The organism is Klebsiella sp. CN_Kp097, assembly GCF_040064495.1.
Lineage (GTDB): Bacteria > Pseudomonadota > Gammaproteobacteria > Enterobacterales > Enterobacteriaceae > Klebsiella > Klebsiella aerogenes.
Genome location: NZ_JBEAIL010000028.1, coordinates 1 through 57,347 on the forward strand (window position 1 = coordinate 1; position 57,347 = coordinate 57,347).

A 57,347-nucleotide genomic window follows, 5' to 3' on the forward strand; every position below is an offset into this window, starting at 1 on the left:
GGCTACAGACCCCGTAGCCCGGAAAAGGTGCGCAGCACCGCCTCCGGGGAAAGCCGCTGTCATAGCAACGTAAACAAAAGGCTCAGCCGGAAGACCGGGCCTTTTGTTTTTGTGTTTTGCGGCCAGACGTGCCACCATCTTCCCCGTGGCGCTGCGCTTACCGGGGCTACAGACCCGTAGCCCGGAAAAGGTGCGCAGCACCGCCTCCGGGGAAATCCCACCTATATCACCGCTATTGCCTCTCTAACCAACTCGCAATAAACGTCGCGATCTGTGGAATATTATTTAAATCCAACAGCGGAAGTGACGTCACGATGGGCACATCGCTGGCTACGGCGATCGTATGTTCATCAATCACTAGCTCTTCTACAAGATGTCCGCTATTTTGCCGGAAAAGCAGGATCTTCGGCACAGGTTCATGCTTAAAACCCTCCACCAAAACGAAATCCAATTTGTCCGGATCCATTCTGCTTACCAGCCATTGAAGATCTAATTCGGGTTCATCTGGGGTTTCTGTCATCAGCGCCCAACGCTGCTTACTGGCGACAATAGTTTGTGAAGCGCCAGCTTTGCGCAACTCATAACTATCCTTGCCAGGTTTATCGACATCCATATTGTGATGAGTATGCTTTATTAGCCCCGGCCGCAATCCTTTAGCGCAGAGTTCAGGGATAAGGCGTTTTAATAACGTTGTTTTCCCGGTACCGCTCCATGCGGCGATCGCCAGTAAGGGGATCATGATGACTCCTGCATCTGCTGCAACTCATCCAATGTATTTACATTGATGAACGCTGATTTCACATCGCTGAAATTCACCGGGTGCCCACCTACTTGACGCATAAAGACCATCACCCGGCGTTCTCCATGAGCCAGATAAGTCTCCAGTTCCGGAATGATTTGACGATGAACTAATGCAACGGCGGGATGATCGCGCTCGCCATCGTGTACCCAAACCACCGGCGCTGAAGCTTTCTGTTGTAGAAAGCGCTCGACCAGAAAAGAGGGGATGAACGGCGTGTCGCAGGGGCAAAATACAAACCATGGGCTATCTACCTGCTGCATAACGGCAAGCATTCCGGCCAGTGGGCCTGGAAAATCAGCTTGGGTATCGCGATAAACGGCATATCCGCTAGTATGCCAATACTCAAGATTGCGATTAGCGCTAATCACTAATCTGCCTACCTGCGGCTCTAATGAATCCGCAACGTGACGCCAGAGAGGACGACCATTCAGCAACTGCAATCCCTTATCAACACCGCCCATGCGCGTAGCTCTTCCACCCGCCAGCACGACGCCGGTTATTGCCTCGCTTTGCATATTAATATCGCCTCTTTCATTGTGGGATTGACCCTGTTAACTTGTCCCTATCAAGAGTAAGGAGCATGACTATGAAATGTAAACGCCTGAATGAAGTAATTGAGCTTCTCCAGCCAGCCTGGCAAAAAGAACCTGAACTGAACCTGATGCAATTCTTGCAGAAACTGGCGGCTGAAGCAGGTTACAAAGGTGAACTAGCCGATCTTTCTGATGATATTCTGATTTATCACCTGAAGATGCGTGACTCATCGAAAGAGGCTGTCATCCCGGGTATTCAGAAAGATTATGAAGAGGATTTTAAAACCGCACTGTTACGCGCGCGCGGTGTTATTAAAGAGTAAAAGGTTGTAAGTGCTGCCGCGAAACCGGCTACGAGATGATATCCTGAAGCATTCGTACGATTATCGGATGTCAGGATGCACGATAAGGCTTTTACTTTTCAGACGCTTCACCCGGATACCATCATTGATGGATTATTCGATCTGGGAATGCGGGTCGACTCCGGTCTGACCCCGCTTAATAGCTATGAGAACCGTGTTTACCAGTTTCAGGACGAAGATCGCCGCCGCTACGTGGTGAAGTTCTATCGTCCTGAACGCTGGTCTGCAGAACAGATCCTCGAAGAACATCAGTTTGCGCTTCAACTCGTAGAAGATGAAGTGCCCGTTGCCGCGCCGCTCTTATTTAACGACAGCACGCTACATCAACATCAAGGATTCTTCTTTGCCGTCTTCCCAAGCCTCGGTGGCCGCCAGTTCGAAGCGGATAATCTTGACCAAATAGAATGGGTCGGGCGCTATCTTGGCCGCCTGCACCAGACCGGTCGTAAGCAGCGTTTTAATGCGCGCCCGGAGATTGGCGTACAAGAATATCTGTTGGAACCACGTCAGGTATTCGAACAGGCGACGCTTATTCCATCTGGCCTGAAGGCTGATTTCCTGGGTGCGGCTGATAAACTCATCGATGCCGTCAGGGCGCAGTGGCACGGGCGTGCGGATACGCTTCGTCTACATGGCGACTGCCACGCCGGCAATATCCTGTGGCGCGATGGTCCGCTGTTTGTTGATTTAGATGATGCCCGCAGCGGCCCGGCGGTACAGGATCTCTGGATGCTGCTGAATGGCGATAAAGCCGAACAGCGCATGCAGCTGGAGACCATCATTGAGGCTTATGAAGAATTCAGTCCGTTCAACACGGACGAAATCGCTCTCATCGAACCTTTACGCGCCATGCGTTTAGTTTATTATCTGGCGTGGCTGCTCAGGCGTTGGGACGATCCTGCTTTCCCTATAAATTTCCCATGGTTAACCGGGGAAGATTATTGGCGCGGGCAGACTGCAACATTTCTTGAGCAGGTGAAGGTTCTGCAGGAACCCCCTCTTCAGTTAACGCCAATGTATTAATGTGATATATCAGGAGAGAAATAATCATGAAAAAAATTTGGCTGGCGCTGGCTGGTATGATTCTGGCTTTCAGTGCATCCGCTGCCCAGATCACCGACGGCAAGCAGTACACCACCCTTGATAAGCCGGTTGCAGGCGAACCTCAGGTCCTTGAGTTCTTCTCATTCTACTGCCCGCACTGCTATCAGTTTGAAGAAGTGCTGCACGTTTCCGACAACGTACGTCAGAAACTGCCGGAAGGCACCAAAATGACCAAGTATCACGTTGAATTCCTGGGCCCGTTGGGTAAAGACCTGACCCAGGCATGGGCTGTGGCGATCGCGCTGGGCGTTGAAGATAAAATTACCGCGCCGATGTTTGAAGCGGTACAGAAAACTCAATCCGTTCAGTCCACTGCCGACATCCGTAAAGTCTTCGTTGATGCGGGCGTTAAAGGTGAAGATTACGACGCGGCATGGAACAGCTTTGTGGTGAAGTCTCTGGTCGCACAGCAAGAGAAAGCCGCAGCCGATTTACAGCTGCAGGGCGTTCCGGCGATGTTTGTTAATGGTAAATACCAGCTGAACCCGCAGGGTATGGATACCAGCAATATGGACGCGTTTGTTTCTCAGTACGCAGATACTGTGAAACAACTGGTTGAAAAGAAATAAAAAAAATGCCGGTCACTGACCGGCTTTTTTATCGACTAAATAGTTACGACTTTTCGTTACCCTGCATAATGTCAGTGAGCTGACGATCTTTTTCTTCCCAAAGCCCATTCAGCCAGCGCTGGAAACCACGCTTAAAGTTTTTATCATTGACGTAATCACCGTGTAATTCCTCGCCAATCGGCACCAGATTAATACGTACCACGATGCGCGTCAGGCGGCCGCTTAACATATCGTAAAACGGCCTGGCATTATTATCCGGATAGCACAGCGTAACGTTCAGTAGCTTATCGAACTGTGCGCCGAGGACGTTTAACGCCATCGCTATGCCCGCAGCTTTAGGCGGCAGCAGGTTGTGGTAAGGCGAGCGCGTCTCGCGCTTCTTTTCTGCGGTAAACCTTGAGCCTTCGACGAAATTGACGATGGTAGTCGGATGAGAACGGAATTTTTCACATGAGCGGCGAGTCGTTTCGACGTCTTTACCGCGACGTTCCGGGTGGCGCAGTAAGTAGCCGCGCGAATAGCGGCGCATAAAAGGCATATCAAGCGCCCAGCAGGCCAGGCCGATAAACGGTACCCAGGCCAACTGCTGCTTAAGAAAATACTTATTCATTGGGATATGTTTGCGAAACAGGACGCAAAGTACCACGATATCCGCCCAGCTGTGATGATTGCTGATAAGCAGATACCAGTTCTTTTTATTCAGCCCTTCCAGCCCCTGAACATCCCATTTCAACCATGGGTTGAGATGCAGCAGCAGCGCCAGTCCTTCGCACCAGCAATACATCATAAAATTGCAAAAAACGGAAATAGAACGCCAAACCGCCGGGATAGGTACCAGCAGTTTAATCAGTCCGGCGATGATAATCGGTACGGAACAGATAATGGTGACTAAGATAGTAAGGGCGATACTCAGCGGGAGCGTTATCGCAGCGAGTAATCTCGACATAGTTAGTTTATTCAGAAAGTTAGGCCGGCAAAGAACCTTCTTAAGCCGCGCAAGAGGCTGATTTTACCAGAAAACGCGGTAAATAACGGGTCTTACCAGAACAGAAAAAAACGCGAATCTTATATCCACATGGAACATTGAGTCATCATGAATCGCATATAGCCTTGGGGGAAGATTTAATTCTTTGATATATAATGAGTTATAAGATCCCATGTTACATGGCTTAGGCTTTTTTGGCTGAGGCGATAAAACTATACACAAAGTTATCCACAGATAATATTGTGCAGCGATACCCCTCTGCGATTAATCTTTTCGGCTAAATGCGGGAAAAATTCAGGATTTCATGCCCGTCTGTGGCATCCTTTACCCATAATCTGATAAACAGGCACGGAAATTATGGTTCAGATCCCAGAAAACCCTCTCATCCTCGTCGACGGCTCCTCTTACCTATATCGGGCTTACCACGCCTTCCCACCGCTAACCAATAGCGCCGGGGAGCCTACTGGCGCTATGTACGGCGTGCTGAATATGTTGCGTAGCCTGATCCTGCAGTATCAGCCGACGCATGCCGTCGTGGTATTTGATGCCAAAGGGAAAACCTTCCGTGACGAATTGTTTGAGCATTACAAATCACATCGTCCGCCGATGCCGGACGATCTACGTGCGCAGATTGAACCGCTGCACAAGATGGTGAAGGCGATGGGGCTGCCGCTGATGGCGGTGCCTGGCGTTGAAGCGGATGACGTTATCGGCACGCTGGCCCGCGAGGCGGAAAAAGTGGGCCGCCCGGTACTGATCAGCACCGGTGATAAAGATATGGCGCAACTGGTGACGCCGGGCATTACCTTAATCAACACCATGACCAACACTATCCTCGGCCCGGAAGAGGTCGTGAATAAGTACGGCGTACCGCCGGAACTGATTATTGATTTCCTCGCGCTGATGGGCGACTCCTCGGATAACATACCTGGCGTCCCGGGCGTTGGGGAAAAAACGGCGCAGGCGCTACTGCAGGGTTTGGGTGGTCTGGATACACTCTATGCAGAACCGGAAAAAATCGCCGGGCTGACCTTCCGCGGCGCGAAAACGATGGCGGCGAAGCTGGAGCAGAACAAAGAGGTGGCCTACCTCTCTTATCAACTCGCGACGATAAAAACCGATGTTGAACTGGATCTCGGTTGCGAAGAGCTATTAGTTGCGCAGCCGGCGGCAGATGAGCTGCTGGCGTTGTTTAAACAATATGAATTCAAACGTTGGATCACCGATGTCGAATCCGGCAAATGGCTACAGGGGAAAGGCGCTAAACCAGCGGCGAAACCAGCTGAAGCCGCGGTGATTATGGAAGAAGAGGTCGCCGCGACGCTCTCTTCTGAGCATTATGTGACAATCCTGGATGAAGCGACGCTGGTCGAATGGATTGCCAGATTGAAGAAGGCGCCGCTATTCGCTTTTGATACCGAAACGGATAGCCTCGATAACATTTCCGCCAATATGGTGGGTCTGTCATTCGCGATTGAGCCTGGCGTCGCGGCTTATGTGCCGGTGGCCCATGATTATCTCGATGCGCCGGACCAGATCCCACGTGAACGCGTGCTGGAGCTGCTCAAGCCGCTGTTGGAAGATGAAAAGGTGCTAAAAGTAGGGCAAAACCTGAAGTACGATCGCGGCATCCTGGCCAACTACGACATTGAACTGCGTGGTATTGCCTTCGACACCATGCTGGAATCCTACACCCTCGACAGCGTCGCGGGTCGACATGATATGGATAGCCTGTCCGATCGCTGGTTGAAACACAAAACCATCACTTTTGAAGAGATTGCCGGCAAAGGTAAAAATCAGCTCACCTTTAATCAGATCGCGCTGGAAGAGGCCGGGCGTTACGCCGCGGAGGATGCTGACGTGACGCTGCAACTGCATCTGAAGATGTGGCCACAACTGCAGCAGCATGAAGGCCCGCTGAATATCTTTAAAAATATCGAGATGCCGCTAGTACCGGTGCTGTCGCGGGTTGAGCGCAACGGCGTGAAAATCGATCCGGCGGTGCTTCACGCGCATTCGCAGGAGATCGCTAAGCGTCTGGTTGAACTGGAACAACGCGCCCATGAAATTGCCGGTGAGGAGTTCAACCTCTCTTCTACCAAACAGTTGCAAACCATCTTGTTTGAAAAGCAGGGCATCAAGCCGCTGAAGAAAACGCCTGGCGGTGCGCCGTCGACTTCTGAAGAGGTGCTGGAGGAACTGGCGCTGGATTACCCGCTGCCGAAGGTGATCCTCGAGTATCGTGGGCTGGCGAAGCTTAAATCGACCTATACCGATAAGCTGCCGCTGATGATTAACCCGAAAACCGGTCGTGTTCATACTTCGTATCATCAGGCGGTGACGGCGACCGGGCGTCTCTCTTCGACCGATCCTAACCTGCAGAATATTCCGGTACGTAATGACGAAGGTCGTCGTATTCGTCAGGCGTTTATTGCGCCTCAGGACTATCTGATTGTGTCTGCCGACTATTCGCAGATTGAGCTGCGCATCATGGCGCACCTGTCGCGCGATGAGGGGCTGCTGAAGGCGTTTGCGGAAGGTAAGGATATTCACCGCGCCACCGCGGCAGAGGTATTTGGCTTACCGTTAGAAAGCGTCAGTAATGAACAGCGCCGTAGCGCGAAGGCGATTAACTTCGGCCTGATTTACGGTATGAGCGCATTTGGTCTGGCGCGTCAGCTGAATATCCCGCGTAAAGAAGCGCAGAAGTACATGGATCTTTATTTCGAGCGCTATCCGGGCGTACTGGACTACATGGAACGTACCCGCGCGCAGGCGAAAGAGCAGGGCTATGTTGAAACGCTGGAAGGGCGTCGTCTGTATCTGCCGGATATCAAATCCAGCAATGGCGCTCGCCGCGCGGGCGCGGAACGAGCGGCTATCAACGCACCGATGCAGGGAACGGCGGCGGATATTATTAAGCGGGCGATGATTGCCGTTGATGACTGGCTGCTGAGTGAAAAACCGCGCGTGCGGATGATCATGCAGGTGCACGATGAACTGGTGTTTGAAGTGCACAAAGACGATCTGGATAGCGTATCGAAGAAGGTGCATGAGCTGATGGAAAACAGTACTACGCTGGCGGTGCCGTTATTGGTGGAAGTCGGTAGCGGTGAAAACTGGGATCAAGCGCACTAAGTGGGCAATCTGTAAGGTTCTTTTTTGTAAGTTAGCAACATAACTTATAGATTTTTGTGATGGTCATTTGAATTTGTTATGTAAATAGTGAAAAAAAACTACAAAAAGTGCTTTATCCATAACCGAAAGAAGAGTAAAGTTATTCGCGTAGGGTACAGAGGTAAGATGTTCTATCTTTCAGACCTTTTACTTCACGTAATCGGATTTGGCTGAATATTTTAGCCGCCCCGGTCATTTATGACCGGGGCGTTTTTTATTGCGCGAAAGAAAAGTTTTACGCGCTGACAACCGCGTAAAATGAACGTCCGGATAGGGCGCTGGGCGCCATTATCCGGAAAAAGCGGGGGTTACTCTGCGTCTTCGGCGGCTTCTTGTGGCGGGATGTCGTTAAACCAGCTATCCAGCTTCTGACGCAACTTATCCACGCCAGATTTTTTCAGCGAAGAGAAAGGCTCAACCTGGATATCGCCATTGAAGGCCAGTACCGCTTCACGCACCATATTGACCTGCGCTTTACGCGCGCCGCTGGCGAGCTTATCGGCTTTGGTTAGCAGGACCAGCACCTGTATATCGCTTTCTACCGCCCATTCGATCATCTGCTGATCGAGATCTTTCAGCGGATGACGGATATCCATCAATACCACCAGGCCTTTCAGGCACAGACGTTTCTCAAGATACTCACCCAGCGCCTTCTGCCATTTGATTTTCATCTCTTCCGGCACCTGCGCGTAGCCATACCCCGGCAAGTCGACCAGGCGTTTACCTTCCGCAACCTCAAACAGGTTGATAAGCTGGGTACGACCCGGCGTTTTTGACGTACGTGCCAGGCTTTTCTGGTTAGTCAGCGTATTAAGGGCGCTGGATTTGCCCGCATTTGAGCGGCCAGCGAATGCCACTTCGATTCCGGTATCGGATGGAAGATGGCGGATATCAGGCGCGCTCGTGACAAAATGCGTCTGTTGATAATTCCAGTTGGTCAAGACTGTCGTCTCCGTAAAATCAGGCTATGGCGGGGATTATACCTGAAAGGCAGAAAAAGGCTGTTTTTACCGCACGTCGGCGTTGTAAGTAAAAACCATGAGCTTTGTGAGACATTGTCCATAAGGACTATACGAAATTTGTGAGAAAAACCTGACGTCAAATTCATAGATTATCGTTAAATCATACTGTTACAGGAAACTCTATTCCCTTAAGCAGGCTTTTCATCCTACAGGTGGTTGTCGATTTCCGGCAAAACGGTAAAGTAGTGGGCAAAGGCGAGGATGCCGGAGGATTACGACTCAGGACGAGGGGTCAGGAGCGCCAGGAGGCGAAGACCGGGATTGTCAGGATGACAAACGTCTGGAGACGTTTTAAAAGGGAAAGGGATAGAACAAGGACCGTTGGAAGCTAAGGGAAAGACAGGGTAAGTCGATAGCTGACATGGAAAGTGGAAACCCGTTAAGGGTTGTGAGTGCGGAAAAAGGCGACAGATTAATCTGTCGCCTTTTTTCTTTGCTTGCTTTCTGCTAGATTCCGCCTCAATTCTATACTGAAGAAAACTGTCTGAAGATCACACATCATGAAAAAACCGGCATCCGCATCGCGCGGTAAAGCACGTGGTAAGTCGCGTGAAGAGTTGAACCAGGAAGCACGCGACCGTAAACGTCAGAAAAAACACCGCGGCCATGCCGCAGGCAGCCGCACCAGCGGCGGCGATGCTGCTTCAGCAGGCAAAGGCCGCAGCCAGCAGCAGGACCCACGCATTGGCAGCAAAAAACCGATCCCGCTGGGCGTGACAGAAAGCACCCCGGCCGTTAAGCAGCACAAACCGAAGAGCGAGAAACCTATGCTTTCACCGCAGGCTGAGCTGGATTTGCTGGAGAATGATGAGCGCCTGGACGCGCTGCTGGAACGTCTGGAAGAGGGCGGTACCCTGAATGCTGAAGAGCAGGCTTGGGTCGATGCCAAACTGGATCGTATTGACGCGCTGATGCAGCAGCTTGGCCTCTCCTATGACGACGACGAGGACGAGGAAGAAGAAGAGCGTCAGGAAGATATGATGCGTCTGCTGAAGGGTGGAAACTAACGTTTGCATCCCATCGGATTCCCGGTCCTGCTTATAACCCTTCTGGTTATATGTTATCTGCTGTGGTTATTCGTTAAACTAAGACGGTTGTCGCGGCGTCAAAAATGGCTGCGCAACCGGCTCATGACCCGAGATGCGGTTGGGCCGGCACGACGTACCCGTCGGCGGCATCATCGGAAGGAGTGAGCATGTCTGAGCAGTTAATCGACTGGGATCTGGCCCTTATCCAGAAATATAACTATTCCGGGCCGCGATATACCTCGTATCCCACCGCGCTGGAGTTTTCTCCGGCGTTCGGCGCTGCTGATTTTGCCGCCGCCGTGGACCGCTACCCGCAGCGGCCGCTGTCGCTGTACGTCCATATCCCGTTCTGCCATAAGCTCTGCTATTTTTGCGGCTGTAATAAGATTGTCACCCGCCAACAGCATAAGGCTGACCAGTATCTTGATGTCCTTGAGCAGGAAATTATTCACCGCGCGCCGCTTTTTGCCGGCCGCCAGGTTAGTCAACTGCACTGGGGCGGCGGTACGCCGACCTATCTCAACAAAGCGCAAATCAGCCGCTTGATGAATCTGCTGCGCGGCCACTTCAGCTTTAACGCCGATGCGGAAATCTCCATCGAAGTCGATCCGCGTGAAATCGAACTGGATGTACTGGATCATTTACGATCTGCAGGGTTCAACCGTTTGAGCATGGGGGTGCAGGATTTCAATAAAGAAGTGCAGCGCCTGGTGAACCGTGAACAAGATGAAGAATTCATCTTTGCGCTGCTGCGTCATGCACGTGAGATTGGCTTCACATCGACCAACATCGATTTGATTTACGGTCTGCCGAAGCAAACGCCGGAAAGCTTTGCCTTCACGCTGCAGAAAGTCGCAGAACTGAATCCGGACCGTCTGAGCGTATTTAACTACGCGCATCTGCCTACGCTATTCGCTGCGCAGCGCAAAATTAAAGACGCGGATTTACCGAGCGCAGAGCAGAAACTGGATATCCTGCAGGAAACCATCGCTTCGCTTACCAAAGCGGGCTATCAGTTTATCGGCATGGACCACTTTGCCCGCCCGGACGATGAGCTGGCGATTGCTCAGCGCGAAGGCGTGCTGCACCGCAACTTCCAGGGGTACACCACCCAAGGTGATACCGACCTACTCGGAATGGGCGTGTCGGCGATCAGTATGATTGGCGACTGCTATGCGCAGAACCAGAAAGAGCTGAAACAGTATTATCAGCAGGTCGATGAAAGCGGCACCGCGCTGTGGCGGGGTATTGCGTTAACCCGCGATGATTGTATCCGCCGGGATGTTATTAAGGCCCTGATTTGTAACTTCCGTCTTGAGTTCGCGGCAGTTGAAACGCAGTGGGATCTTATCTTCAACGATTACTTTGCCGAAGATATGAAATTGCTGGCGCCGCTGGCGAAAGATGGGCTGGTGGATGTGGATGAAAAAGGAATACAGGTCACGGCAAAAGGCCGTCTGTTGATTCGTAACATCTGTATGTGCTTCGATGCCTATTTGCGGCAGAAAGCGCGCCTGCAGCAGTTCTCTCGCGTTATTTAAGCGAATCCCGGTGAGCCAACTCACCGGGTGTTCATTTCGCCGCTGGGTCAGGTGTTATTCCATCCCCAGCTCTTTCAGTTTCCGCGTTAACGTATTTCGCCCCCAGCCCAGCAGACGAGCTGCTTCCTGCTTATGCCCTTGCGTATGACGTAGCGCGGTGGTGAGCAGTGCACGCTCCATCTCCGGCTGCGCTTCTGATAGCAGGTTTTGATGACCGGAACGCAGGGCACGGTCAGCCCATTGCCCCAGCAGCGTCGCCCAGCTATCCGGTTGGATCTGCGTTGGGCTATCGGGAATCGACGTTTCGAACAGCTCGGACGGCAGATCCTGGGTCAATACCTCCTGGCCTGCTGCCATCACCGTTAGCCAGCGACAGGTGTTCTCCAGCTGTCGCACGTTACCGGGCCAGGCCAGTCGCGTCAGCGCCGCTTCCGTTTCCGGATGCAACTGCTTGGCTTCGACGCCCAGTTCGCGGGCGGCAATCTGCAGGAAGTGGCGCGCCAGGCGCGGAATATCTTCCCGGCGTTCGCGCAGCGGCGGCAAATGTACGCGAATCACGTTCAGGCGATGGAACAAATCTTCACGGAATTTTCCTTCCTGCACGCGTAGCTCAAGGTTCTGGTGGGTTGCGGCAATAATCCGCACATCGACTTTCACCGGCGCATAGCCGCCAACGCGATAAAATTGGCCGTCAGCCAGCACGCGCAGCAGTCGCGTCTGAACATCCAGCGGCATATCGCCAATTTCATCAAGGAACAGCGTACCGCCATCGGCCTGCTCAAAACGCCCCTGACGGACGGTATTGGCGCCGGTAAAAGCCCCTTTTTCATGGCCGAACAGTTCCGATTCAATCAAATCTTTCGGAATGGCCGCCATGTTAAGGGCGATAAACGGCGATTTGGCGCGTGGACTGTGGCGATGCAGCGCGTGGGCGACCAGCTCTTTACCGGTACCTGATTCGCCGTTGATCAGTACGCTGATTGAGGAGCGTGACAGGCGGCCAATGATGCGAAACACATCCTGCATCGCCGGCGCTTCGCCAATAATATCGGCCGTCGGGCTGCTGACCGGCGTATTACGCGGCTGCTGCTGCTCCTGATAATGACTAATCGCACGGTCAACCAGCGCCACCGCCTCATCAATATCAAAAGGTTTCGGCAGGTAATCAAAGGCGCCCTGCTGATAGGCGCTGACGGCGGCATCGAGATCCGAGTGCGCGGTCATAATGATGACCGGAAGCATCGGATGGCGTTGTTTAATCTGCTTTAACAGCGCCAGACCGTCCATCCCAGGCATGCGAATGTCGGAGAGTAAAACGTCCGGCGTTTTGGTGGTGAGGGCATCAAGCACCTCATTGCCGCTCTCAAATGTGGTACAGCTTAGACCCGCTCCGGTGAGTGCGCGTTCAAGCACCCAACGGATGGAGCTATCGTCATCGACTACCCAGGCTATCCCTCGTTGCATAAACACCTCTATTTCCGAATAGGCAGGTATACCGAGAACTCGGTATGGCCAGGCCAACTGGTAAATTCAATTTTGCCGGAGTGCTGATCGATAAGACTGCGGGCGATAGAAAGGCCAAGACCGGTACCGCCTTCGCGGCCGCTGACCATGGGGTAAAACAGCGTATCCTGCAGATGGGGTGGGATACCGGGACCATTATCTTCCACGTCGATACGCGCCGCCAGACGGTAACGTACGCCGTGGAGCGTGAGCTGAAAGGCGGTACGGGTGCGCAGGATGATTTCGCCGCCTTCGGGCCCCAGGGCTTGCAGCGCGTTGCGCACGATATTCAGCAACACTTGCTCGATTTGTTCCGGGTCGTGGGCCAGCTCAGGCAGGCTCGGGTCGTAATCGCGGATCAGTTTGACGTTATCCGGCAACTCCATGGAGACCAGCGCCACCACACGCTCCGCGACTTTATGAATGCTTTCCGTGATGTGCATACCGGGATGCTGCGGCCCCAGCAGGCGATCGACCAGGTTACGTAACCTGTCGGCCTGTTCAATAATCACCTGGGTATATTCCATCAGCGCGGGATCCGGTAGCGCTTTACTCAATAGCTGCGCCGCACCGCGCAGGCCACCGAGCGGGTTTTTAATTTCATGCGCCAGACCGCGCACTAAATCGCGCGCCGCCACCTGCTGGGCATGCTGCAGCTGTTCCTGGCTCAAACGACGCTGATTATCCATCGGCGACATCTCAAGCAGGATATAGCCTTCAGGCAGGCGCTGAGCGGTGAGGGAGAGAATGTGCGAGCGGCCGTCAATCACCAGCGTCACTTCATTATCCGTGAAGCCCTGACCCGCCTGCAGGCTCTCCTGCATCAGGCCAATATTTAACGAAAAGTAGCTCAGCAATTCTGGCAGCGGCGTACCGAATAATTTACGCGAACTTTGCGCCAGTAACTGCTGGGCAGCCGGGTTGGCGTAATGCACCGCGAGGTCGTCATCGACTAATAAGATACTGTGGATCAGCGAGTTGAGGATCTGCCCAGCATCGGGCTGTGTGCCTGTTGCCATCTGACAGTCTCCTGAAATGGTTGCACTATTTTAGTGCAGTATAGCTTTTTATTGGTAAAAAGCGCGAGAGATCAGCGTGTTGCTGGAGAAAAAAGCCCATCCTGAGATGGGCTGAAAGTTTCCACGGCAACAAAACATCCCTGGTATCCCGTGCCACAACACGGGAACACCATGGATTTACAGCAAAATCAGACGCTGTAGTACAGTTCGAACTCAACCGGGTGCGGAGTCATACGTACGCGGTCGTTTTCTTCAATGCGCAGGGCGATGTAAGCATCGATAGCTTCGTCAGTGAAGACGCCGCCTGCGGTCAGGAACTCGCGGTCTGCGTCCAGAGCCTGCAGGGCTTCTTCCAGAGAACCTGCAACCTGCGGGATTTCTTTCGCTTCTTCCGGCGGCAGATCGTACAGGTTTTTGTCCATCGCATCGCCAGGGTGAATTTTGTTTTTAATACCGTCCAGGCCAGCCATCAGCAGCGCGGCGAAGCACAGGTACGGGTTGGCAGCCGGGTCCGGGAAGCGCACTTCGATACGACGCGCTTTCGGCGAGGCAACTACCGGAATACGGATGGAAGCAGAGCGGTTACGGGCGGAGTAAGCCAGCATGACCGGCGCTTCGTAACCCGGGACCAGACGCTTGTAGGAGTTGGTGGTCGGGTTCGCCAGGGCGTTGATCGCTTTAGCGTGCTTGATAACGCCGCCGATGTAGTGCAGCGCTTGCTCAGACAGGCCCGCGTATTTGTCGCCGGAGAACAGGTTTACGCCGTTCTTGGACAGGGACATGTGGCAGTGCATGCCGGAACCGTTATCGCCAAACATTGGTTTTGGCATGAAGGTCGCGGTTTTACCGAAACGGTGAGCGACGTTGTGTACAACATATTTGTAGATCTGAATTTCGTCCGCTTTTTTGGTCATGGTGTTGAAGCGGGTAGCGATTTCGTTCTGACCTGCAGTTGCCACTTCGTGGTGGTGAGCTTCAACAACCAGGCCCATCTCTTCCATGATCATACACATGGTAGAACGGATATCCTGAGAGGAGTCTACCGGCGGAACCGGGAAGTAACCGCCTTTCACGCCCGGACGGTGGCCTTTGTTGCCGCCTTCGTATTTGGTAGAAGAGTTCCATGCGCCTTCGATATCGTCAATGGCCACGTGGGAACCAGAGATGGATGCGCCAAAGCGGATGTCGTCGAACAGGAAGAATTCTGGTTCCGGCCCGAACAGCACGGTGTCGGCGATGCCGGTGGCGCGCAGGTACTCTTCAGCGCGCTTGGCGATAGAACGCGGGTCGCGGTCGTAACCTTGCAGGGTGCCTGGTTCCAGGATATCGCAGCGGATGATCAGCGTCGGTTCTTCATAGAACGGGTCGATCAGCGCCGTGGTGGCATCCGGCATCAGGACCATGTCGGATTCGTTAATACCTTTCCAACCGCCAATCGAGGAGCCATCAAACATTTTGCCTTCTTCAAAGAATTCGGCATTTACCTGATGGGAAGGAATCGTGACGTGCTGTTCTTTACCTTTGGTATCGGTGAAGCGCAGATCGACAAACTTCACTTCGTGCTCGTTCAGCATCGTCAAAACGTGTTCAGCGGACATACTTAAACTCTCCCGGATTGGTCATTGTCGTCGTGGTAACGAACTTCTTACTGCTTAAAAGTGGCGTTGTTGCCTTAAAAAATATAAAGCGAAATCTGTGCCAACTTTTAAAAGTACGGTAAAACGCTGTATCATGCGCACCATAGTGCAAAAGGACTGCACCATGATGGAGATAATGCACCAAAATAGTGCTTCAATGTGAACGTTGAGCACCATTTTGGTGCAATTTTTATTACGGTGCCCTTTTATCGCTCCGTGAAAGCGGTCACAAACAAACTCTGCAATACTTGTTTGCGGAGGATCTTTGTGATCCTGTTCAGTCCTTCGCTTAATACGTGTACAATAACGCGCTATTTCTAATGCCTGAGGCAAAGTTGTGATCGAAAATCTGCGTAATATCGCCATCATCGCGCACGTCGACCATGGTAAAACTACCCTGGTTGATAAGCTGCTACAGCAATCCGGTACGTTCGACGCACGTACTGAAGCACAAGAACGTGTGATGGACTCCAACGATTTGGAGAAAGAGCGTGGGATTACCATCCTCGCTAAAAACACTGCAATCAAATGGAATGATTACCGTATCAACATCGTTGATACCCCAGGGCACGCCGACTTCGGAGGTGAAGTTGAGCGTGTTATGTCCATGGTTGACTCTGTGCTGCTGGTGGTTGATGCCTTTGACGGCCCGATGCCGCAGACGCGCTTTGTTACCAAAAAAGCGTTTGCTCACGGTCTGAAGCCGATCGTGGTCATCAACAAAGTTGACCGTCCGGGCGCGCGTCCGGATTGGGTTGTCGACCAGGTATTCGACCTGTTCGTTAACCTCGACGCGACCGACGAACAGCTGGACTTCCCGATCGTTTACGCTTCCGCGCTGAACGGTATCGCGGGTCTGGACCACGAAGACATGGCTGAAGACATGACCCCGCTGTACCAGGCGATTGTTGACCGTGTACCGGCGCCGGACGTTGACCTTGACGGTCCGCTGCAGATGCAAATCTCCCAGCTCGACTACAACAACTACGTTGGCGTAATCGGCATTGGTCGCATCAAGCGCGGTAAAGTGAAGCCGAACCAGCAGATCACTATCATCGATAGCGAAGGGAAAACCCGCAACGGTAAAGTCGGTAAAGTACTGACTCACCTGGGTCTCGAGCGTATCGAGAGCGACGTAGCCGAAGCCGGCGACATCATCGCGATCACCGGTCTGGGCGAGCTGAACATCTCCGACACCATCTGCGACCCGCAGAACGTCGAAGCGCTGCCGGCACTGTCTGTTGATGAGCCGACCGTATCTATGTTCTTCAACGTCAACACCTCTCCATTCTGCGGTAAAGAAGGTAAGTTCGTTACCTCTCGCCAGATCCTGGACCGTCTGAACAAAGAGCTGGTGCACAACGTTGCGCTGCGCGTTGAAGAAACCGAAGACGCCGATGCGTTCCGCGTTTCTGGCCGTGGCGAACTGCACCTGTCCGTTCTGATTGAAAACATGCGTCGTGAAGGTTTCGAGATGGCGGTTTCCCGTCCGAAAGTTATCTTCCGCGAAATCGATGGCCGTAAACAAGAGCCGTTCGAAAACGTAACGCTGGACGTCGAAGAGCAGCACCAGGGGTCTGTCATGCAGGCGCTGGGCGAGCGTAAAGGCGACCTGAAAAACATGAATCCAGACGGTAAAGGCCGCGTACGTCTCGACTACGTGATCCCAAGCCGTGGTCTGATCGGCTTCCGTTCAGAGTTCATGACCATGACTTCCGGTACCGGTCTGCTGTACTCCACCTTCAGCCACTACGACGATGTTCGTCCGGGCGAAGTGGGCCAGCGTAACAACGGCGTACTGATCTCTAACGGTCAGGGTAAAGCGGTTGCGTTCGCACTGTTCGGCCTGCAGGATCGCGGTAAGCTGTTCCTCGGCCACGGCGCTGAAGTTTACGAAGGTCAGATTATCGGTATTCACAGCCGTTCTAATGACCTGACGGTAAACTGCCTGACCGGTAAGAAACTGACCAACATGCGTGCGTCCGGTACTGACGAAGCAACGGTTCTGGTTCCGCCGGTTAAGATGACCCTGGAGCAGGCTCTGGAGTTCATCGATGACGACGAACTGGTAGAAGTTACTCCGACGTCTATCCGTATCCGTAAACGTCACCTGACCGAGAACGACCGTAAACGCGCTATGCGCGGTGCGAAAGAAGAGTAATTTACCCTTCTTGCTCCCCTTCAAACCTCGCCTCTCCGGCGGGGTTTTTTTATGCCTGCTCCTCATACTTATCTTCTGGCGGCGCCAGTGTGGCTCCGGTAGAGAGCTTGGTCACAATTATTCTTAAAGCTTGCGACAGCAATTGCTTTCTTTTTTTGCACAAGAGTAAGATGAGTCATCTGGTTTAAACCAAATGGATTAAACAATGACGAATAACCCATCCACTGTGGAAAATGCGAAAGAGAAACTGGACCTGTGGTTAAAGCAGGGGCTGACGGTATCGGGTGGAAAACTGCCGTCCGAGCGCGAGCTTGGCGAGTTGCTCGGTATCAAGCGCATGACGTTGCGCCAGGCGCTGCTCGGCCTGGAGGCGGAATCAAGAATATTTCGTAAAGACCGTAAAGGTTGGTTTGTTGCCCAGCCGCGTTTTAACTATAGCCCGGAGCTCTCGGCCAGCTTTCAGCGGGCAGCGATTGAACAGGGTAGAGAACCTTCGTGGGGTTTTATCGAAAAGGTACGTACGACTGAGTATCCCGACGTCGCAGAAGCTCTCTTTGCTACCTGTCCTGCGCAAGATTTATATCTGATAACCGGCTGGGGGGCCCTGGAAGGGCATAAAGTTTTTTATCATGAAACGTTTATCAACCCGAATGTTGCCCCGGATTTTATTACCAGACTCAAGAACCAGTCTTTTTCCACCGTTTGGGAGAATGACTATCATAAAACTGTAGTTATTAAAAAATTAGCCTTCAGGCCAGTAAGAATGCCCGGCGATGTAAGTAAATTCATTGGTGGCTCTGCCGGTATGCCCGCTATTCTGATAGAAAAACATCGTGCCGATAGTGCAGGTAATATCGTGCAAATAGATCTCGAATATTGGCGATTTGAGGCTGTGGATCTCTTTATTAACTTGTAGGTATTTTATGCTCACTAAAGATAACGCTGAGAAGATCCTTTCTCGCATTGATAATATTCCTCTTTATCTTCATGCTTATGCATATCACCTGAATATGCGGCTGGAGAGAATTTTACCAGTTGATTTACTGAAAATTGCGAATAGCCATCATTTAAAAGGTGTGAAAATTCATGTCCTCGATGGCGAGCGTTACTCTCTTAGCTGTATGGATAATATGCAATTGGCCGCTTTTGGCGAGCAGGCAAAAGCGTTACGGCTGGATATCCATATAGAAACCAGCGCCTCCGATAAAGAGACCATCGATCAAGCCGTCGCTATCGCATTAAAGACCGGGGCAACCTCCGTTCGTTTTTATCCTCGTTACGAAGGGCCTTTACAGGATGTTTTAGCAAGTATTTCGGCTGATATTCAATATATTAAAGAGACGTATAGTCACTCTGGACTCACTTTTACCATTGAACAACATGAAGATTTAAAAAGTATCGAGTTAGTCAATCTGGTTAAACAAAGCGAGATGCCGTCGCTATCACTGCTTTTTGATTTTGCCAATATGATCAATGCCAACGAACAGCCGCTGGAAGCGTTAGCGGTCATGTCGCCCTATGTCACTCAGGTTCACATTAAAGATGCCTGTATCATTGCGGAAAATGGCGGACTGGGGCACCGGGCCTGTAATTCGGGTCTGGGTGATATGCCGTTTAAGGCGCTGCTGACTGAGTTGATTTGTCTGGGCCAGGAGCAACCACAGGTGATGGCCTACGGTCTGGAAGAAGAGGTTGATTATTACGCGCCGCCTTTCCGTTTTGCAACCGAAGGCGATAACCCGTGGATCCCGTGGCGACAACTGAGCGAAACGCCTCTGCCTGATACAACGCAACTTGAAGCCCGGCTGGATAAAGAAAAACAGGATGCGATCGCCCAGTTAAATTTTGTCAGGGACACCTTACACGACATAAAAAATGATGCTCTGAAAGTTCTTTTGCGTTAATTTTTAATTAAATTTGGTATTGATGGCCGCTATTTTAATTTAATAGCGAAATATTCCATGTCCTTAAATAAAATGATGTTAAGTCATCAGGGGATCTTATGCTCACAAGAAAGAAATGGGCTATATTTAGCCTGTTAACGCTTTGTGGTGGTACCATTTATAAACTGCCTTCATTAAAAGATGCGTTTTATATACCGATGCAGGATTACTTTCATTTGACCAATGGTCAGATTGGTAATGCCATGTCGGTAAACTCAGTGGTGACAACCATTGGTTTTTTCTTGTCAATTTACTTTGCTGATAAACTTCCGCGTCGCTACACCATGTCATTTTCACTGATAGCGACGGGATTGTTAGGTATCTATCTGACAACGATGCCTGGCTATTGGGGCATTCTATTTGTTTGGGCATTATTTGGCGTCACCTGCGACATGATGAACTGGCCGGTACTATTAAAATCGGTGAGTCGGTTAGGAAATAGCGAACAACAGGGACGCTTATTTGGCTTCTTCGAAACGGGACGCGGTATTGTTGACACCGTCATCGCATTCTCAGCCTTGGCTATTTTCACCTGGTTTGGCAGTGGTTTGCTGGGTTTTAAAGCCGGCATTTGGTTCTACGCCATTATTGTCATTGTTGTAGGCATCTTGCTGTTTTTCATGCTTAAGCAGAAGGATGAGTCGACGCCCGCCGCTGATGAAGGCGCCACCAGGCAACAAACCAGCATCTCTTCGGTGCTGAAAGACAAAACAATCTGGCTGATTGCCTTCAATGTGTTTTTTGTCTACGCCGTGTACTGTGGACTCACCTTCTTTATCCCGTTCCTGAAGAATATCTACATGCTGCCGGTAGCCCTGGTTGGCGCATACGGCATTATTAACCAGTACTGTTTAAAAATGATCGGTGGTCCAATTGGCGGTTTAATTGCCGATAAGATCCTCAAATCGCCAAGTAAATATCTGTTTTATACCTTCTGTATCAGTACGTTGGCTTTAGTCGCGTTAATTCTGTTACCGCACGAAAGTATGCCGGTCTATCTGGGTATGGTGTGTACTCTCGGGTTCGGCGCCATTGTTTTTACGCAACGAGCCGTGTTTTTTGCCCCGATTGGGGAAGCGAAAATCGCTGAAAACCAGACGGGCGCGGCGATGGCGCTGGGGAGCTTCATTGGCTATGCGCCAGCTATGTTTTGCTATAGCCTGTACGGCTACATTCTCGATCTTAATCCGGGTCTGGTGGGGTACAAGATAGTCTTTGGCATCATGGCCTGCTTCGCTTGCGCCGGCGCGTTCGTTTCGGTGATGTTGGTTAAACGCATCAACCGCAGAAAGAATATGTTGGAAACCGCATTGGTCTGATTTTAAGCGTTCAGCCATTTCACCAAAGCCGCAGATATGCGGCTTTGGTCGTTTTTGCGTCTGAGATGTCTTGAGCCGTTTCCCGTTTGTTCATAGTCAAACCTCTTCTTTCCCGCTACAGTTAATCTTCAACGGCGCGGAAGGAGACAAAAATGCTCTATATCTTTGATTTAGGTAATGTGATTGTCGACATTGACTTCAACCGGGTGCTCGGAACGTGGAGCGATTTGACCCGCATCCCGCTGGCGACGCTAAAGCAAGACTTTGTCATGGGCGATGCCTTCCACCAGCATGAACGCGGGGAGATCAGCGACGAAGAGTTTGCCGCCGCGATGTGTCATGAAATGAACATGCCGCTGAGCTATGAACAGTTTGCCCACGGTTGGCAGGCCGTTTTTGTCGCCTTGCGTCCAGAAGTCACCGACATTATGCAAAAACTTCGCGACCAGGGGCACCGCGTGGTCGTACTCTCGAACACCAACCGTTTACATACCACTTTCTGGCCAAGCGAATATCCACAAGTGCGTGCTGCCGCAGATCATGTGTATCTTTCGCAAGAGATGGGGATGCGCAAACCCGAAACGCGTATCTACCAAAGCGTGCTGCAGGCGGAAGGATTTTCGCCGCAAGATGCGGTCTTTTTCGACGATAACGCCGATAATATAGCTGGGGCTAACCAGTTGGGGATCACCAGTATTCTGGTCACGGATAAGGAGACCATCCCCAACTACTTTGCGAAGCAGCTATGCTAAAAAGCGTTCATCAAAAAACCAAATACCATACCAGGCCGCTGGTGGCCTGGCTTAAGCTGCTGTGGCGGCGAATTGAAGAAGACAACATGACGACGTTGGCGGGGAATCTGGCCTACGTGTCTTTACTTGCGCTGGTGCCGCTGATCGCCGTGGTTTTTGCCCTGTTTGCCGCCTTCCCGATGTTCTCCGACGTCAGCGTGCAGATCCGCCATTTTATCTTTGCCAACTTCATTCCGGCGACCGGTGATGTCATTCAGGGGTATATCGAACAGTTTGTGGCGAACTCCAGCAGGATGACAGCCGTCGGTGCCTTCGGGTTAATCGTCACCTCATTACTGCTGATGTACTCGATTGATAGCGCGTTGAACACCATCTGGCGCAGCAGTCGGACGCGGCCAAAAATCTATTCATTTGCGGTCTACTGGATGATCCTGACTCTCGGGCCGCTGTTGGCCGGCGCCAGTCTGGCAATCAGTTCCTATCTTCTCTCACTACGCTGGGCCAGCGATCTCAATAGCGTCATTGACGATGTACTACGTATATTCCCGCTAATCTTATCGTGGGCGGCGTTCTGGATGCTTTATAGCATCGTGCCCACCACCCAGGTGCGCAATCGCGATGCGGTAATCGGTTCGCTGGTGGCGGCACTGCTTTTTGAAGCCGGTAAAAAGGCTTTTGCTCTATATATCACCATGTTTCCGTCATACCAGTTGATTTATGGCGTGATAGCGGTAGTGCCCATTTTATTTGTCTGGGTTTACTGGACCTGGTGTATCGTCTTGCTTGGCGCTGAAATAACTGTCACTCTCGGTGAATACCGCAAACTCAAAAAAGAAGAAACAGAACAACCATGATTGCATTAATTCAACGCGTATCCCGTGCAAGCGTTACCGTGGAGGGTGAAGTGACGGGTGAAATCGGTCCGGGACTGCTGGTGCTGCTGGGCGTCGAGAAAGACGATGACGAACAGAAGGCCAATCGTCTGTGTGAACGAGTGCTCGGCTATCGCATTTTCAGCGATGCCGAAGGGAAAATGAATCTTAATGTCCAGCAGGCGGGCGGCAGCGTGCTGGTAGTTTCGCAGTTTACGCTAGCGGCCGATACCGAGCGCGGCATGCGCCCGAGTTTTTCCAAAGGCGCGGCGCCGGACAGAGCGGAAGCGCTGTATGAATACTTTGTTGAGCGCTGCCGCCAACAAGAAATGAATACTCAGACCGGGAGATTCGCTGCGGATATGCAGGTCTCGCTGGTAAACGATGGTCCCGTGACCTTTTGGTTGCAGGTATGAGTCAGCTTCCGGGCAGGCTGCGGGTAACAAAAGAGAGTACAGCTATGTATCACCTTCGTGTACCGCAAACAGAAGAAGAGTTAGAAAGCTATTATCAGTTCCGCTGGGAGATGTTGCGTAAGCCGCTGCATCAGCCTAAAGGGTCCGAACGCGACGCCTGGGATGCCATGGCGCATCACCAGATGGTCGTCGATGAAGAGGGCAACCTGGTTGCCGTTGGCCGGCTGTATATTAATGCGGAGAATGAAGCCTCGATCCGTTTTATGGCCGTTCATCCTTCCGTTCAGGATAAAGGTTTAGGCACCCTTATGGCGATGACCCTTGAGTCAGTCGCCCGTCAGGAAGGGGTGAAGCGGGTGACCTGTAGCGCCCGTGAAGATGCGATGGAGTTTTTCTCTAAACTGGGCTTTGTGAACCAGGGTGAAATCACCACGCCGACAACCACGCCGATTCGCCACTTCTTGATGATTAAACCCATTGCTTCACTGGACGACATCCTGCACCGCGGCGACTGGTGCGGCCAACTGCAGCAGGCCTGGTATCAGCACATTCCGCTGAGCGAAAAGATGGGGGTGCGCATTCAGCAGTATACCGGGCAAAAATTTATCACCACCATGCCCGAAGCGGGAAACCAGAATCCGCACCATACGTTATTTGCCGGCAGCCTGTTTTCGCTCGCTACCTTAACCGGCTGGGGGCTAATCTGGTTAATGCTGCGCGAGCGGCACCTTGGCGGCACGATTATCCTTGCCGATGCGCATATCCGTTACAGCAAGCCGATCAGCGGGAGGCCGAATGCCGTGGCCGATTTGGGCTCGCTAAGCGGCGATCTCGATCGCCTGGCGCGCGGGCGTAAGGCTCGCGTGCAGCTTCAGGTCGAACTGTTCGGTAACGATAAGCTGGGCGCCGTTTTTGAGGGAACCTATATCGTACTGCCCGCGAAGCCGTTTGGTTCTTATGAAGAGGGCGGGAACGAGGAAGAGTAACCCGCCTCTGGCATTATTATTGGCCTGGCGTTTGCGTACGCCAGGCGATATCGCGCATCGCCTGCTTTGCCGCGAGGCTTATCCCGCCTAACTGAAAGAAACCGTGAATGACGCCCAGATAGCGCTGGCAGGAGCTTTCTATCCCTTGTGCTATTAACCGCCGGTACAGCGCTTCTCCCTCATCGCACAAAGGATCAAATTCGGCCGTCAGGATATGAACCGGCGGCAGCCCGTTAAAATCTTCGCGCCACAGCGGACTGGCTTCCGGATGGGTAGCGGGTGTGGCCGCTAAATACATTTCGTAGCCGCTAAGCAGCGTATCCCGGGTAATGATGTAATCCTCGCCGTTGCTGGCGTAGCTTGCCATGCTGGCGGTAGCGTCGAGCATAGGGTAAATCAGGATAAGCTGCGCAGGTTGCCATACTCCCGCCGCTTTCAGGCGTAGCGCTGTGACCAGGGCGAGGTGGCCGCCGGCGCTGTCGCCGGCCAGCGTGATGCGCGCGGCGTCAACGCCAAGCCGCTGCGCATACCGATAGATAATGTTGGCGCCTCGTTCCGCATCATCGTGCGCCGCCGGAAAAGTGTACTCCGGCGCCAGACGGTACTGCACGGCGATCACCCGGCACCCACTGAACCAGGCAAGCTGGCGCAATTGGTTGTCATGGGTGGCAAAGTCGCCGCTCACAAAACAGCCGCCGTGGTAATACACAATGGTGGGTAGCAAGCCGTTGCTTTTTGGCGGCGAGACGACGCGAAAGGTTATGCCATCGAGCGTGATGTCTTCAACCTGCACACGCGTCTCCGTTTCCCCTGCGAGAACGGCGCTGGCGAGATAGCCGTTTCTCCGGTCATCAATACTCTTTTCTCGCGATGGTGGCCGCCCCGCAGCAATAAACTCCTCAACCAGCGAAGCAATACCTTTTTCCAACGTCATGGCAAGTCCCTTTTACTGGATTAATATCCAGTGTTATAGCCTGGTTTTTGCGAAAAAGATATACCGAATGGAGCTGCGATCGCATTGTGGAAAGCGGCTCGCAAAAGAGTATTTCTCAGCAAAGATCTGCTTCTTCTGTTGAACAATATCTGGAGAAGCAGGATCGGGATAAGGAGAGCATTTCCGGCGTGGTCACGCCGTATGAATGATAACGAGCGACCTGAGTCGCCCGTTATAGGTGCGCAGAACTTACTCCCCTTCGCCGGGGAACATGAACGGGTTAATTGAGCTTCTGGCGAAGCCTTCCTGTTCCATGCGAGCATCGAGTACCAGCGAGGCTAAATCGTCGGCAACGGCTTCGACTTTCGGGTCTTTCTCCTGATACATAATCTTCAGGTAGCTCCCGCAGTCGCCGCAGCTTTCGGCTTTCACCGCCGCCTGCTCGTTGTCCAGCGACCAGTAGTGCAGGTCGCGGCTCTGTTCGCAGTTGCTGCATTTTACGCGTACCACATGCCATTCGGTTTCACACAAGTTGCAGTGCAGATAGCGCAGCCCCTGAGTGGTGCCGATTTGCACGATGCTGGAGACCGGCATCGAGCCGCAAACCGGGCAGAACTGGCGATGCTCGCCGTATTCGGCGCGCGCTTTCCCCGGGATCAGGCTGGCCATTTGCGCCCAGTACAGCGACAGCGCGGCCCAGATAAACGGCGCTTTGTCGCTGCTGACCGAGGCGAAATCGGAAGCAAATAGCGCGCTGGCCATCTCTTCCAGTTCCGGCCCGGAGGCTTTTTCCAGGTTCTCGATAACCGACAGCGCCGGGCCGCTCATCTCAGGTTTCAGCTCGGCGATCAGTGAATGCAGCAGCTTGTGCCAGTGTTTATCACGCGGTAATACGTGAATATCCAGCGGCGGCTTGCCCTGATCGTTGGCCTCTTTAATGCGGGCAGTCAGATCCATCTGCAACGGATGGTCGTACAGCACCACTTCCTGCGCATGAGCGATCAGCGCGGCAAAGCGCAGGTAATCGCCCAGCGGGTTGTTGGCGGCCAGCTCGCGCAGGCGCTCTGCGCGGCGGTTATAAAGATTCTTCAGTCTGGGGAACAGTAGCGGCGGAATTGCTTCCGCCGTGCGTTTCTCGCTCGAACCCAGCTCGTCTTGCGGGATTATGCGAATACTCATGCAGTCTATTTTTCCTGTTTCTGGCGGACTTCACGGTACCAGCGCGGGTGATGTTTCTTCGCCCACGTTTTGGTAACCCAGCCTTCCACCATCGCGGTAATGGTGCCTTTCACCCAAAGGGCGGCGTAGATATGCACCATGATAACCACAATTAACGCGACTGCGGCAAAAGAATGCAGCATCAGCGCGAATCGGATCACCGGGATTGAGAATGCAGGCGCAAAGTACGGACGCCAGATGATCACGCCGCTTACCAGCAGCAGCACCAGGAAAATAATCGCCGCCCAGAATACGCATTTCTGGCCGAAGTTATAACGCCCGGTATCGCCTACTTCCTCGTTGACGACGATCTTACGAATATTCTTCGCCCAAAAGATATCATCCCGATTGATTAGGTTGTGATGCCAGTAACGGAAAAACATGATGATAAACGACGCGAACATCACCACCCCGACGAACGGGTGGAGAATACGCGCCAGCTGCGGCGTACCGAGAATATGCATCAGCCAGTTAAACGACGGGAAGAAAAAGCCTAACCCGCTTACCGCCGCCAGAATAAAGCAGAAGGCGGTTATCCAGTGGTTGATGCGTTCCGGCGCCGTGTAGCGCACGATGGTGTCACGTTTTCTCATTTGCGCACCTCGTCTTTCTCTTCATGCAGGTTGTCTTCTTCTTCATCTGCGCGGTTCGGACCGACGCCGACGTAGTGGAAGATACTGGCTGCGAAGGTCGCAGCAAAGCCGACCGCCGCCAGCGGTTTCCAGATACCTTTCCAGAATTTCACCGTTTGGCTGATTTCCGGATTCTCTGGCAGACCGTGGTAGAGATTCGGTTTATCGGCATGGTGCAGCACGTACATCACGTGGGTGCCGCCAACGCCAGCCGGATCGTACAGACCCGCCTTGTCATAACCGCGGGTTTTCAGCTCTGCGACGCGCTCGCCGGCCAGCGTTTTCATATCCTCTTTCGAACCAAAGTGGATAGCGCCGGTCGGGCAGGTTTTCACGCAGGCCGGCTCCTGGCCGACAGTCACGCGGTCTACGCACAGCGTACATTTGTAGACGCGGTTGTCTTCCGGGTTCAGGCGCGGTACATCGAACGGGCAACCTGCGATGCAGTAGCCGCAGCCGATACACTGCTCAGACTGGAAGTCGACGATGCCGTTAGCGTACTGAATGATCGCGCCTTCTGACGGACAGGCCTTCAGGCAGCCCGGGTCAGCGCAGTGCATGCAGCCATCTTTACGAATAAGCCATTCCAGCTTGTCGTTTTGTTCCACTTCCGAGAAGCGCATGACCGTCCATGACTTGGCGGTCAGGTCCGCCGGGTTGTCATACACCCCAACGTTGTTACCCACTTCGTCACGGAGATCGTTCCATTCGGAACAGGCCACCTGGCAGGCTTTACAGCCGATGCAGGTGGTAACGTCGATAAGCTTCGCCACTTCCTGCTGGTGGTCCCGCGCCTGAGGCGCGGGAGTGAAACCGTTAGTCGCGGAACGACGAATAATATCTTGCGATTGATAAGCCATAAGTCGTCTCCGTTACACCTTTTCCACGTTCACGAGGAAGGCCTTAAACTCCGGCGTCTGCGTGTTGGCGTCGCCGACAAACGGCGTCAGCGTATTGGCGATAAAGCCTTTTTTCGCCACGCCTTCGTAGCCCCAGTGAATAGGAATACCGATGGTATCCACCTCTTTACCGTGAACCTGCAGCGTACGAATACGCTTGGTCACCACCGCCTTGGCTTTGATATAGCCGCGGTTAGAGGAGACCTTCACGGTATCGCCGTGGCCAATGCCGAGCTTATTCGCCAGTTTTTCGCCGATCTCCACAAACTGTTCCGGCTGCGCGATGGCGTTAAGCAGCGCGTGTTTGGTCCAGTAGTGGAAGTGCTCGGTCAGGCGGTAAGTGGTGCCGACGTACGGGAACTTCTCGGCCTTGCCCATCTGCTCGAGATCGCCTTTAAAGACGCGAGCGGCCGGGTTAGAGACCACGTTTGGATGCAGCGGGTTAGTCCCCAGCGGCGTTTCAAACGGTTCGTAGTGTTCCGGGAACGGCCCTTCAGCCATCTTATCGATAGCGAACAGACGCCCCATCCCTTCAGGCTGCATGATAAACGGACCGACGTCGCTGCCAGGGGCGGCGGCGCTGTAATCCGGAATATCCACTCCGCCCCATTTCGCGCCGTCCCATTTCAGCAACTGACGCTTCGGATCCCACGGTTTACCCTGCGGGTCCGCGGAGGCGCGGTTATACAGAATGCGGCGGTTTAGCGGCCATGCCCAGGCCCAGCCCAGCGTATTGCCGAGGCCTGACGGGTCGGCGTTATCGCGGCGCGCCATCTGGTTGCCTTCCGGCGTCCAGCTACCGGCGAAGATCCAGCAGCCGCTGGAAGTCGTGCCGTCGTCGCGTAGCTGTGCGAAGGAGCTCAACTGCTGCCCTTTCTTAACGATTACCGCGCCGGTTGCCGGATCGATGATATCCGCCAGCGCTTTACCGTTGCTTTCCATCGCCACTTCTTCAGACGCCGGCTCGTGCGGCGTGGAGTAGTTCCACGTCATGTTGAGCACCGGCTCCGGCGTTGGGCCGCCTTCTTCGGCATACATCTTACGCAGGCGGGTGAAGATACCGGCGAGGATTTCACCATCGGTCACGGCGATCCCCGGGGCGTCTGCGCCTTTCCAGTGCCACTGCAGCCAGCGGCCGGAGTTGACGATAGAACCGTTTTCTTCGGCGAAGCAGGTGGACGGCAGGCGGAACACTTCGGTCTGGATTTTCGCCGGATCAACATCGTTGGACTCACCGTGGTTTTGCCAGAAGGTGGACGTTTCGGTGTTGAGCGGGTCGATGGTCACAAGGAACTTCAGCTTCGACAGGGAAGCCACTACCTTGTTTTTGTTCGGGAACGAGGCGACCGGGTTAAAGCCCTGGCAAATATAGCCGTTCACTTTGCCCTGATTCATCATCTCGAAATACTGCAGCACGTCGTAGCTCTTATCCCACTTCGGCAACCAGTCAAAGCCCCAGCTATTTTCCGCCGTAGCTTTATCGCCGAAGAAGGCTTTCATCATGGAGACGAAGAACTTCGGATAGTTGCCCCAGTAGTTCACCTGGTCTTTCAACAGCGGTTTTGGCGTGTTGGCGCTCAGGTAGGTCTGCAGGTCGGCCTGTTTTTCATTAGGCAGCGACATGTAACCCGGCAGGCTGGTTGAGAGCAGGCCGAGGTCGGTCAGACCCTGGATGTTGGAGTGACCGCGCAGGGCATTGACGCCGCCGCCTGCCATCCCCATGTTGCCAAGCAGCAACTGGATCATCGCCATGGTGCGAATGTTCTGCGCGCCGATGGAGTGCTGGGTCCAGCCGAGGGCATACAGGAACGACGCGGTTTTATCGTGCGCGCTGGTTTCTGCAATATATTCGCAAACTTTAAGGAAATCGGCCTTCGGCGTACCACAGATGTTTTCGACCACATCCGGCGTATAGCGGGAAACGTGCTGTTTTAGCAGATTCCAGACGCAGCGTGGATGCTGCAGCGTGGTATCGCGTTTGGCGAAGCCGTTTTCATCCAGTTCATAGTTCCAGCTGGTTTTGTCATACTGGCGTTTTTCGGCATCGTAGCCGCTGAACAGACCATCATCAAAGCTGTAGTCCTCACGCACGATCAGGCTGGCGTTGGTATAGGCTTCGGTGTATTCACGGTTGAATTTTTCGTTATTCAGCAGATACAGGATGACGCCCGACAGGAAGGTTATGTCGGTACCGGAACGAATCGGGGTATAGAAATCAGCCACCGACGCCGTACGCGTAAAGCGCGGATCGATAACGATGAGCTTGGCGCCGTTATGAATTTTGGCTTCCATCGCCCAGCGGAACCCTACCGGATGCGCTTCTGCGGCGTTACCGCCCATCACTACGACCAGGTTGGCGTTTTTAATATCAACCCAGTGGTTGGTCATCGCACCGCGACCAAATGTTGGAGCAAGACTTGCTACCGTTGGTCCGTGTCAGACACGCGCCTGGTTATCCACCGCCAGCATCCCGAGGGCGCGGGTGAATTTCTGCGTTAAATAGCCGGTTTCGTTACTGGAAGCGGAGGCGCACAGCATACCGGTGGTCAGCCAACGGTTAACGGTGGTGCCGGCGCTGTTTTGGGCGATAAAGTTGGCGTCACGGTCTTCTTTCATCAGCTTCGCGATGCGATCGAACGCTTCGTCCCAGCTGATTTGCTGCCATTTATCAGTACCTGGCGCGCGATATTCCGGGAATTTCAGGCGGCTTTCAGAATGGATAAAGTCCACCAGACCGGCCCCTTTCGGGCAGAGCGCACCACGGTTTACCGGATGATCCGGATCGCCTTCGATATGGAAAATGGATGCTTTGGCGTTTTTCGCACCGTCGCCGAGGCTATACATCAATAGCCCGCAGCCAACGGAACAGTACGTACAGGTGTTGCGGGTTTCGCGAGTACGCAGCAGTTTGTACTGCCGGGTTTCCGCGAGCGCAGTAGCCGGGGCAAAGCCCAGCGCTGCTGCCGTCGTGCCTGCCATACCGCCAGCGCAGATCTTAAAGAACTGCCTTCTGCTGACCTGCATGGTTCGCTCCTTGTTTCGACATTGTCACATGTAGTTATTTACTTTGCGGTGAAGGCCGCAAAGGTTCAGAATTGAGTTAATTTCCCTCGGTCCTGGAGGGATATAAAAACAGAATACCACATTGTGTGTATGCCTGTTCCAATACGGTTAAATGAAAGTGAATAAGAACCTTCCTGAACAAATCAAAAATGTGACAGATGTCACAGGTTATCGCCAGGTTACCCTCTGGAAACGTGAGGATTTGCAACATCCTCAGCCAGACGAGGTAGCAGAAGAGGTACCCGTCGCTCTGGTTTATAACGGCATCTCGCACGTCGTCATGATGGCGACGCCACGTGACCTGGAACATTTCGCCGTCGGTTTTTCCCTATCTGAAGGGATTATACAAAGCCGACAAGAGATCTACGGGATGGACGTGGTACAGGCCTGTAACGGGGTAGAAGTGCAAATCGAACTCTCCAGCCGCCGGTTTATGGGGCTGAAAGAGCGCCGCCGGGCGCTCGCCGGGCGAACCGGCTGTGGAGTATGTGGCGTCGAGCAGCTAAATGATATCGGTAAGCCCGTTGAGCCACTGCCCTTTAGCCAGACCTTTGCGCTCTCTCATCTCGATCGCGCGCTCAAACAGTTAAATGAGGTTCAGCCAATCGGCCGCCTGACCGGCTGTACGCACGCCGCCGCGTGGGTGCGCCCTGACGGTGAACTTGCAGGCGGGCATGAAGATGTAGGCCGTCACGTTGCGCTGGATAAACTGCTGGGTCGTCGTAGTGCAGAAGGAGAGGGCTGGCAGCGGGGCGCAGCTTTAGTCTCCAGCCGCGCCAGTTATGAAATGGTACAGAAGGCCGCGATGTGTGGGGTGGAAATTCTGTTTGCGGTCTCCGCGGCGACGACGCTGGCGGTGGAAGTCGCCGAACGTTGTAATCTGACGCTGGTGGGGTTCTGCAGGCCAGGCAGAGCGACGATTTATACTCATCCTCAGCGTCTTATTGCCGGTTAAATGTTGGTCAGTTTTTTTGAAAGATGACAGCAAATCCTTCCGCTTTTAGTTACGGGATGTGAAGACTATTATTTATCACATCAAGGCACGGCGCCTTATCCAAACAACTAAATGAAAGGGTTTATATCATGAAAAGCATCAAAACTTTTGTCGCTGTTATCGCTCTGGCCGCTTCTTTCGGTTCTTTCGCCGCGCAATCCGTGACCGCCACCGCCTCTACTATGGACGCCGCGGAAGCGAAAATCGCCGCTCAGGCGCAGGCTGCCGGCGCGTCTTCTTACACCATTACCGAAGCGTTTAACGGTAACCGCGTGCATATGACCGCTGAACTGAACAAATAAGTTAGCAACCCACTACCGTCGAAAGAGCGCCTCAGGGCGCTTTTTTAGTTTATACCCGCCAGGCGTAGCAACGCCGTCACCACCGCCGCGGCGATAATCACCACGATAAGCGGCATCTTGCGCCAGGCAAGGAACACGGCAAAACCGACGCCCAGTACCCGCGCCATGCCGGAAAAATGCTCGCTTTCATAAAAGGTGGTCGCCAGCGCCACGGAAAAAAGCAATACCGTCGCGGCATCAGAAAGCAGCGCCTGCGAGCGCTCGGAAAACGCTAAACGACTGCCAAGCTTTGCCCCACCCAAACGCATCAGATATGTGCCGATCGACAGAATCGCGATCCCGGCGATAAACAGCGTCATATTGCCCATTATTTTTTCCTCGCCAGTAAGCCAAACAATGAGAGCAGAACCGGTAATCCAACCGGCGCGAAGGGCACGGCGGCCAGCGAAATAACCGCGCCGCTGCAGGCGCGAATCAGTGTGGTACGTTTTTTAAAAGCCGGTACCACCAGCGCCAGCAGGATGGCCGGGAATACCGCATCCAGGCCGATGGTTTCTGGAGCGGGTAACAATTTCCCGACCCCGGCGCCCAGCAGGGTACCGAGCGGCCAGATGAGCGCCACACCCAGGCCGCAGAGCCAGTAGGCGGCTTTCCGTTGCTCCGGGGTTTTCTGCGACAAGCCGAACACCACGCTCTCATCATTCATAATGTGGCAGCCGAGCAGGCTGGCGGCACGTGCGCCGACCAGATCGCGCACGGTGACGCCAAAAGGAACGTGGCGGGCGTTCACCAGTAAGCCTGCTGCTGCGGCGGCGAGAGGGTTACCGCCGCTGGCGATAATACCGATAAACATAAACTCAGAGGCGCCGGCCAGCACCGTAATGGAAAGGACAAACGGCACCCACAGCGGAAAACCGTAGGCCATCGCTAATGAACCGTAAGACATGCCAACCACGCCGACCGCCAGGCATACCAGAACGATTGCTTTAATGGTGTCCCCACTGAGACAGGAAAATTTGTAACGCATACGCTTTAGCCATATCGAACGAATTTCCATTATAATGAACGCAACAGAATGGTTTTTCAAGACGAACGATTCGTTCGATATAAAATACGAGGAGCGGTGTATGACACAGCCCATCAGCGTAATTGCTAAAAGCCTGACGCGCGAGCGCTCGCGCACCGGACTCTCACTGGCGGAGGTGGCGCGCCGCGCCGGGATAGCCAAATCGACCCTGTCACAGCTGGAATCCGGTAATGGCAACCCTAGCCTGGAAACATTGTGGGCGCTGTGCGTGGCGCTGGATATTCCCTTCGCCCGTTTGCTGGAGCCGCAGGCCAACCAGACCCAGGTGATTCGCCGCGGCGAAGGCACCAAAGTGGTTGCTGAACAGGCCAACTATCAGGCCATTTTGCTGGCGGCTTGCCCTCCCGGCGCGCGTCGCGACATCTATCTGCTGTTGACGCAGCCCGGCGCCGATCGGATCTCGCACCCGCACCCGCCCGGGTCGGTCGAACATATTATTATCACTCAGGGGCGCGCGCGCGTTGGCCTCACCGAAGCGCCAGAAGAGCTGGGGGAAGGGGATTACATCTGCTACCCGGCCGATCGGGAACATCTCTTTCAGGCGCTGGAGCCGGATACCCAGGCGCTGCTGGTGGCAGAGCAAAATTAGTCATAATCTGCGCATTTTATTCTGATGCGCAGAAGATTATTTCATTTCCCATTAATGAATGAGTGAATTATTTATTCACTCATTTTCTTTATTGTTTTTCCATTTTTGTTTCCTTCCGTTTTGCCTGAAAACATGGGATTGATGTCACTCTTCCTGCCGGAAGGGGTTCGTATACTTAATTCGTGACATTGGGGCCTATTATGTTTTTAGAAGAACGTAGAAAGCATATCCTGAAATATTTAAACGATCATGAGCGTGGTTTTGTTAATTATTTTGCTGCTTATTTTAGTGTTTCAAAAGAAACCATTCGCAGTGATTTAAATATTCTTGCAGAAATGGGGTTGGTGCAACGTTGTTATGGCGGAGCGATTATTTCCCGGCACAATTTAAAGGCTGAACTTATTTCTGAAACCGGTGATAGTTTCGGCGTGCTGCTGCAGCCGATTAACCATCGGAAACCTACGGCGAGCGGTCAGCAGAAAGGAAAATCGATGAACGGCAAAGTGTGTGTATTCGGCTCATTTAATGTGGATATCGTGGCCCGAGTGGAGCGTTTTCCGCGCGGCGGGGAATCGCTACTGGCGCTCGCCAGCAGCCTTGGGCCCGGTGGCAAGGGGGCGAATCAGGCGACGGCGGCCAGTAAAGCCGGCGCGCAGGTCCATTTTGTCGCTAAGGTGGGCAAGGATCAGTTTAGCCACCTGGCGGCCGATCATCTCACTCGTTCAGAAATACACTCCTATACGCTTTATCAATCTGAGAGCGAACCTACCGGCAATGCCATTATTTATGTTTCGCAGGAAAATGGCGAAAATATGATTGCTATTTACTCCGGCGCCAATACTACAATAACTCATAATGAGATTGAGGCGATTATTCCTGAACTTAGCGCCTCCGACGTTTTACTTGTTCAGCTTGAGAATAATTTTGATGCCACTCATTCGCTAATAAAAAAAGCCAGAGAACTCGGTAAGACAGTCATTCTCAATCCGGCGCCATACTCGGCGGAAATTATCAAAAGCATTCCTTATATCGATGTGATTACACCGAATGAAACCGAGGCTTCATTATTATCCGGTATCGACATTCACGATGTTGATACTGCCAAAGAAGCCGCGCTTCGCATCGCTGAATTAGGCGCAAAGAAAGTGCTGATTACCATGGGATCGCGCGGGGCGCTGCTGCTGGATAATCGCCAGTTTAGTCAAATTCGCGCCTTTCCGGCGGTCACCGTCGATACCACCGGCGCTGGCGATGCGTTTAATGGCGCGCTCGCCGCCTCGCTGGCTGCCGGCAACACCCTGGTTCAGGCTGCGACCTGGGCCTCTGCTTTCGCCTCTCTGGCCGTCGAGCTGGAGGGGGCTTCCAACATGCCTGACTTTGCGCAGGCAAGTGCCCGACTCCGTACCCTCTAATCCAGGAAAAATAAGATGAAAACGATTAACGGTGTTGTACCCGTCATGCTGACCCCTTTTACCGCTGACGACCAGATTGATTATCCGGCGCTGGCGAAGCTGATCGACTGGTATCTGGCAAAGGGCGTGGATGCGCTTTTTGCCGTCTGCCAGTCCAGCGAAATGCAATATCTCAGCCTACAGGAGCGTGTCGAGCTGGCGCGTTTCGTGGTGCAACGCGTGGCGGGACGCATTCCAGTCATTGCCTCGGGCCATATCAGCGATGATCTGGCGGCGCAAAAAGAGGAGTTGCTGGCAATGGCGCAGACCGGCATTGATGCGCTGGTGCTGGTCACTAATCATCTCGATCCGCGTAATGAGGGCAGTGAAGTCTTTTTCGCTACCCTGCAATCGCTGTTAGCGGCTTTGCCTTCTTCCATGCCGCTGGGGCTGTACGAGTGCCCGGCGCCGTATCGCCGCCTGCTTAGCGACGACGAGTTCGCCTGGTGCGCCAACAGTGGTCGTTTCGTGGTGCTGAAAGATGTGAGCTGCGATCTGCCAACCGTTGAGCGCCGCGTGCGTCTGGCGCAGGGAACCCCGCTGAAGGTCATTAACGCCAATGCCGCGATTGCCTGGCCGGCGATGCTGGCGGGCGCCGAAGGTTTCAGCGGCGTGTTCACCAACTTCCATCCCGAACTGTATAGCTGGCTGTGGCGGGAAGGCAAAAATCAGCGGGCGCTGGCCGATGAACTGGCGATATTTCTGTCGCTGGGTGCGGTAACCGAAACGCTGGGCTACCCGAAAAACGCCAAAATTTACCATCAGCGCCTCGGGACCTTCGACAGTATCACCTGCCGGGTTAATAAAGACGATGTGCTGAGCAAATTCTGGGGGCTGACGGTGATCCTCGACCAGATCCGCGCCGGGACTGAACTGTGGCAGCAGCGGATCGCCGGCTAAGGGAGGGATCATTATGATCGTATCGAGTCTGCAGGCGTGGCCTGCGCAACAGGCCGCGTTTCATCCGGCGATCCGCCAGGCGCTGGCGTTTATCGCCAGCCAGGATTTCCAGCGCTTCGCGCCGGGGAAAATCGACCTGATCCCCGGGAAACTTTTCTGCCTGCTGCAGGAGATGGAGAGCGTGCCTTTCGCGCAGGCACGGCCGGAGTCGCACAAGCAGTTTATTGATATTCAGTATCTGATTTCCGGCGAGGAGCGGATGGGTGTCAGCCGCGCAGAAAGCGGCTGTCATCGCGTTACCGAGGATCGGACGCCGCAGCAGGACATCCTGTTCTGGCACGTCGAAGATGAGGAGATGCAGATAACCCTGAAGCCCGGCATGTTCGCCATTTTCTTTCCCGAGGACATCCATCGGCCCTGCTGCCATCCGCGCGATGGCGAGCAGCAACATATCCGTAAAGCGGTGATGAAAATCGATCGCGCCTTGCTGGAGGAGGGTTTATGAGTTCGCTAAATCAAACGGCGGCTGAAGCGATTGCGGCGCCGAAACTCTCGCGTCGACGTTGGGGCATTATTTTAATCCTGCTGCTGGCCGCGGTGGTCAATTACCTCGATCGCGCCAACCTGAGTATCGCGAACACCACCATCGCCAGGGAGTTTGGCTTCTCTGGTACTGAAATGGGGCTGCTATTGTCAGCGTTTCTCTGGCCCTATGCGCTGGCGAATTTGCCCGCCGGCTGGCTGGTAGACCGTTTCGGCGCGAAGAAAATGTTCAGCGGCGCGCTGGGATTGTGGTCAGCGGTAACGTTCTTAATGGGTTTCGTGAATACCTATAGCTTCTTCTATGGTTTGCGCATGCTGCTGGGCGTGGCGGAGTCACCGTTCTTCACTTCCGGTATCAAGATCACCCAGAGCTGGTTCTCGGAGAAAGAGCGCGGGCTGCCGACATCGATTATCAATACCGGTTCGCAAATCGCCAATGCGATAGCGCCGCCGGTGCTGACTATTTTGCTGTTATGGATCGGCTGGCGCGGCATGTTCATGGTTGTCGGCCTGCTCGGACTGCCATTGTTGCTGGCGTGGCTTAAATTTTATCGCGACCCGGACGCGCGCGAGGCGATGCTGATAAACACCGGCAAAGTCATGCGTCCCGAAGGTGAGCAGCCGAAGGTCAGCTGGGGCGAACTGTTTTGCCGGAAAACCACGTGGTTCATGATTGCCGGTAACTTCTGCATCATGTTTACCATTTGGGTTTATCTGACATGGCTGCCGGGATATCTGGAAACCTCGCTGGGCTTTAGCCTCAAGCAGACAGGTTTTATCGCCTCGATTCCTTTCTTTGCCGGTATTATCGGTGTGCTGTGTGGCGGGATGCTTTCTGACAGACTGGTGCGTAAAGGGATGAACGCCGTTACCGCGCGTAAAGTGCCGATTGTGGCGGGCGCCGCGCTGGCGGCCTGCTTCGTGATGCCGATTCCGTTTGTTGATAATAGCGGCGTTGCGATCGCCCTGCTGACGCTGGGCTACTTCTGTTCACAAATGCCTTCCGGCGTGATCTGGACGTTAGCGACCGATATGGCGCCGAAAGAACAGGTCGCCTCATTGGGTGCTATCCAGAACTTTGGCGGCTTTCTCGGCGCGGCGCTGGCGCCGATTATCACCGGCATTATTCTTGATGCTACCGGGCACTTTACCAACGTATTTATTCTCGGTGGGATACTGCTGTTTATGGGCGCCTGCTGCTACGGTTTCTTTGTGCGCAAAAATGCCTAATCCCTCTGGTAGCAAAAACGCCTGATTGCTCAGGCGTTTTCTTTATTACGCAAGGTAAAACACGTCACTCAGTTCAGCGCTCAACGGGCTGTTATCCGGATTCGTCGGCATCACCTCGCGCATATAGCGCCACCAGCGTTGGCAGACCTCGGTTTCCGCCACCGCATTCCAGCGGGCTTCCGATTCAATTTCCACCGTGGCGAATAGCAGATGGCGCTGTTTGTCGAGATAGATTGCATAGTGGTGCGCGCCATGCGCTTTCAGCGTCGCTTCCAGTTCCGGCCAGATGGGATTATGACGGCGCCGATACTCCTCGTGGGCGTCGGGATTGACCTGCATCACGAAGGCTTTGCGGATCATAACGCCTCCAGGTACAGCTCGCGTACCTCGTCGCGGCTGGCGCTGCGCGGGTTACAGGGCGCGCAGGGGTCGGCCAGCGCTTTATCCAGCCAGCCTTCGATATCAGCCTTACTCACGCCAAGCTGACTAAAACCTTCAGGAATACCGACTCGTTTGCTCAACGCGCGAATCGCGTTAATCGCCGCCATGCTGGCGGTTTCATCGCTCATGCCGCGCGTATCGACGCCCATCGCCTGGGCGATGCGGGCAAAACGCGCCACCGCGTTCGGGCGGTTAAAGTTTTCGATAATCGGTAGCAGGATGGCATTACAAACGCCGTGCGGCAAATTGTGGGTTGCGCCCGGCTGATGCGCCAGCGCGTGTACCAGACCAAGACCTGCGCTGTTGAACGCCATCCCTGCCAGATACTGGCCGTATGCCATCTGCTCGCGGGCCTGCAGATTGTGCCCGTCATCGACGGCCAGCGGCAGCCACTGGTGAATTAAGCGAATCGCTTCCAGCGCGTTGGCGTCGGTCAGCGGATGGGCGCCAACTGAGACAAACGCCTCGATAGCGTGGGTTAACGCATCCATACCGGTCGCGGCGGTAACCGACGGCGGAATATCCAGCATGACGCTGGCATCGTCGACGGCAATATCCGGGATGATGTTCGGGTCGATGATGACCTCTTTCACCTGACGTTCGCTATCGATAATCACCGCGTTGCTGGTCATTTCGGCGGCGGTTCCGGCGGTGGTGTTAATGGCCACCAGCGGCACGCCGGCATTTTTCACTTTGCCCACGCCGGAATAGGCCGTCGACGGCGCCGGGTTAGCGCTGAGGATTTTCACCGCCTTAGCGGTATCGATCGGGCTGCCGCCGCCGAAGGCGATAATATAGTCACACTTCGCCGCACGGAATGCGGCGATACCTTGCTGAACCAGCGCTTCGGTTGGGTTCGGAAAGACGTTATCGAACAGATGATAAGACAGTTGATGTGCTTCCAGCGCCTGGAAAAGGCTATCGAGCAGGCCCATTTCCACCAGATGACCGTCGGTGACAATCAGCGCTTTTCCCCATTGCTTGTCCGCCACCAGGTTCACCATATCGCCGATCGCGCCCGCGCCATGCAGGCTGATTTTCGGCAGTGCCAACATAAAGCTCATGATTATTCTCCTTAAAGGGCGCTCGCTTTCTTAGAGTGCCAGCGCGCTGGCCAGCGGCGTGACGCCAAAGCGTTGGCCTAACGCGATCAACTCTTCGCGGCTTATCGTCTGTTTCATGCCGCCCATCGAATAGACTTTCACCAATACCTCAGCGGACTTCTCGGCGGTATCGATCAGGCCGAAAGTTTCATCCAGCGTCGGGCCGCTGCCGAAGACGCCGTGGAATGGCCACAGCACCAGAGAATGTTTCTGCATTTCGCCGGCGGTCGCCTGGCCAATCTCGTCGGTACCCGGCACCATCCACGGCAGAATGCCAACGCCGTCCGGGAACACCACCAGGCATTCGGTGCTGCCTTCCCATAGCTTGCGGGTGAACAGATCGCTGTTGTTCTCCAGCACGTAGGTCAGGGCGATCAGGTTGGTGGCATGGCAGTGCATGATCACGCGATCTTTGCCGCCGGTGGCTTTGATGCGCTCGCAGTGCGACAGGAAATGCGCCGGTAGTTCCGACGTCGGCACGGCTTCTTCCGTCAGCCCCCACAGGATGAAGTAGCCCGCGCCGTCGTTGTCCACTTTCACCACCCCGAGATTGGCGGCGGGATCGAGCTGCACGTTACGGAAGAATTTACCGGAACCGGTGACGATAAACGGTTGATTAGCCAGTTCCGGCATCGGCTGGCTTAAGGCGATATAGCGCGGCTGGGGGTGAAAATCGGCTTTGAATGGCGCGATATCCGCTTCATCCAGGCGCAGCGTCAGATTGCCGCCGTTACGTTCGTCCCAGCCTTTAAGCCAGGCGTCGGAGGTGGCTTTGATCATGCCCTGAACGAACCATGAATTGATAATGTTGTGCATAGTCTTGTCTTTCCTGTTGATTCGCAATAGGTGTGATTCCCCGAATAAGCCCCATATGGCGCAATCCGGGGAAGTCAGGCATTAGCCGCGCTGGCTCAGCACGTCTTTTTCATAGGTCCGCACGTTTTCCAGCCACTGGCTGCCTGCCGGCGTATCGTGACGCTGGCAGTACATTTCCCAGATGGCCTGCCACGGCAGCGATTTCTGCTCTTCGAGCAGCGCCAGGCGGGCGGTGTAATCACCGTCGTTTTCCAGCTGGCGCAGCAGCGCCGTCGGCTCCAGCAGCGCGCGCAGCAGGGCTTTTTTCATGTTGCGGGTACCGATAACCCACGCCGCGATGCGGTTGATGGAGGCATCAAAGAAGTCGAGGCCGATATGCACGCGGTCGAACAGGTTGTGGCGGATAATTTCGCTGGCGATGGCCTGGGTTTCGTCATCCAGCAGCACCACGTGATCGCTGTCCCAGCGTACCGGGCGGCTGACGTGCAGCAGCAGGCGCGGGATATAGAGCATGGCGGCGGAGATTTTGTCGGAGATGACTTCCGTCGGATGGAAGTGGCCGGCATCCAGGCACAACGCGGTTTGACGGCTGGCGGCGTAGCCCATGTAGAATTCATTGGAGCCAACGGTATAGCTTTCGGCGCCGATACCGAACAGTTTGCTCTCAACGGCGTCGATATGGTGCGCCGGATCGAGTTTTTCACTGATGACCTCATCCAGCGCGTTCAGCAGCCGCTGGCGCGGGGCGAAGCGGTCGATGGTAATATCTTTCATGCCGTCCGGCACCCAAATATTCATTACCGATGGCGTCCCAAGCTGCTCGCCGAAATAAGCGGATATGCGGCGGCTGGCTTTGCAGTGATCGATCCAGAACTGACGAATCTCCGGATTGGCGTGCGACAGCGTAAAGCCGTCGGCGCTTAGCGGATGTGAGAAGCAGGAAGGGTTAAAATCGAGCCCCAACTGGTGGCGTTTGGCCCATTCCACCCAGTGCTTAAAGTGTTCCGGCTTGATTTCGTTACGCGCAACCGGCGTGGCGGACTCAAGATAAATCGCGTGCAGATTAAGGCGCTTCGGCCCCGGTATCAGGCTTAGCGCCTGTTCGAGATCGGCGCGTAGCTCCTGGGCATTACGCGCTTTGCCGGGATAGTTGCCGGTGGCCTGAATGCCGCCGGTTAAGCTGCCTTCCGGGTTTTCAAAGCCCGCCACGTCATCGCCCTGCCAGCAGTGCATTGATACCGGCAGGCGGTCCAGCTGACGCAGAGCTTCTTCGGCATCAACGCCGATGGCGGCATAGCGCTGCTTAGCAATTTCCCAGGCTTGTTCAAGTTGAGTGGTCATGCGCAAAGCTCCTTTGTAGGTTGTGGCTGAAATTGCGCGACGAAGCGGGCAATTTCGCTATCTGAATGTGGGGTGAACGTGGTGAGCGACGCGTTGTCGCCTACCACCTGACGGAATTCATCGACGTTGTGCAGTTCATCCAGCGTCATCAGCTGGATGCCGATATTGCCAAGCGTGGAGGCTTCAATGGGGCCGGCCACTACCGGCAGGCCGCAGGCATCGGCGCACAGCTGGTTAAGCAGCGCGTTCTGGCAGCCGCCGCCGACGATATGCAGCTGGCTGAAAGGGTGGCCGCGGAGTGCCGCCAGTTCGTCCAATACCCGGGCATACAGCAGCGCCAGGCTGTCAAAAATGCAGCGCGCCAGTTCGGCGGGAGTGACCGGGATCGGCTGGGCGGACTCCGCGCAGGCGGCCTGAATTTCGGCGCTCATATTGGCCGGGTTGATAAAGCGATCGTTATTGCAATCAATCAAATAACGACAGGCCGGTAGCTGCGATGTGTCGACAATCAGCGCCTGCAGATCGCTAATGTTCTGCTCCTGCAGTACCCGCTGCAGCAGCCACAGGCCCATGATGTTTTTCAGTACCCGATAACGCCCCTCGGCGCCGCCTTCATTGGTGATATTCGCCTTCAGCGCCTGCTGGCTGGTGTAAGGCGTTTTACTTTCAAAGCCCATCAGCGACCAGGTGCCCGATGAGAGATAGGCGGCATTTTTGTCCGCCAGCGGCGAGGCGATCACGGCGCTGGCAGTATCGTGGCTGGCGACGGCGACCACCGGGATGCGGTTACCCTGCGGGCAGATCCAGTGGCCGATAACATTGCCCGGATGCGTCGGCGTACCGAACCAGTCCGGCTGCGCGCCGCTCCAGCGGATCAGCTCGTCATCCCAGTTATCGCTATTGATATTGACCAGTTGCGTGGTGGTGGCGTTGGTGTATTCCCAGTTCATCGCGCCGGTCAGGCGGTAGCTGAAGTAGTCTGGGATCAGCAGCGCATGGGCGACCTGTTCCGCCAGCGCCGGCTGCTGGCTGACCAGCGCCCGCAATTGATAAAGGGTGTTAAACGGCAGAAACTGGATGCCGCTGCGGCAGTAAATATTGGCGCGGCCAAGTTGTTCGATTGCCTGCGCCATCAGGCCGTGAGTGCGGCTATCGCGGTAAGAAACCGGCAGGCCGACGCGCTGGCCGCGCTTATCCAGCAAGACGAAATCAACGCCCCAGGTGTCGATACCGATGCTGTCGATCAGGATCCCCTGTTCGCATACTTTCACCAGCCCACAACGAATTTCCGCTTCCAGGCTATCGATATCCCAGCAATCGTAGCCATCGACTTTCTGCAGGCGGTTAGTGAAACGATGAACCTCGCGCAGCGTCAGCGATCGCGTCGCGGTTGCATAATTCGCGAGCATGACCCGACCGCTGGAAGCGCCTAAATCAACGGCGACACAATGACGAATACTCATGGCACGACCCTTCTTAAAATCATTACAGGCAGTCTAAAAAAGGCGTCTCTGCGTCACCTTCTCGCTACTGACAGCGAAAGCGGGCGGCTGGCAACACAGCAAAGGTGACCGTGAGAAGCGTCACAGTTTCGTTTTATGGGCGGCGCGAGGCGGGGTGTGATGCTGGCCGCAGTTCCGGATATTTCCGGCTGGTTCTTGAAAAAACGGCAGGCTTTACGCGGTTTGCGGTCAAAAATTGAAGGCCGGATTGCCGGCCCTTAATTACTATTTGCGACGACGGTTGATAATTTTTCTCATTCGTGGAGGCTGCTATGACCGTGTTGCACAGTACGGATTTCTTTAAGGCCGGCGTCTCGGCGGTGGCGATTGAACCGCGGCTTCCTCAAGCGGCTTTCCCTGAGCATCACCATGATTTTCATGAGATTGTTATCGTCGAGCAGGGTACGGGCATTCACGTTTTCAACGGCCAGCCCTATACCATCAGCGGCGGTTCGGTCTGCTTTATTCGCGATCACGATCGTCATCTTTACGAACACACCAATAACCTGTGTCTGACCAACGTGCTCTACCGCGCGCCGGATGCTTTTCGTTTTCTGACTGGCGTGAACCAGCTGCTGCCGCAGGAGCAGGACGGTAACTATCTTTCACACTGGCGGGTCAATCAGACGGTGCTGCAGCAGGTGCGGCAAATCGTCGGCCAGATGGAAAAGATCGGCCCTGGCGTCGAGCCGCATACCATCGCCAGCCGTGAAATCCTTTTTATGCAGCTACTGGTGCTACTGCACAGCAACAGCCTGGCGGAAGGCGCCGGCAACCACGAGGCGCGGCTGAATCAGCTGATGGCCTGGCTGGAAGACCATTTTGCCGAAGAGATATGCTGGGAGGAGGTAGCGGCGCAGTTTTCGCTCTCTTTACGCACCCTGCATCGCCAGTTAAAGCTGCAAACCGGGCTGACGCCCCAGCGCTACCTCAACCGGGTGCGCCTGATGAAAGCGCGGCACCTGCTGCGCCACAGCGATGATAGCGTGACAGAAATCGCTTATCGCTGCGGTTTTGGCGACAGTAACCATTTTTCGACGCTATTTCGCCGTGAATTCGACTGGTCGCCGCGCGATATTCGCCAGGGGCGCGACGCTATTCTTCAGTAACGCGAGAAGAGTCAACGTATTGCCTCACCAAAATGCGAATAATGGTTGGTTTCCGCGTCGGGAGTGAGAGTTGTGGTAGGTCAGCTGGTGCTTCGCAAAGATGAGTTTTTTGCCTCCCCCTCGCAGGCGGTGGCGGTGGCTGACCGCTACCCGCAAAACGTCTTTGCCGAGCATACCCATGAATTTTGCGAGCTGGTGCTGGTGTGGCGCGGCAACGGTCTGCATATCCTCAACGATCGCCCGTGGCGGATTACCCGCGGCGATCTCTTTTATATTCGCGCGGAAGATAAACACTCTTATGCGTCGGTCAACGACCTGGTGCTGCAGAATATTATTTATTGCCCGGATCGGCTGCGGCTCAATTTTGACTGGGCGGCGCATATTCCGGGATTATTCGGCACGCCGTGGCAGCCGCACTGGCGGATCGGCAGCAGCGGCATGGCGCAGGTCAGGCAGGTGATTAACCAGCTGGAGCACGAAAGCGCGCGGCAGGATGCGCAGGCGGATAGCATGGCGGAGCTGCTGTTCGCCCAACTGGTGTTGACGCTCCAGCGCTATCGCTACGCCACTGATAACCTGGCGGCGACGCAAAGCGAAACACAGCTCGATAAACTGCTAACGGCGCTGGCCGGAAGTCTGAATCGCCCCTTTAATCTGGATAGCTTCTGTCTGCATGAAGGCTGCAGCGAACGCGCGCTACGCCAGCAGTTTCGCCAGCAAACGGGGATGACGATAACCCACTATTTGCGCCAGCTGCGGATCTGCCATGCGCAGTATTTACTGCAGCATACCGAGCGGCTAATCGGCGAGATCGCCATGCAGTGCGGGTTTGAGGACAGTAACTATTTTTCGGTGGTGTTTAATCGGGAAATTGGCATGACGCCGGGACAGTGGCGGCAGCGCAGTCGCGCCGCCGCGTAAGGGGAAATCAGTTAGCCATTCCCAGGCCGACGATATTCGCGGCGATGATAATCACCACGCAGCCGAGGCTGAGCACGCTGACCGGGCGGCGTCCGGCGTTGTTCCACTCTTTCAGCACCAGCCCAACCAGCCCGCCACACAGTACGTAGAAGCTCATATGCAGCATCCAGCTCATGTAGTCATACTGCGCCGGGATACTGGCGTGGCCCCAGGCATAGAAGAAGAACTGCAGATACCACATTAGCCCGCCCAATGCGGAAAGCAGAATGTTGCTGATGATAAGCGGTTTTGCCAGTGAGAAGTCGGCTTTTAGCGACAAATCCTTCACTTTGGCGAGGCGAATAAAACAGAAGCCGAGGTTAACCAGCGCGCCGCCGCCCATGATCACCACGTAGCTTGGCAGCGCGGTATACAGCGGGTCGACGCCCAGCGCCGCGGCGGCTTCATGCATTGGTTTAGCGGCGTTCATCGCAAATGACATGCCGGCGGAGAAAATACCGCACATTACCGCCAGCATCAGCCCTTTTTTCAGGTTGAACTCTTCCGCTTTGATGCCCATTTTGCGCTCTTTAAGCTGGCCGGCGCGGGTGACGATACCCACGCCAATCACCGCCACCAGCACGCCGAGCAGGGTCATTTGTCCACCTTTGGTGTGAATCAACACATCAAAGTGGCCGTTGAGGATCGGCGTCATTAAGGTACCGACGATAAGCGTAATGCCGATAGCGATACCGATACCCATCGACATCCCCAGATAGCGCATGGTCAGGCCATAGTTGATGTTACCGATGCCCCACATCGCGCCGAACAAAAACACCGGCAACAGCGTGGAAGCGCTAAATGAGCGATAGTAGGCCCAGAAATCGGGCAGCAGCATGGCGCTTATCGCCCACGGCAGAATCAGCCAGGAAACAATCCCGCCGATCGACCACATGGTTTCCCACGACCAGTGTTTCACCTTCTTGAAAGGGGCATAAAAACAGGCGGCACTGGCGGCGCCGATTAAATGCCAAAAAATTCCCATCGTAATCGCATGATTCATTGCCTTTACCCTCATCTGTGTTGGGTTGGATAGACTCTCTCCGATGCGATGAGTGTAAAAATTGCGCAGTTTTTACGCCTTTGAGCTGTTGCCACCTCAGACGAAACTCTGGCAATCAGGGGCTTAATGGGTTGTTTTGGCTCACAAACCGGCGTGTATCTATTTTGGGTATAACCTTAGTAAAACTACGGCATTGATAATCATTTTCAATATCATTTAATTAACTATAATGAACCGACTGCTTACGCGGCGTTAACACCCTCTGCCGCCCGATAATAATGGAGATGATTATGAGTTATACACTGCCATCCCTGCCGTACGCTTACGATGCTCTGGAACCGCATTTCGACAAGCAGACGATGGAGATCCATCATACTAAGCATCACCAGACCTACGTTAACAACGCTAACGCAGCGCTGGAAAGCCTGCCGGAATTCGCTAACCTGTCCGCGGAAGAGCTGATTACTAAGCTTGATCAACTGCCGGCTGACAAAAAAACCGTACTGCGTAACAACGCGGGCGGCCACGCTAACCACAGCCTGTTCTGGAAAGGCCTGAAAACCGGCACCACCCTGCAGGGCGACCTGAAAGCCGCTATCGAGCGTGATTTCGGTTCTGTGGACAACTTCAAAGCTGAATTCGAAAAAGCGGCAGCAACCCGCTTTGGTTCCGGCTGGGCGTGGCTGGTGCTGAAAGGCGACAAACTGGCCGTCGTTTCTACCGCTAACCAGGACTCCCCGCTGATGGGCGAAGCCATTTCCGGCGCTTCCGGCTTCCCGATTATCGGCCTGGATGTGTGGGAACACGCTTACTACCTGAAATTCCAGAACCGCCGTCCGGACTACATCAAAGCCTTCTGGGACGTGGTTAACTGGGACGAAGCAGCAGCGCGTTTTGCCGCCAAAAAATAAGGTTGCATTGTGCTAAGAGAGAAGCGAGTCTGATGACTCGCTTTTTTTATATCCGTAGCAAGGAGAGCAGCAATGCATTATCCGGTGAATGTCTTTGTCGGCAAAATCAGGGACTACGACGGTAGCCGCCCCAGTGCAATTAGCAAAATCCAGGTCGATGGCGAATTACAGCTCGGCGATCTCGGGCTGGAAGGGGACGAGCAGGCGGAAAAGAAAATTCACGGCGGGCCGGATCGCGCGCTGTGCCACTATCCCCGCGAGCATTACCTCGACTGGATCCGCGAATTCCCGCAGCAGGCCGATCTGTTCTGCGCCCCCGCATTCGGCGAAAACCTTTCTACTGAAGGGCTAACGGAAAAAAACGTCTATATCGGCGATATCTTTCGTTGGGGCGAGGCGCTGATTCAGGTCACTCAACCGCGCTCTCCCTGCTTCAAACTGAATTACCATTTCGGTATTAGCGATATGGCGCAACTGATGCAAAACAGCGGCAAGGTTGGCTGGCTCTACCGCATTATCGCCGGCGGCCGGGTTTCCAGCGATGCGCCGCTGGAGCTGGTATCGCGTCTGAGCGACGTGAGCGTGCATGAGGCTGGTGCGATTGCCTGGCATATGCCGTTTGATGACGACCAGTATCACCGTCTGCTATCGGCGGCGGGCCTGTCGGTAAGCTGGAGCAGAACCATGCAGAAACGGCGTTTAAGCGGGCAGATCGAGGATAATTCGCGCAGATTATGGGGGAAATAATTCCCCCATATTGAACGTTGTAACCAGTAGCCCGGCTCAGCGTAGCGCAAGACGGGACAGGGTTAAGTACGCTTATACAGCGGCAGCCAGATTGTTAAACGCAGCCCACCCAGCGGGCTATCGTCGGCTTTAACCCAGCCGCGATGTTGCTGAATCGCCGTTTCGACAATCGCCAGCCCCAGACCGGTGCCGCCGGACTCGCGATCGCGAGCCTCGTCGGTACGATAGAACGGACGGAAAATCTGTTCGCGATCCTCCGGGCTGACGCCCGGGCCGTCATCATCGACGTTGACCGTGATTCCGTCTTTATCCACCGAGAAACTGACGGAAATTTTCGTGTGCGAGTAGCGCAGCGCGTTGCGCACGATATTTTCCAGCGCGCTTTCCAGCGCATTAGGGTTACCGTACAGCGGCCAGGGGCCCGGCGGATACTCAACGGTGAAGGATTTCCCCATCTGTTCGGCTTCAAATGCCGCGTTGTCCAGCACTTCGCCCCACAGCTGATTCGCTTTCACCGTCTCGCTGACCAGCGCGTTTTTCGCCTGATTACGCGACATCACCAGCAGGTCGTTAATCATGCTATCCAGCCGGTGCGCTTCGGTTTCGATACGCTCCAGCTCTTTGCTTTCACCGCTGCGGCGGCGCAGCAACGCAGTGCCTAACTGCAGACGGGTTAACGGCGTGCGTAGCTCGTGCGAGATATCCGACAGCAGCCGCTGCTGGCTGGTCATCATTCGCTCAAGCGCGGTCACCATCTGGTTGAAGCTGGCCCCGGCGGCCAGAAACTCCTGCGGACCGGCTTCCAGTTCAGGATGCTGCCGCAGGTTACCCTGGGCAACTTCGTCGGCGGCGTTTTTCAGCTTGCGCGCCGGTTTCGCCAGACTCCACGCCAGCCAGAGCAGCAGCGGGGCGCTGACCAGCATCGTCACGATAAGCAGTAATAGCGGACGGTCAAACAGCAGGTTGATGAAGTCGGATTGTGAAGTGCTGGCAGGGCGGATGAGATAAAGTTGATAATTATCTTCACCATCCCTGACGGAAAACGGGCCGACCATCTCCAGGCGTCCGTAACGCTTCTTCTGCGGATGATCGGCATTATCGGCCTGGCCGATAAAGTTACGAATGATCTGCATTTCGTTGCGTTCTGCGCCGATCACGCGGCCTTCGCTGGTGACCAGCAACAGTCGCTGCCCCGGCGGCGCCCACTTATCGATGGCGCGAAACAGGCGTCGCCACCACATCAGGTCATTAGGCGGGTCGTTCGCCAGTTCGGCCTCGACGTGCTGCTCAATCATGATGCCCTGACGTTGCTCGCTTTCCAGCAGCTCGGTCATCTGGCGCGAGTCCAGCTTGGGCAACATCAGTACCAGCATCAACACCAGCGCCAGCGTGAGCCAGAAGATAGCGAAGATGCGTGCGGTTAAACTTCCAATCATGAAGCAGAAACCATCAGATAGCCGCGTCCGCGCAATGTTTTAAACCACGGATGGCCGTCTTTGCGCTCCGGCAGCTTACGCCGCAGGTTGGAAATATGCATATCGATAGCGCGGTCGAACGGCGTCAGCCGCTTGCCCAGCACTTCCTGGCTTAAGTGTTCACGTGACACCACCTGACCCAGATGCTGCGCCAGCAGATACAGCAGGGTGAACTCGGTGCCGGTCAGCTCCAGCGTTTGCCCATCAAAATTGGCTTCCTGACGACCCGGATTGAGGCTTAACGCATCCACTTCCAGGGTCGGAGAACCGGATTCGGTGGTCTGCTGCTGCTCGCTCCAGTGGGAACGACGCAGAATCGCGCGTATACGGGCCACCAGCTCGCGATCGTTAAACGGCTTAGGCAAATAGTCATCCGCCCCGAGTTCGAGGCCGAGAACGCGATCCAGCTCGCTTCCGCGCGCCGTTAGCATGATAACCGGGGTCTGGTGTGTCTGACGTAATTCTTTAAGCGTGTCGATACCGTTTTTCTTCGGCATCATCACATCAAGCAAAAGGAGATCAATGCTGTCGTCAAGAAGCGCCAGCGCCTGTTCACCGTCATGGGCAACGAGCACATTAAAACCTTCCATATCGAGCAGCTCTTTTAACAGGGAGGTGAGCTCCCGGTCATCATCAACTAACAGGATTTTATTCATTGTTTAAATACCTCCGAGGCAGAAATTACGTCATCAAGGCTCGCTAATCCATGACTTTACGTTGTTTTACACCCCCTGACGCATGTTTGCAGCCTGAATCGTAAACTGTCTCTCGTTGAATCGCGACACAAACGTTTTGGGAGTATGTGATGCGCAATGTTATCGCTGCCGTCATGGCCTCAACGCTGGCGCTAAGTGCTACTAGCCAAGCCGCTGAAGTCGTTACCGGCGTTAACTGGCTCCACGGTGAAGAGGGAGCCCAGCGCAGCGGCCAGAGCCATATGTTTGACGGCATAAGTCTAACCGAACAGCAACGACAGCAGTTACGGGATCTTATGCAACGGGCGCGCCATGACCGGCTCCCTGTTAATGTTAGCGAACTGGAGACAATGCATAGCCTTGTCACCGCAGATAAATTTGATGAAAGCGCTGTGCGCGCTCAGGCAGAAAAGATGGCGCAGGAACAGGTTGCCCGCCAGGTAGAAATGGCGAAAGTCCGCAACCAGATGTACCACCTGCTAACTCCTGAGCAGCAAGCGGTTTTAAATGCTAAGCACCAGCAGCGTATGGATCAGTTGCGTGAGGTTGCAAGGATGCAGAAAGGCTCAGCCATGATGCTTTCCAGTAGTAGCAGTACCGTGCAACCCAAGTAACAAACCCTGTTTTCCTTGCCATAGACACCATCCCTGTCTTCCCCCACATGATGTGGGGGTTTTTTTTGTCTTTTTTTCGCCTCAGCCGCCGCATGCCCGTTCATCTTCCGGGTAAAAGTTCAGGTTATACTAAGCGCATCGCCGGAAAAGGAGCGTTTATGAATCAATCTTATGGGCGGCTGGTGAGTCGCGGGGCTATTGCCGCGACGGCGATGGCCTCCGTGTTACTTTTGATCAAAATTTTTGCGTGGTGGTATACCGGTTCGGTGAGTATTCTGGCGGCGCTGGTGGATTCGCTGGTGGATATTGCCGCCTCGCTGACCAACCTGCTGGTGGTGCGTTACTCGCTACAACCTGCTGATGAAGAACATACTTTTGGCCATGGGAAAGCGGAATCGCTGGCGGCGCTGGCGCAGAGCATGTTTATTTCTGGTTCGGCGTTGTTTCTGTTCCTGACCGGGATCCAGCATCTGATTCGCCCTGAACCGATGCAGGCGGCGGGCGTCGGGATGGTGGTGACGCTGATCGCCTTGATAAGCACCCTGATGCTGGTGACCTTTCAGCGCTGGGTGGTCAGAAAAACCCAGAGCCAGGCCGTGCGTGCGGATATGCTTCATTATCAGTCTGATGTTATGATGAACGGCGCTATTCTTATCGCCCTCGGCCTCTCCTGGTACGGCTGGCACCGCGCCGATGCGCTGTTTGCATTAGGGATTGGCATCTATATTTTATATAGCGCGCTGCGTATGGGTTACGACGCGGTGCAATCGTTATTAGACCGTGCGCTTCCGGATGAGGAACGTCAGGAAATCATCAGTATCGTGAACAGCTGGCCCGGCGTCAGCGGCGCGCACGATCTACGAACGCGGCAGTCAGGGCCGACTCGCTTTATTCAAATACATTTGGAAATGGAAGATAACCTCCCGCTGGTACAGGCGCATGTGATCGCCGACCAGGTGGAGCAGGCTATTTTGCGCCGTTTCCCGGGATCGGATGTCATCATCCATCAGGATCCCTGTTCTGTAGTGCCGCCGGCGCGGCAGGGCGTTTTTTGAGCTTTCGGTTATAGTCTGTAAACTCGATGTAAAAATGTGGGGCGGGTAGGCATTTTTTGTATAAATTACCGCCATTTGGTCTGACCTGAATCAATTCAGCCAGAAGCGTTTGATATACTATTGCAATTATCGTCGTGCACTCCTGGTATGGGAGCGCTTCAGGCAACAGGATTATTTTTTGCTTCCTAAGTTCAGAGGTAGTCATGATTAAGAAAATCGGTGTGTTGACAAGTGGCGGTGATGCGCCGGGCATGAACGCAGCAATTCGCGGCGTTGTGCGCGCGGCATTAACGGAAGGTCTGGAAGTTTTTGGAATCTATGACGGTTACCTCGGCCTGTATGAAGATCGCATGGTTCAGCTTGACCGTTACAGCGTGTCCGACATGATCAACCGTGGCGGTACCTTCCTCGGCTCCGCTCGTTTCCCGGAATTCCGCGAAGAGCATATTCGCGCTGTCGCCATTGAAAATATGAAAAAGCGCGGCCTGGACGCGCTGGTTGTTATCGGCGGCGACGGTTCCTATATGGGGGCGATGCGTCTGACCGAGATGGGTTTCCCTTGCATCGGCCTGCCGGGCACCATCGATAACGACATCAAAGGTACTGACTACACTATCGGTTTCTTTACCGCGCTGAGCACCGTTGTTGAAGCGATTGACCGCCTGCGTGACACCTCCTCTTCGCACCAGCGTATCTCTGTGGTGGAAGTAATGGGCCGCTATTGCGGCGATCTGACTCTGGCGGCGGCGATTGCCGGCGGCTGTGAGTTCATCATGGTGCCGGAAGTAGAATATACCCGTGACGATCTGGTGGCTGAAATCAAAGCCGGCATCGCGAAAGGTAAGAAACACGCGATCGTGGCCATCACCGAGCACATGTGCGACGTTGACGAACTGGCTAGCTTCATTGAGAAAGAAACGGGCCGTGAAACTCGTGCGACCGTGCTGGGTCACATTCAGCGCGGCGGCTCTCCGGTTCCTTACGACCGTATTCTGGCTTCCCGTATGGGCGCATATGCCATCGAACTGCTGCTGCAGGGCTTTGGCGGCCGCTGTGTTGGTATCCAGAACGAGAAGCTGGTTCACCACGACATCATTGATGCTATCGAAAATATGAAGCGTCCGTTCAAGTCTGACTGGATGGATTGCGCGAAGAAACTGTACTAAGTTTCGCGGCATAACAAAAAGGCCTTCTCAGTGAGAAGGCCTTTTTTATTAGGGCGTTATCGAGCGCGTTATTCGATATCCAGCGCATCCTCGGAAAGGATGATACCGGTATTGTCGGCATACAGATGATCGCCGGAGAAGAAGGTAACGCCGCCGAAATTGACGCGCACGTCGCTTTCGCCGATACCTTCCCCTGCAGCGGCCACAGGAATGGCGGCTAACGCCTGGATACCGATATCTAAATCTTCCAGGTCGTCAACCTGGCGCACCGCGCCATAGACCACCAGCCCTTCCCATTCGTTCTGTACCGCCAGACGCGCCAGGTCGGCGTCAATTAACGCGCGTCGCACGGAACCGCCGCCGTCGATAAGGAGAATATGACCACGGCCATTCTGCTCGAGCAGATCGTAGAGCAACCCGTTATCCTCGAAACATTTTACCGTAATGATCTGTCCACCAAACGACGACCGCCCTCCAAAGTTGGAAAACAGCGGTTCCACGACATTGACATCTTCCTGGTAGATGTCGCAAAGCTCGGAAGTATCGTATTTCATAGGCTTAACGTTCAGTTGCTGCGAGAATTTTTAGTATATCCCGTGAACTGCATTGTTTGCAAAATCATCAATTGTTAATTGATATTTGTCAGTTATGCCGCCAGCTTGCTGCCGATAATCCCGATGACAAACAGCAGGTTGGTTAATAATGCCGCTTTGACCGTGCGTTCCAGCATCGGGCGCATCGCCACCGGTTCGCGTTCACGCATGACAAAACGCGCCTGTTTTACCAGCAGCGGAATGGCGAGAATAAACAGCCAGCCCCATAGACTGTGTAGCGCCAGAAGGTTAAACAGCGCCAGGCACAGCGGAGCGCCAAGCAGCAGGACGCTGTGATAACGGCGAGCGTTCACCGGCCCCAGACGAACCGCCAGCGTGTTTTTACCGTTCAGGCGGTCGCTATCGATATCGCGCAGGTTATTGATATTCAGCACTGCGGCGGCCAGCAGGCCACAGGCGGTAGCGGGCAGGAAAATAACCGCCTCGATGCTGTGCGCCTGCAGATACCAACTGCCGACGACGCTCAGCCAGCCGAAGAAAACCAGCACCGAGATATCGCCAAGGCCAATATAGCCGTAAGGACGCGTGCCAACGGTATAGGTGATAGCGGCGATAATCGACAACCCGCCGAGTACCATAAAGCCGATGAAGTCCGCCATTGTCTGCCAGGCGGAGAACAGCAGCGCCAGGCCGGACAGGCAAATCAGCGCTACCGTTACAATCAGCGCGCGTTTCATCTGCGACTGGGTGATGGCGCCTTTTTGCATTCCGCGCAGCGGCCCGATACGGTCAGGTTTATCGCTGCCTTTGACGGCGTCGCCATAATCATTGGCGAGATTAGATAAAATTTGCAGCAAACCGGCGGTAATAAGCGCCAGCAGCGCGACCAGCGGATCGAAGCGGCCTTGCTGCCACGCCAACGCGGTGCCGACGATGATAGCGGAGAAAGCCAGGGGTAATGTTTTTGGACGCAGGCTTTCAAGCCAGGCCTTAGTGCGTGTTATCGGTTGTTCAGTCATTTCTTTCAGCCAAAAAAATGGGGCTATCATAGCCCCACCGTGTGTGATGAAAATGCATTGAACCGGATTATAGGATAAAACGGCTCAGATCTTCATCTGCCACCAGAACATCCAGGTGTTTACCGACATAATCGCCGTCGATGGTCACCGTCTGGCCGTTCATTTCGCTGGCATCATAAGAGATGTCTTCGATTAGACGTTCCAGCACCGTGTGCAGGCGACGCGCGCCGATGTTTTCGGTGGTTTCGTTAACCTGCCATGCCGCCTGAGCGATACGCTTGATACCATCTTCAGTGAATTCGATATTCACGCCTTCGGTCGCCATCAGCGCTTTGTACTGCACGGTGATGGAGGCATTCGGCTCGGTCAGAATACGTTCGAAATCATGGGTAGTCAGCGCTTTCAGCTCAACGCGGATCGGCAGACGGCCCTGCAGTTCCGGGATCAAATCTGATGGGCTGGCGACCTGGAACGCGCCGGAGGCGATAAACAGAATGTGATCGGTTTTCACCATCCCGTGTTTAGTGGAGACGGTGCAGCCTTCCACCAGCGGCAGCAGGTCGCGCTGAACGCCTTCACGAGACACATCCGGGCCGGAGGCGTTGCCGCCGCGCTTACAGATTTTGTCGATTTCGTCGATGAACACGATACCGTGCTGTTCAACGGCGTCGATAGCTTCTTGCTTCAGCTCTTCCGGGTTAACCAGCTTCGCCGCTTCTTCTTCGATAAGCAGCTTCATCGCGTCTTTGATTTTCAGCTTACGCGGTTTCTGTTTCTGGCCGCCCAGGTTCTGGAACATGGACTGCAGCTGGCTGGTCATCTCTTCCATGCCCGGAGGGGACATGATTTCAACGCCCATCGGCGCCGCGGCGAGATCGATTTCGATCTCTTTGTCGTCAAGCTGGCCTTCGCGCAGTTTCTTGCGGAATGCCTGGCGCGCAGCGGAAGGTTCCTGCGGCTGTTCAGCCTGGCCCCAGTTATTTTTCGCCGGCGGGATCAGCACGTCGAGGATACGCTCTTCGGCCATTTCTTCGGCGCGATAGCGGTTTTTATCGATGGACTGCATGCGTACCATTTTGATCGCAGCGTCGGTCAGATCGCGGATGATAGAGTCCACTTCTTTACCAACATAGCCCACTTCGGTGAACTTGGTCGCTTCAACTTTGATGAACGGTGCGTTGGCCAGCTTCGCCAGGCGACGGGCGATTTCGGTTTTACCGACGCCGGTCGGGCCTATCATCAGAATGTTTTTCGGCGTGACTTCATGACGCAGCTCTTCATTAAGCTGCATACGGCGCCAGCGGTTTCGCAGGGCGATAGCAACAGAACGCTTGGCCGCGTCCTGGCCGATAATATGTTTGTCCAGTTCGCTGACAATTTCGCGTGGGGTCATTTCAGACATGGGAGATCCTTACGCTTTAGAAGGTAATTCTTCGATGGTGTGGAAGTGGTTGGTATAGATGCAGATATCCCCTGCAATATCCAACGCTTTCTCGGCGATGTCGCGAGCGCCCATTTCGGTGTTTTCCAGCAGCGCGCGAGCGGCGGCCTGGGCATATGGCCCGCCGGAGCCAATCGCAATCAAATCGTTTTCTGGCTGAACCACGTCGCCGTTACCGGTGATGATAAGCGACGCGTTTTCGTCAGCGACGGCGAGCAGCGCTTCCAGTTTGCGCAGCATGCGGTCGGTACGCCAGTCTTTCGCCAGCTCAACGGCGGCTTTCACCAGATGGCCCTGATGCATCTCCAGCTTACGCTCGAACAGTTCGAACAGGGTGAAGGCGTCAGCGGTACCGCCAGCGAAACCAGCGATCACTTTGTCGTTGTACAGACGACGCACTTTCTTCACGTTGCCTTTCATCACGGTGTTGCCCAGCGTGGCCTGGCCATCACCGGCGATAACGACATGGCCATTACGGCGAACACTAACTATTGTTGTCACGAGCAGACCCCTTGGTTGCAAAAGCGGAATAGGGGCCCCGCGGGTTACGCGGGGCAGAATGCAATTATAGATGGGGGGGATTTTTGGGGTTTCAACCCCTGGCGGCGAGACGAATGCAGTTTGCGTGTCCGGCCATCTTGAGACGGTTGATCATATCGTTGGCGTTCTCTTTGCCTTTCAGCGGCCCAATCACTACCCGGTTCCAGCCGTTGTTGGTGGTGATATGCGAAGCAAAGCCCTCAAAGGCCAACTGAGCGCGCACGGTTTCGGCCTGCTCGGCGCCTTTAAAGGAACCACACTGAACCATCCAGCTGCGATCGTCTTTCTTCTCGGCGGCCGCGGCTTTCGGCGCTTCTTCTACGCGGGCGACCGGCGCGGCGGCCTGGGTTTTCGGCTGCGCAGTGGTGTTATGCGCCGGCGTCTGCAGCAGATCCTGGTACGGCTGCTGGTTGGACGCTGTTTGCTTCGGCTGCTGTTGCTGCACCGGCTTCGGCTGCTGGACGCGCGGCTGTTGCTGCGCGGTCTGCTGCTGCGTCTGCGCCCACTGCTGCTGTTGTGCCTGCTGCTGTTGCTGCGCCAGACGTTGACGTTGCAGCGTCTGCTGACGTTGCGCCGGCGTTTGTTCGTTCCACGGCACTTCAGTCAGCTGCGTAGGCTGCTGACGCATATCCGCCTGCATTTGCGCCAATAGTTGGCGCTGCTCGTCGGTAAGCTGCTCGGGTTTCATCACTTCGCCGCCGGCGGTTGGCTCAGTCGGCGCGCGAACGCCCGGCTGGCGGCTTTCCAGCTCTTTAATATAGCGCCAGCGCTCTTCCGGTTTCGGCGGGAGACCGTTGCCTGCCGCCTGACGGTTCTGCAGCGCTTCCGCTTCTTCTTTCTTGTGATGGGTAATGAAATACAGACCACCGATAAAGGCCACCAGCACGGCCGCTGCGATCGCAACCATAGTCGGTGAAATCGCCGGAAGGCTGCTCTGCTTTTTCCTTGAGCTTCGGGGGCTGCTCTTTTTGCGCCGCGAAGGAGCCGGTTGGCTGCGGCGTACATAATCTCGTTGTGCCACTATCGTTTCGCTGTCTTATATTCGTTCGTCAGCCCGCCATGTTACTTAAGCGGCGGGCCTTTGACCAGAAGAGCAGGCCCGAAAGCCTGATGGTTATCGTCTGATTTTTTGCGTACTGCCGCGAACGATCAGTTCGCAATCGAGCAGACGCGAGCCGCTGTTGACGTTACGGCCCTGCATTTGCTCGAGTAATAGCAGCATTCCTTCACGGCCGATATCAAAACGCGGCTGTGAAACGGTAGTTAACGGCGGATCGCAAAA

At 54.4% G+C, this 57,347-nt stretch carries 56 protein-coding genes (1 of these 56 running past the window's edge); 28 read left to right on the top strand and 28 right to left on the bottom strand.

The annotated features are described in order from the left end of the window. Nucleotides 1-232: 232 nt before the first annotated feature. Nucleotides 233-739 (bottom strand): molybdopterin-guanine dinucleotide biosynthesis protein MobB, encoded by a 507-nt coding sequence (mobB, locus tag ABLV07_RS21270; protein ID WP_015368985.1) that lies wholly within the window; start codon nt 737-739, stop codon nt 233-235. Continuing rightward, nucleotides 736-1,317 (bottom strand): molybdenum cofactor guanylyltransferase MobA, encoded by a 582-nt coding sequence (mobA, locus tag ABLV07_RS21275; protein WP_015703924.1) that lies wholly within the window; start codon nt 1,315-1,317, stop codon nt 736-738. The genes mobB and mobA overlap by 4 nt, the downstream gene beginning before the upstream one ends. Before the next feature lie 71 nt (nt 1,318-1,388). Here mobA and ABLV07_RS21280 point away from each other — a divergent pair, with 71 nt between their 5' ends. The 3 genes from ABLV07_RS21280 to dsbA all read left to right on the top strand — a co-directional run bounded on the left by ABLV07_RS21280 (nt 1,389) and on the right by dsbA (nt 3,370). Further along, entirely contained in the window at nt 1,389-1,658 is a 270-nt protein-coding gene (locus ABLV07_RS21280) for a YihD family protein (RefSeq protein ID WP_015368982.1), read from the top strand. A 75-nt stretch (nt 1,659-1,733) separates the two neighbouring features. Then, nucleotides 1,734-2,720: a serine/threonine protein kinase gene (locus ABLV07_RS21285; protein ID WP_015368981.1), complete on the top strand. Its 987-nt coding sequence runs from the start codon at nt 1,734-1,736 to the stop codon at nt 2,718-2,720. 26 nt (nt 2,721-2,746) lie between these two features. After that, nucleotides 2,747-3,370 carry a thiol:disulfide interchange protein DsbA gene (dsbA, locus tag ABLV07_RS21290; protein WP_048231478.1) on the top strand — a complete coding sequence of 208 codons (624 nt, stop codon included), beginning with the start codon at nt 2,747-2,749 and terminating at the stop codon, nt 3,368-3,370. Nucleotides 3,371-3,413: 43 nt separating this feature from the next. On the opposite strand, the gene ABLV07_RS21295 is transcribed toward dsbA, so the two are convergent. After that, nucleotides 3,414-4,316, bottom strand: coding sequence for an acyltransferase (locus ABLV07_RS21295; RefSeq protein ID WP_047056673.1), 903 nt, complete (start codon nt 4,314-4,316; stop codon nt 3,414-3,416). Nucleotides 4,317-4,712: 396 nt separating this feature from the next. Here ABLV07_RS21295 and polA point away from each other — a divergent pair, with 396 nt between their 5' ends. Then, nucleotides 4,713-7,493, top strand: coding sequence for a DNA polymerase I (gene polA, locus ABLV07_RS21300; protein WP_047076022.1), 2,781 nt, complete (start codon nt 4,713-4,715; stop codon nt 7,491-7,493). Nucleotides 7,494-7,840: 347 nt separating this feature from the next. Here the strand turns inward: polA and yihA are convergent, their stop codons facing one another. Next, complete coding sequence (gene yihA / locus ABLV07_RS21305; protein ID WP_015368976.1) at nt 7,841-8,473, bottom strand: ribosome biogenesis GTP-binding protein YihA/YsxC; 633 nt, start codon at nt 8,471-8,473, stop codon at nt 7,841-7,843. Between the two features lie 581 nt (nt 8,474-9,054). Between yihA and yihI the strand changes: the two genes are divergently transcribed. Both yihI and hemN read left to right on the top strand, forming a co-directional pair. Next, nucleotides 9,055-9,561, top strand: a complete 507-nt coding sequence (gene yihI, locus ABLV07_RS21310; protein WP_015368975.1) for a Der GTPase-activating protein YihI — start codon at nt 9,055-9,057, stop codon at nt 9,559-9,561. A gap of 188 nt (nt 9,562-9,749) precedes the next feature. Continuing rightward, nucleotides 9,750-11,123: an oxygen-independent coproporphyrinogen III oxidase gene (gene hemN / locus ABLV07_RS21315; RefSeq protein ID WP_045412794.1), complete on the top strand. Its 1,374-nt coding sequence runs from the start codon at nt 9,750-9,752 to the stop codon at nt 11,121-11,123. Between the two features lie 54 nt (nt 11,124-11,177). Here the strand turns inward: hemN and glnG are convergent, their stop codons facing one another. The 3 genes from glnG to glnA form a co-directional block, all read right to left on the bottom strand. Then, complete coding sequence (gene glnG, locus ABLV07_RS21320) at nt 11,178-12,587, bottom strand: nitrogen regulation protein NR(I) (protein ID WP_015368973.1); 1,410 nt, start codon at nt 12,585-12,587, stop codon at nt 11,178-11,180. Between the two features lie 8 nt (nt 12,588-12,595). Then, a complete protein-coding gene (gene glnL / locus ABLV07_RS21325; RefSeq protein WP_015368972.1) occupies nt 12,596-13,645 on the bottom strand; it encodes a nitrogen regulation protein NR(II) in 1,050 nt (349 codons plus the stop codon). A 188-nt stretch (nt 13,646-13,833) separates the two neighbouring features. Then, nucleotides 13,834-15,243 carry a glutamate--ammonia ligase gene (gene glnA, locus ABLV07_RS21330; protein ID WP_015368971.1) on the bottom strand — a complete coding sequence of 470 codons (1,410 nt, stop codon included), beginning with the start codon at nt 15,241-15,243 and terminating at the stop codon, nt 13,834-13,836. Between the two features lie 376 nt (nt 15,244-15,619). On the opposite strand from glnA, the gene typA reads away from it, so the two are divergent. The 8 genes from typA (at nt 15,620) to fabY (ending at nt 23,731) form a co-directional block, all read left to right on the top strand. Continuing rightward, on the top strand, nt 15,620-17,443 hold the full coding sequence (gene typA / locus ABLV07_RS21335; protein ID WP_015368970.1) for a ribosome-dependent GTPase TypA: 1,824 nt from the start codon (nt 15,620-15,622) through the stop codon (nt 17,441-17,443). Nucleotides 17,444-17,648: 205 nt separating this feature from the next. Next, the gene (locus tag ABLV07_RS21340) at nt 17,649-18,359 is read left to right on the top strand and encodes a GntR family transcriptional regulator (RefSeq protein ID WP_015703931.1); all 711 of its coding nucleotides are present in this window, start codon (nt 17,649-17,651) and stop codon (nt 18,357-18,359) included. A gap of 7 nt (nt 18,360-18,366) precedes the next feature. After that, entirely contained in the window at nt 18,367-19,347 is a 981-nt protein-coding gene (locus ABLV07_RS21345; protein ID WP_045362487.1) for a TIM barrel protein, read from the top strand. Nucleotides 19,348-19,445: 98 nt separating this feature from the next. Next, nucleotides 19,446-20,705 (top strand): MFS transporter, encoded by a 1,260-nt coding sequence (locus ABLV07_RS21350; protein ID WP_032712979.1) that lies wholly within the window; start codon nt 19,446-19,448, stop codon nt 20,703-20,705. Nucleotides 20,706-20,857: 152 nt separating this feature from the next. Further along, nucleotides 20,858-21,457 carry a glucose-1-phosphatase gene (yihX, locus tag ABLV07_RS21355; RefSeq protein WP_015368969.1) on the top strand — a complete coding sequence of 200 codons (600 nt, stop codon included), beginning with the start codon at nt 20,858-20,860 and terminating at the stop codon, nt 21,455-21,457. Further along, on the top strand, nt 21,451-22,311 hold the full coding sequence (locus ABLV07_RS21360; protein WP_015368968.1) for a virulence factor BrkB family protein: 861 nt from the start codon (nt 21,451-21,453) through the stop codon (nt 22,309-22,311). Before yihX ends, ABLV07_RS21360 begins: the two co-directional genes overlap by 7 nt. Next, nucleotides 22,308-22,745 carry a D-aminoacyl-tRNA deacylase gene (gene dtd / locus ABLV07_RS21365; protein ID WP_015368967.1) on the top strand — a complete coding sequence of 146 codons (438 nt, stop codon included), beginning with the start codon at nt 22,308-22,310 and terminating at the stop codon, nt 22,743-22,745. The genes ABLV07_RS21360 and dtd overlap by 4 nt, the downstream gene beginning before the upstream one ends. A 44-nt stretch (nt 22,746-22,789) precedes the next feature. Next, complete coding sequence (fabY, locus tag ABLV07_RS21370; protein ID WP_015368966.1) at nt 22,790-23,731, top strand: fatty acid biosynthesis protein FabY; 942 nt, start codon at nt 22,790-22,792, stop codon at nt 23,729-23,731. Between the two features lie 16 nt (nt 23,732-23,747). Here fabY and ABLV07_RS21375 read toward each other — a convergent pair whose 3' ends face one another. The 5 genes from ABLV07_RS21375 to fdnG form a co-directional block, all read right to left on the bottom strand. Then, complete coding sequence (locus ABLV07_RS21375) at nt 23,748-24,665, bottom strand: alpha/beta hydrolase (RefSeq protein WP_348853598.1); 918 nt, start codon at nt 24,663-24,665, stop codon at nt 23,748-23,750. A gap of 249 nt (nt 24,666-24,914) precedes the next feature. Further along, nucleotides 24,915-25,844 (bottom strand): formate dehydrogenase accessory protein FdhE, encoded by a 930-nt coding sequence (fdhE, locus tag ABLV07_RS21380; RefSeq protein ID WP_015368963.1) that lies wholly within the window; start codon nt 25,842-25,844, stop codon nt 24,915-24,917. A gap of 5 nt (nt 25,845-25,849) precedes the next feature. Continuing rightward, nucleotides 25,850-26,476, bottom strand: a complete 627-nt coding sequence (fdoI, locus tag ABLV07_RS21385) for a formate dehydrogenase cytochrome b556 subunit (protein WP_015368962.1) — start codon at nt 26,474-26,476, stop codon at nt 25,850-25,852. Beyond that, nucleotides 26,473-27,375, bottom strand: coding sequence for a formate dehydrogenase subunit beta (gene fdxH / locus ABLV07_RS21390; RefSeq protein WP_015368961.1), 903 nt, complete (start codon nt 27,373-27,375; stop codon nt 26,473-26,475). The genes fdoI and fdxH overlap by 4 nt, the downstream gene beginning before the upstream one ends. A gap of 12 nt (nt 27,376-27,387) precedes the next feature. Further along, nucleotides 27,388-30,438: a formate dehydrogenase-N subunit alpha gene (gene fdnG, locus ABLV07_RS21395; RefSeq protein ID WP_348853597.1), complete on the bottom strand. Its 3,051-nt coding sequence runs from the start codon at nt 30,436-30,438 to the stop codon at nt 27,388-27,390. A 157-nt stretch (nt 30,439-30,595) separates the two neighbouring features. Between fdnG and fdhD the strand changes: the two genes are divergently transcribed. Continuing rightward, the gene (gene fdhD / locus ABLV07_RS21400) at nt 30,596-31,432 is read left to right on the top strand and encodes a formate dehydrogenase accessory sulfurtransferase FdhD (protein WP_032713191.1); all 837 of its coding nucleotides are present in this window, start codon (nt 30,596-30,598) and stop codon (nt 31,430-31,432) included. Between the two features lie 128 nt (nt 31,433-31,560). Beyond that, nucleotides 31,561-31,773, top strand: coding sequence for a YdgH/BhsA/McbA-like domain containing protein (locus ABLV07_RS21405; RefSeq protein WP_015368957.1), 213 nt, complete (start codon nt 31,561-31,563; stop codon nt 31,771-31,773). Nucleotides 31,774-31,817: 44 nt separating this feature from the next. Here ABLV07_RS21405 and ABLV07_RS21410 read toward each other — a convergent pair whose 3' ends face one another. Both ABLV07_RS21410 and ABLV07_RS21415 read right to left on the bottom strand, forming a co-directional pair. Then, entirely contained in the window at nt 31,818-32,141 is a 324-nt protein-coding gene (locus ABLV07_RS21410; RefSeq protein WP_045412807.1) for an AzlD domain-containing protein, read from the bottom strand. After that, a complete protein-coding gene (locus tag ABLV07_RS21415) occupies nt 32,141-32,800 on the bottom strand; it encodes an AzlC family ABC transporter permease (protein ID WP_015368955.1) in 660 nt (219 codons plus the stop codon). The genes ABLV07_RS21410 and ABLV07_RS21415 overlap by 1 nt, the downstream gene beginning before the upstream one ends. 100 nt (nt 32,801-32,900) lie before the next feature. Between ABLV07_RS21415 and ABLV07_RS21420 the strand changes: the two genes are divergently transcribed. The 5 genes from ABLV07_RS21420 (at nt 32,901) to ABLV07_RS21440 (ending at nt 37,573) form a co-directional block, all read left to right on the top strand. Continuing rightward, a complete protein-coding gene (locus tag ABLV07_RS21420; protein ID WP_015368954.1) occupies nt 32,901-33,449 on the top strand; it encodes a helix-turn-helix domain-containing protein in 549 nt (182 codons plus the stop codon). Nucleotides 33,450-33,649: 200 nt separating this feature from the next. Continuing rightward, nucleotides 33,650-34,861 (top strand): ribokinase, encoded by a 1,212-nt coding sequence (locus ABLV07_RS21425; protein WP_126027088.1) that lies wholly within the window; start codon nt 33,650-33,652, stop codon nt 34,859-34,861. Between the two features lie 15 nt (nt 34,862-34,876). Then, nucleotides 34,877-35,800 (top strand): dihydrodipicolinate synthase family protein, encoded by a 924-nt coding sequence (locus ABLV07_RS21430; RefSeq protein WP_163389030.1) that lies wholly within the window; start codon nt 34,877-34,879, stop codon nt 35,798-35,800. A gap of 13 nt (nt 35,801-35,813) precedes the next feature. Continuing rightward, nucleotides 35,814-36,305 (top strand): YhcH/YjgK/YiaL family protein, encoded by a 492-nt coding sequence (locus ABLV07_RS21435; protein WP_020077575.1) that lies wholly within the window; start codon nt 35,814-35,816, stop codon nt 36,303-36,305. Beyond that, entirely contained in the window at nt 36,302-37,573 is a 1,272-nt protein-coding gene (locus tag ABLV07_RS21440) for an MFS transporter (protein WP_213192850.1), read from the top strand. Before ABLV07_RS21435 ends, ABLV07_RS21440 begins: the two co-directional genes overlap by 4 nt. A 45-nt stretch (nt 37,574-37,618) precedes the next feature. Here the strand turns inward: ABLV07_RS21440 and rhaM are convergent, their stop codons facing one another. The 5 genes from rhaM to rhaB form a co-directional block, all read right to left on the bottom strand. Continuing rightward, nucleotides 37,619-37,933 carry an L-rhamnose mutarotase gene (rhaM, locus tag ABLV07_RS21445; protein ID WP_045389360.1) on the bottom strand — a complete coding sequence of 105 codons (315 nt, stop codon included), beginning with the start codon at nt 37,931-37,933 and terminating at the stop codon, nt 37,619-37,621. Beyond that, nucleotides 37,930-39,078, bottom strand: coding sequence for a lactaldehyde reductase (gene fucO / locus ABLV07_RS21450; RefSeq protein WP_047740185.1), 1,149 nt, complete (start codon nt 39,076-39,078; stop codon nt 37,930-37,932). Before fucO ends, rhaM begins: the two co-directional genes overlap by 4 nt. A gap of 30 nt (nt 39,079-39,108) precedes the next feature. After that, nucleotides 39,109-39,933: a rhamnulose-1-phosphate aldolase gene (gene rhaD, locus ABLV07_RS21455; RefSeq protein ID WP_015368947.1), complete on the bottom strand. Its 825-nt coding sequence runs from the start codon at nt 39,931-39,933 to the stop codon at nt 39,109-39,111. A gap of 81 nt (nt 39,934-40,014) precedes the next feature. Continuing rightward, complete coding sequence (gene rhaA / locus ABLV07_RS21460; protein WP_262854170.1) at nt 40,015-41,274, bottom strand: L-rhamnose isomerase; 1,260 nt, start codon at nt 41,272-41,274, stop codon at nt 40,015-40,017. Continuing rightward, on the bottom strand, nt 41,271-42,737 hold the full coding sequence (gene rhaB, locus ABLV07_RS21465) for a rhamnulokinase (RefSeq protein ID WP_015368945.1): 1,467 nt from the start codon (nt 42,735-42,737) through the stop codon (nt 41,271-41,273). Before rhaB ends, rhaA begins: the two co-directional genes overlap by 4 nt. 311 nt (nt 42,738-43,048) lie before the next feature. Between rhaB and rhaS the strand changes: the two genes are divergently transcribed. Together rhaS and rhaR are read left to right on the top strand one after the other, a co-directional pair. Continuing rightward, nucleotides 43,049-43,885: an HTH-type transcriptional activator RhaS gene (gene rhaS / locus ABLV07_RS21470; RefSeq protein WP_015368943.1), complete on the top strand. Its 837-nt coding sequence runs from the start codon at nt 43,049-43,051 to the stop codon at nt 43,883-43,885. A 72-nt stretch (nt 43,886-43,957) separates the two neighbouring features. Next, nucleotides 43,958-44,806 carry an HTH-type transcriptional activator RhaR gene (gene rhaR / locus ABLV07_RS21475; RefSeq protein WP_015368942.1) on the top strand — a complete coding sequence of 283 codons (849 nt, stop codon included), beginning with the start codon at nt 43,958-43,960 and terminating at the stop codon, nt 44,804-44,806. Nucleotides 44,807-44,813: 7 nt separating this feature from the next. On the opposite strand, the gene rhaT is transcribed toward rhaR, so the two are convergent. After that, a complete protein-coding gene (gene rhaT / locus ABLV07_RS21480) occupies nt 44,814-45,848 on the bottom strand; it encodes an L-rhamnose/proton symporter RhaT (protein ID WP_032706783.1) in 1,035 nt (344 codons plus the stop codon). A gap of 290 nt (nt 45,849-46,138) precedes the next feature. Between rhaT and sodA the strand changes: the two genes are divergently transcribed. Beyond that, nucleotides 46,139-46,759 (top strand): superoxide dismutase [Mn], encoded by a 621-nt coding sequence (gene sodA / locus ABLV07_RS21485; RefSeq protein ID WP_015368940.1) that lies wholly within the window; start codon nt 46,139-46,141, stop codon nt 46,757-46,759. A 72-nt stretch (nt 46,760-46,831) separates the two neighbouring features. Next, nucleotides 46,832-47,506, top strand: a complete 675-nt coding sequence (gene yiiM / locus ABLV07_RS21490) for a 6-hydroxyaminopurine reductase (protein ID WP_032715404.1) — start codon at nt 46,832-46,834, stop codon at nt 47,504-47,506. Between the two features lie 62 nt (nt 47,507-47,568). Here the strand turns inward: yiiM and cpxA are convergent, their stop codons facing one another. Together cpxA and cpxR are read right to left on the bottom strand one after the other, a co-directional pair. After that, nucleotides 47,569-48,942, bottom strand: coding sequence for an envelope stress sensor histidine kinase CpxA (cpxA, locus tag ABLV07_RS21495; protein ID WP_015368938.1), 1,374 nt, complete (start codon nt 48,940-48,942; stop codon nt 47,569-47,571). Continuing rightward, the gene (gene cpxR / locus ABLV07_RS21500) at nt 48,939-49,637 is read right to left on the bottom strand and encodes an envelope stress response regulator transcription factor CpxR (RefSeq protein WP_015368937.1); all 699 of its coding nucleotides are present in this window, start codon (nt 49,635-49,637) and stop codon (nt 48,939-48,941) included. Before cpxR ends, cpxA begins: the two co-directional genes overlap by 4 nt. Before the next feature lie 149 nt (nt 49,638-49,786). Here cpxR and cpxP point away from each other — a divergent pair, with 149 nt between their 5' ends. The 3 genes from cpxP to pfkA all read left to right on the top strand — a co-directional run bounded on the left by cpxP (nt 49,787) and on the right by pfkA (nt 52,511). Next, nucleotides 49,787-50,290, top strand: a complete 504-nt coding sequence (cpxP, locus tag ABLV07_RS21505) for a cell-envelope stress modulator CpxP (protein WP_015368936.1) — start codon at nt 49,787-49,789, stop codon at nt 50,288-50,290. 158 nt (nt 50,291-50,448) lie between these two features. Continuing rightward, nucleotides 50,449-51,345: a CDF family cation-efflux transporter FieF gene (gene fieF, locus ABLV07_RS21510; RefSeq protein WP_213200389.1), complete on the top strand. Its 897-nt coding sequence runs from the start codon at nt 50,449-50,451 to the stop codon at nt 51,343-51,345. Between the two features lie 203 nt (nt 51,346-51,548). After that, a complete protein-coding gene (gene pfkA / locus ABLV07_RS21515; protein WP_015368934.1) occupies nt 51,549-52,511 on the top strand; it encodes a 6-phosphofructokinase in 963 nt (320 codons plus the stop codon). Between the two features lie 68 nt (nt 52,512-52,579). Here the strand turns inward: pfkA and rraA are convergent, their stop codons facing one another. The 6 genes from rraA to cytR form a co-directional block, all read right to left on the bottom strand. Beyond that, entirely contained in the window at nt 52,580-53,065 is a 486-nt protein-coding gene (gene rraA, locus ABLV07_RS21520; protein WP_015703948.1) for a ribonuclease E activity regulator RraA, read from the bottom strand. Between the two features lie 92 nt (nt 53,066-53,157). Then, nucleotides 53,158-54,084: a 1,4-dihydroxy-2-naphthoate polyprenyltransferase gene (gene menA, locus ABLV07_RS21525; RefSeq protein WP_032715618.1), complete on the bottom strand. Its 927-nt coding sequence runs from the start codon at nt 54,082-54,084 to the stop codon at nt 53,158-53,160. A gap of 67 nt (nt 54,085-54,151) precedes the next feature. After that, nucleotides 54,152-55,486 carry an HslU--HslV peptidase ATPase subunit gene (hslU, locus tag ABLV07_RS21530; protein WP_015368931.1) on the bottom strand — a complete coding sequence of 445 codons (1,335 nt, stop codon included), beginning with the start codon at nt 55,484-55,486 and terminating at the stop codon, nt 54,152-54,154. A gap of 9 nt (nt 55,487-55,495) precedes the next feature. Further along, complete coding sequence (hslV, locus tag ABLV07_RS21535; RefSeq protein ID WP_015368930.1) at nt 55,496-56,026, bottom strand: ATP-dependent protease subunit HslV; 531 nt, start codon at nt 56,024-56,026, stop codon at nt 55,496-55,498. Nucleotides 56,027-56,117: 91 nt separating this feature from the next. Beyond that, nucleotides 56,118-57,086, bottom strand: a complete 969-nt coding sequence (gene ftsN, locus ABLV07_RS21540; RefSeq protein WP_071596034.1) for a cell division protein FtsN — start codon at nt 57,084-57,086, stop codon at nt 56,118-56,120. Nucleotides 57,087-57,179: 93 nt separating this feature from the next. Continuing rightward, on the bottom strand, nt 57,180-57,347 hold the 3' portion of the coding sequence (cytR, locus tag ABLV07_RS21545) for a DNA-binding transcriptional regulator CytR (protein ID WP_015368928.1). It continues 861 nt past the right edge of the window; 168 of the gene's 1,029 nt are visible here — the last part of the coding sequence; its start codon lies off the right edge, out of view; its stop codon occupies nt 57,180-57,182.

Coding starts and splice junctions, on each gene's coding strand:
- mobB (WP_015368985.1), bottom strand. CDS start 739: ATGATCCCCTTACTGGCGATCGCCGCATGGAGCGGTACCGGGAAAACA.
- mobA (WP_015703924.1), bottom strand. CDS start 1,317: ATGCAAAGCGAGGCAATAACCGGCGTCGTGCTGGCGGGTGGAAGAGCT.
- ABLV07_RS21280 (WP_015368982.1), top strand. CDS start 1,389: ATGAAATGTAAACGCCTGAATGAAGTAATTGAGCTTCTCCAGCCAGCC.
- ABLV07_RS21285 (WP_015368981.1), top strand. CDS start 1,734: ATGCACGATAAGGCTTTTACTTTTCAGACGCTTCACCCGGATACCATC.
- dsbA (WP_048231478.1), top strand. CDS start 2,747: ATGAAAAAAATTTGGCTGGCGCTGGCTGGTATGATTCTGGCTTTCAGT.
- ABLV07_RS21295 (WP_047056673.1), bottom strand. CDS start 4,316: ATGTCGAGATTACTCGCTGCGATAACGCTCCCGCTGAGTATCGCCCTT.
- polA (WP_047076022.1), top strand. CDS start 4,713: ATGGTTCAGATCCCAGAAAACCCTCTCATCCTCGTCGACGGCTCCTCT.
- yihI (WP_015368975.1), top strand. CDS start 9,055: ATGAAAAAACCGGCATCCGCATCGCGCGGTAAAGCACGTGGTAAGTCG.
- hemN (WP_045412794.1), top strand. CDS start 9,750: ATGTCTGAGCAGTTAATCGACTGGGATCTGGCCCTTATCCAGAAATAT.
- glnG (WP_015368973.1), bottom strand. CDS start 12,587: ATGCAACGAGGGATAGCCTGGGTAGTCGATGACGATAGCTCCATCCGT.
- glnL (WP_015368972.1), bottom strand. CDS start 13,645: ATGGCAACAGGCACACAGCCCGATGCTGGGCAGATCCTCAACTCGCTG.
- glnA (WP_015368971.1), bottom strand. CDS start 15,243: ATGTCCGCTGAACACGTTTTGACGATGCTGAACGAGCACGAAGTGAAG.
- ABLV07_RS21340 (WP_015703931.1), top strand. CDS start 17,649: ATGACGAATAACCCATCCACTGTGGAAAATGCGAAAGAGAAACTGGAC.
- ABLV07_RS21345 (WP_045362487.1), top strand. CDS start 18,367: ATGCTCACTAAAGATAACGCTGAGAAGATCCTTTCTCGCATTGATAAT.
- ABLV07_RS21350 (WP_032712979.1), top strand. CDS start 19,446: ATGCTCACAAGAAAGAAATGGGCTATATTTAGCCTGTTAACGCTTTGT.
- yihX (WP_015368969.1), top strand. CDS start 20,858: ATGCTCTATATCTTTGATTTAGGTAATGTGATTGTCGACATTGACTTC.
- ABLV07_RS21360 (WP_015368968.1), top strand. CDS start 21,451: ATGCTAAAAAGCGTTCATCAAAAAACCAAATACCATACCAGGCCGCTG.
- dtd (WP_015368967.1), top strand. CDS start 22,308: ATGATTGCATTAATTCAACGCGTATCCCGTGCAAGCGTTACCGTGGAG.
- fabY (WP_015368966.1), top strand. CDS start 22,790: ATGTATCACCTTCGTGTACCGCAAACAGAAGAAGAGTTAGAAAGCTAT.
- ABLV07_RS21375 (WP_348853598.1), bottom strand. CDS start 24,665: ATGACGTTGGAAAAAGGTATTGCTTCGCTGGTTGAGGAGTTTATTGCT.
- fdhE (WP_015368963.1), bottom strand. CDS start 25,844: ATGAGTATTCGCATAATCCCGCAAGACGAGCTGGGTTCGAGCGAGAAA.
- fdoI (WP_015368962.1), bottom strand. CDS start 26,476: ATGAGAAAACGTGACACCATCGTGCGCTACACGGCGCCGGAACGCATC.
- fdxH (WP_015368961.1), bottom strand. CDS start 27,375: ATGGCTTATCAATCGCAAGATATTATTCGTCGTTCCGCGACTAACGGT.
- ABLV07_RS21405 (WP_015368957.1), top strand. CDS start 31,561: ATGAAAAGCATCAAAACTTTTGTCGCTGTTATCGCTCTGGCCGCTTCT.
- ABLV07_RS21410 (WP_045412807.1), bottom strand. CDS start 32,141: ATGGGCAATATGACGCTGTTTATCGCCGGGATCGCGATTCTGTCGATC.
- ABLV07_RS21415 (WP_015368955.1), bottom strand. CDS start 32,800: ATGCGTTACAAATTTTCCTGTCTCAGTGGGGACACCATTAAAGCAATC.
- ABLV07_RS21420 (WP_015368954.1), top strand. CDS start 32,901: ATGACACAGCCCATCAGCGTAATTGCTAAAAGCCTGACGCGCGAGCGC.
- ABLV07_RS21425 (WP_126027088.1), top strand. CDS start 33,650: ATGTTTTTAGAAGAACGTAGAAAGCATATCCTGAAATATTTAAACGAT.
- ABLV07_RS21430 (WP_163389030.1), top strand. CDS start 34,877: ATGAAAACGATTAACGGTGTTGTACCCGTCATGCTGACCCCTTTTACC.
- ABLV07_RS21435 (WP_020077575.1), top strand. CDS start 35,814: ATGATCGTATCGAGTCTGCAGGCGTGGCCTGCGCAACAGGCCGCGTTT.
- ABLV07_RS21440 (WP_213192850.1), top strand. CDS start 36,302: ATGAGTTCGCTAAATCAAACGGCGGCTGAAGCGATTGCGGCGCCGAAA.
- rhaM (WP_045389360.1), bottom strand. CDS start 37,933: ATGATCCGCAAAGCCTTCGTGATGCAGGTCAATCCCGACGCCCACGAG.
- fucO (WP_047740185.1), bottom strand. CDS start 39,078: ATGAGCTTTATGTTGGCACTGCCGAAAATCAGCCTGCATGGCGCGGGC.
- rhaD (WP_015368947.1), bottom strand. CDS start 39,933: ATGCACAACATTATCAATTCATGGTTCGTTCAGGGCATGATCAAAGCC.
- rhaA (WP_262854170.1), bottom strand. CDS start 41,274: ATGACCACTCAACTTGAACAAGCCTGGGAAATTGCTAAGCAGCGCTAT.
- rhaB (WP_015368945.1), bottom strand. CDS start 42,737: ATGAGTATTCGTCATTGTGTCGCCGTTGATTTAGGCGCTTCCAGCGGT.
- rhaS (WP_015368943.1), top strand. CDS start 43,049: ATGACCGTGTTGCACAGTACGGATTTCTTTAAGGCCGGCGTCTCGGCG.
- rhaT (WP_032706783.1), bottom strand. CDS start 45,848: ATGAATCATGCGATTACGATGGGAATTTTTTGGCATTTAATCGGCGCC.
- sodA (WP_015368940.1), top strand. CDS start 46,139: ATGAGTTATACACTGCCATCCCTGCCGTACGCTTACGATGCTCTGGAA.
- yiiM (WP_032715404.1), top strand. CDS start 46,832: ATGCATTATCCGGTGAATGTCTTTGTCGGCAAAATCAGGGACTACGAC.
- cpxA (WP_015368938.1), bottom strand. CDS start 48,942: ATGATTGGAAGTTTAACCGCACGCATCTTCGCTATCTTCTGGCTCACG.
- cpxR (WP_015368937.1), bottom strand. CDS start 49,637: ATGAATAAAATCCTGTTAGTTGATGATGACCGGGAGCTCACCTCCCTG.
- cpxP (WP_015368936.1), top strand. CDS start 49,787: ATGCGCAATGTTATCGCTGCCGTCATGGCCTCAACGCTGGCGCTAAGT.
- fieF (WP_213200389.1), top strand. CDS start 50,449: ATGAATCAATCTTATGGGCGGCTGGTGAGTCGCGGGGCTATTGCCGCG.
- pfkA (WP_015368934.1), top strand. CDS start 51,549: ATGATTAAGAAAATCGGTGTGTTGACAAGTGGCGGTGATGCGCCGGGC.
- rraA (WP_015703948.1), bottom strand. CDS start 53,065: ATGAAATACGATACTTCCGAGCTTTGCGACATCTACCAGGAAGATGTC.
- menA (WP_032715618.1), bottom strand. CDS start 54,084: ATGACTGAACAACCGATAACACGCACTAAGGCCTGGCTTGAAAGCCTG.
- hslU (WP_015368931.1), bottom strand. CDS start 55,486: ATGTCTGAAATGACCCCACGCGAAATTGTCAGCGAACTGGACAAACAT.